Source organism: Vibrio sp. C8 (assembly GCF_054051265.1).
This window is the reverse complement of the sequence record NZ_JBPAOE010000007.1, coordinates 57,672-115,342: the sequence shown is the minus strand read 5'-3', so window position 1 is coordinate 115,342 and position 57,671 is coordinate 57,672. Positions and strand designations below refer to the sequence as shown.

The 57,671-nt window shown below is 43.3% G+C and carries 42 protein-coding genes (2 of these 42 cut by a window edge); 26 read left to right on the top strand and 16 right to left on the bottom strand.

All coding sequences use genetic code 11. The features are described from left to right. Nucleotides 1–1,023, bottom strand: partial view of an ABC transporter substrate-binding protein gene (locus tag ACRQQK_RS04580; RefSeq protein WP_457510252.1) — the 5' portion only. Its footprint begins 60 nt before the window's first position; the window shows 1,023 of its 1,083 coding nt (coding positions 1–1,023); it begins with the start codon at nucleotides 1,021–1,023; its stop codon lies off the left edge, out of view. Nucleotides 1,024–1,371: 348 nt separating this feature from the next. Between ACRQQK_RS04580 and ACRQQK_RS04575 the strand changes: the two genes are divergently transcribed. The 4 genes from ACRQQK_RS04575 (at nucleotide 1,372) to ACRQQK_RS04560 (ending at nucleotide 6,836) form a co-directional block, all read left to right on the top strand. After that, entirely contained in the window at nucleotides 1,372–2,217 is an 846-nt protein-coding gene (locus ACRQQK_RS04575; RefSeq protein ID WP_457510251.1) for a DUF6279 family lipoprotein, read from the top strand. Between the two features lie 219 nt (nucleotides 2,218–2,436). Then, nucleotides 2,437–4,179 (top strand): methyl-accepting chemotaxis protein, encoded by a 1,743-nt coding sequence (locus tag ACRQQK_RS04570; RefSeq protein ID WP_457510250.1) that lies wholly within the window; start codon nucleotides 2,437–2,439, stop codon nucleotides 4,177–4,179. Between the two features lie 439 nt (nucleotides 4,180–4,618). Further along, nucleotides 4,619–6,361 (top strand): methyl-accepting chemotaxis protein, encoded by a 1,743-nt coding sequence (locus ACRQQK_RS04565; RefSeq protein WP_457510249.1) that lies wholly within the window; start codon nucleotides 4,619–4,621, stop codon nucleotides 6,359–6,361. Nucleotides 6,362–6,530: 169 nt separating this feature from the next. Further along, nucleotides 6,531–6,836, top strand: a complete 306-nt coding sequence (locus ACRQQK_RS04560) for a hypothetical protein (RefSeq protein ID WP_457510248.1) — start codon at nucleotides 6,531–6,533, stop codon at nucleotides 6,834–6,836. A 65-nt stretch (nucleotides 6,837–6,901) separates the two neighbouring features. Here the strand turns inward: ACRQQK_RS04560 and gnd are convergent, their stop codons facing one another. The 4 genes from gnd to ACRQQK_RS04540 form a co-directional block, all read right to left on the bottom strand. Further along, nucleotides 6,902–8,350 (bottom strand): decarboxylating NADP(+)-dependent phosphogluconate dehydrogenase, encoded by a 1,449-nt coding sequence (gene gnd / locus ACRQQK_RS04555; protein WP_457510247.1) that lies wholly within the window; start codon nucleotides 8,348–8,350, stop codon nucleotides 6,902–6,904. 13 nt (nucleotides 8,351–8,363) lie between these two features. Further along, entirely contained in the window at nucleotides 8,364–9,080 is a 717-nt protein-coding gene (gene pgl / locus ACRQQK_RS04550; RefSeq protein ID WP_457510246.1) for a 6-phosphogluconolactonase, read from the bottom strand. Further along, on the bottom strand, nucleotides 9,077–10,579 hold the full coding sequence (zwf, locus tag ACRQQK_RS04545; RefSeq protein ID WP_457510245.1) for a glucose-6-phosphate dehydrogenase: 1,503 nt from the start codon (nucleotides 10,577–10,579) through the stop codon (nucleotides 9,077–9,079). The genes pgl and zwf overlap by 4 nt, the downstream gene beginning before the upstream one ends. A gap of 358 nt (nucleotides 10,580–10,937) precedes the next feature. Next, nucleotides 10,938–13,811: an HD domain-containing phosphohydrolase gene (locus ACRQQK_RS04540; RefSeq protein ID WP_457510244.1), complete on the bottom strand. Its 2,874-nt coding sequence runs from the start codon at nucleotides 13,809–13,811 to the stop codon at nucleotides 10,938–10,940. A 274-nt stretch (nucleotides 13,812–14,085) separates the two neighbouring features. On the opposite strand from ACRQQK_RS04540, the gene ACRQQK_RS04535 reads away from it, so the two are divergent. The 3 genes from ACRQQK_RS04535 to ACRQQK_RS04525 all read left to right on the top strand — a co-directional run bounded on the left by ACRQQK_RS04535 (nucleotide 14,086) and on the right by ACRQQK_RS04525 (nucleotide 16,973). Continuing rightward, the gene (locus ACRQQK_RS04535; protein ID WP_457510243.1) at nucleotides 14,086–14,835 is read left to right on the top strand and encodes a PHP domain-containing protein; all 750 of its coding nucleotides are present in this window, start codon (nucleotides 14,086–14,088) and stop codon (nucleotides 14,833–14,835) included. 55 nt (nucleotides 14,836–14,890) lie between these two features. Then, a complete protein-coding gene (locus tag ACRQQK_RS04530) occupies nucleotides 14,891–15,277 on the top strand; it encodes a cytochrome b562 (RefSeq protein WP_457510242.1) in 387 nt (128 codons plus the stop codon). A 265-nt stretch (nucleotides 15,278–15,542) separates the two neighbouring features. Beyond that, complete coding sequence (locus ACRQQK_RS04525; RefSeq protein ID WP_457510241.1) at nucleotides 15,543–16,973, top strand: PepSY-associated TM helix domain-containing protein; 1,431 nt, start codon at nucleotides 15,543–15,545, stop codon at nucleotides 16,971–16,973. A gap of 101 nt (nucleotides 16,974–17,074) precedes the next feature. On the opposite strand, the gene ACRQQK_RS04520 is transcribed toward ACRQQK_RS04525, so the two are convergent. The 5 genes from ACRQQK_RS04520 to proV all read right to left on the bottom strand — a co-directional run bounded on the left by ACRQQK_RS04520 (nucleotide 17,075) and on the right by proV (nucleotide 22,601). Further along, on the bottom strand, nucleotides 17,075–18,424 hold the full coding sequence (locus tag ACRQQK_RS04520; RefSeq protein WP_457510240.1) for a magnesium transporter: 1,350 nt from the start codon (nucleotides 18,422–18,424) through the stop codon (nucleotides 17,075–17,077). Nucleotides 18,425–18,692: 268 nt separating this feature from the next. Beyond that, entirely contained in the window at nucleotides 18,693–19,175 is a 483-nt protein-coding gene (locus ACRQQK_RS04515) for a MarR family winged helix-turn-helix transcriptional regulator (RefSeq protein WP_457510239.1), read from the bottom strand. 113 nt (nucleotides 19,176–19,288) lie between these two features. Continuing rightward, nucleotides 19,289–20,296, bottom strand: coding sequence for a glycine betaine/L-proline ABC transporter substrate-binding protein ProX (gene proX, locus ACRQQK_RS04510; RefSeq protein WP_457510238.1), 1,008 nt, complete (start codon nucleotides 20,294–20,296; stop codon nucleotides 19,289–19,291). Then, on the bottom strand, nucleotides 20,293–21,411 hold the full coding sequence (proW, locus tag ACRQQK_RS04505; protein WP_457510237.1) for a glycine betaine/L-proline ABC transporter permease ProW: 1,119 nt from the start codon (nucleotides 21,409–21,411) through the stop codon (nucleotides 20,293–20,295). The genes proX and proW overlap by 4 nt, the downstream gene beginning before the upstream one ends. 2 nt (nucleotides 21,412–21,413) lie before the next feature. After that, nucleotides 21,414–22,601, bottom strand: a complete 1,188-nt coding sequence (proV, locus tag ACRQQK_RS04500) for a glycine betaine/L-proline ABC transporter ATP-binding protein ProV (RefSeq protein WP_457510236.1) — start codon at nucleotides 22,599–22,601, stop codon at nucleotides 21,414–21,416. Between the two features lie 490 nt (nucleotides 22,602–23,091). Between proV and speA the strand changes: the two genes are divergently transcribed. Together speA and speB are read left to right on the top strand one after the other, a co-directional pair. Next, entirely contained in the window at nucleotides 23,092–25,002 is a 1,911-nt protein-coding gene (gene speA, locus ACRQQK_RS04495; RefSeq protein WP_457510235.1) for an arginine decarboxylase, read from the top strand. After that, a complete protein-coding gene (speB, locus tag ACRQQK_RS04490; protein WP_102953546.1) occupies nucleotides 25,003–25,929 on the top strand; it encodes an agmatinase in 927 nt (308 codons plus the stop codon). A gap of 87 nt (nucleotides 25,930–26,016) precedes the next feature. Here speB and ACRQQK_RS04485 read toward each other — a convergent pair whose 3' ends face one another. After that, complete coding sequence (locus tag ACRQQK_RS04485; protein WP_457510234.1) at nucleotides 26,017–26,487, bottom strand: Lrp/AsnC family transcriptional regulator; 471 nt, start codon at nucleotides 26,485–26,487, stop codon at nucleotides 26,017–26,019. A 187-nt stretch (nucleotides 26,488–26,674) separates the two neighbouring features. On the opposite strand from ACRQQK_RS04485, the gene ACRQQK_RS04480 reads away from it, so the two are divergent. From ACRQQK_RS04480 to ACRQQK_RS04465, 4 genes are all read left to right on the top strand, one after another. Continuing rightward, entirely contained in the window at nucleotides 26,675–27,907 is a 1,233-nt protein-coding gene (locus ACRQQK_RS04480) for a trans-sulfuration enzyme family protein (RefSeq protein ID WP_457510233.1), read from the top strand. A gap of 181 nt (nucleotides 27,908–28,088) precedes the next feature. Continuing rightward, nucleotides 28,089–28,895 (top strand): transporter substrate-binding domain-containing protein, encoded by an 807-nt coding sequence (locus ACRQQK_RS04475; RefSeq protein WP_102964540.1) that lies wholly within the window; start codon nucleotides 28,089–28,091, stop codon nucleotides 28,893–28,895. 77 nt (nucleotides 28,896–28,972) lie between these two features. Further along, nucleotides 28,973–29,917, top strand: a complete 945-nt coding sequence (locus tag ACRQQK_RS04470; RefSeq protein WP_457510255.1) for an amino acid ABC transporter permease — start codon at nucleotides 28,973–28,975, stop codon at nucleotides 29,915–29,917. Next, the gene (locus tag ACRQQK_RS04465) at nucleotides 29,910–30,662 is read left to right on the top strand and encodes an amino acid ABC transporter ATP-binding protein (RefSeq protein ID WP_457510232.1); all 753 of its coding nucleotides are present in this window, start codon (nucleotides 29,910–29,912) and stop codon (nucleotides 30,660–30,662) included. Before ACRQQK_RS04470 ends, ACRQQK_RS04465 begins: the two co-directional genes overlap by 8 nt. A gap of 61 nt (nucleotides 30,663–30,723) precedes the next feature. Here ACRQQK_RS04465 and ACRQQK_RS04460 read toward each other — a convergent pair whose 3' ends face one another. From ACRQQK_RS04460 to ACRQQK_RS04450, 3 genes are all read right to left on the bottom strand, one after another. Then, on the bottom strand, nucleotides 30,724–32,382 hold the full coding sequence (locus ACRQQK_RS04460) for a putative transporter (RefSeq protein ID WP_457510231.1): 1,659 nt from the start codon (nucleotides 32,380–32,382) through the stop codon (nucleotides 30,724–30,726). A 394-nt stretch (nucleotides 32,383–32,776) separates the two neighbouring features. Continuing rightward, on the bottom strand, nucleotides 32,777–33,730 hold the full coding sequence (locus ACRQQK_RS04455) for a ketopantoate reductase family protein (RefSeq protein ID WP_457510230.1): 954 nt from the start codon (nucleotides 33,728–33,730) through the stop codon (nucleotides 32,777–32,779). A gap of 191 nt (nucleotides 33,731–33,921) precedes the next feature. Next, entirely contained in the window at nucleotides 33,922–34,887 is a 966-nt protein-coding gene (locus ACRQQK_RS04450) for a porin (protein WP_457510229.1), read from the bottom strand. 707 nt (nucleotides 34,888–35,594) lie between these two features. On the opposite strand from ACRQQK_RS04450, the gene ACRQQK_RS04445 reads away from it, so the two are divergent. The 4 genes from ACRQQK_RS04445 (at nucleotide 35,595) to gnpA (ending at nucleotide 41,822) form a co-directional block, all read left to right on the top strand. Beyond that, entirely contained in the window at nucleotides 35,595–37,214 is a 1,620-nt protein-coding gene (locus ACRQQK_RS04445; protein ID WP_457510228.1) for a SulP family inorganic anion transporter, read from the top strand. 82 nt (nucleotides 37,215–37,296) lie between these two features. Next, the gene (locus tag ACRQQK_RS04440) at nucleotides 37,297–38,346 is read left to right on the top strand and encodes a UDP-glucose--hexose-1-phosphate uridylyltransferase (RefSeq protein WP_457510227.1); all 1,050 of its coding nucleotides are present in this window, start codon (nucleotides 37,297–37,299) and stop codon (nucleotides 38,344–38,346) included. A gap of 39 nt (nucleotides 38,347–38,385) precedes the next feature. Continuing rightward, nucleotides 38,386–39,555 (top strand): glycoside hydrolase family 88 protein, encoded by a 1,170-nt coding sequence (locus ACRQQK_RS04435; RefSeq protein WP_457510226.1) that lies wholly within the window; start codon nucleotides 38,386–38,388, stop codon nucleotides 39,553–39,555. An 80-nt stretch (nucleotides 39,556–39,635) separates the two neighbouring features. Continuing rightward, a complete protein-coding gene (gene gnpA / locus ACRQQK_RS04430; RefSeq protein ID WP_457510225.1) occupies nucleotides 39,636–41,822 on the top strand; it encodes a 1,3-beta-galactosyl-N-acetylhexosamine phosphorylase in 2,187 nt (728 codons plus the stop codon). Between the two features lie 111 nt (nucleotides 41,823–41,933). Here the strand turns inward: gnpA and ACRQQK_RS04425 are convergent, their stop codons facing one another. Together ACRQQK_RS04425 and ACRQQK_RS04420 are read right to left on the bottom strand one after the other, a co-directional pair. Further along, complete coding sequence (locus ACRQQK_RS04425; protein ID WP_457510224.1) at nucleotides 41,934–43,397, bottom strand: sulfatase family protein; 1,464 nt, start codon at nucleotides 43,395–43,397, stop codon at nucleotides 41,934–41,936. Next, nucleotides 43,397–44,872 (bottom strand): sulfatase family protein, encoded by a 1,476-nt coding sequence (locus ACRQQK_RS04420; RefSeq protein WP_457510223.1) that lies wholly within the window; start codon nucleotides 44,870–44,872, stop codon nucleotides 43,397–43,399. Before ACRQQK_RS04420 ends, ACRQQK_RS04425 begins: the two co-directional genes overlap by 1 nt. A gap of 180 nt (nucleotides 44,873–45,052) precedes the next feature. Here ACRQQK_RS04420 and ACRQQK_RS04415 point away from each other — a divergent pair, with 180 nt between their 5' ends. The 9 genes from ACRQQK_RS04415 to ACRQQK_RS04375 form a co-directional block, all read left to right on the top strand. Next, on the top strand, nucleotides 45,053–46,252 hold the full coding sequence (locus tag ACRQQK_RS04415; protein WP_457510222.1) for an anaerobic sulfatase maturase: 1,200 nt from the start codon (nucleotides 45,053–45,055) through the stop codon (nucleotides 46,250–46,252). 288 nt (nucleotides 46,253–46,540) lie between these two features. Further along, nucleotides 46,541–48,253 carry a DUF2264 domain-containing protein gene (locus ACRQQK_RS04410; protein WP_457510221.1) on the top strand — a complete coding sequence of 571 codons (1,713 nt, stop codon included), beginning with the start codon at nucleotides 46,541–46,543 and terminating at the stop codon, nucleotides 48,251–48,253. 74 nt (nucleotides 48,254–48,327) lie between these two features. Next, nucleotides 48,328–50,247, top strand: coding sequence for an ABC transporter substrate-binding protein (locus ACRQQK_RS04405; RefSeq protein WP_457510220.1), 1,920 nt, complete (start codon nucleotides 48,328–48,330; stop codon nucleotides 50,245–50,247). A gap of 171 nt (nucleotides 50,248–50,418) precedes the next feature. Next, nucleotides 50,419–51,426 carry an ABC transporter permease gene (locus tag ACRQQK_RS04400; RefSeq protein WP_457510219.1) on the top strand — a complete coding sequence of 336 codons (1,008 nt, stop codon included), beginning with the start codon at nucleotides 50,419–50,421 and terminating at the stop codon, nucleotides 51,424–51,426. A 2-nt stretch (nucleotides 51,427–51,428) separates the two neighbouring features. After that, a complete protein-coding gene (locus ACRQQK_RS04395; protein WP_457510218.1) occupies nucleotides 51,429–52,589 on the top strand; it encodes an ABC transporter permease in 1,161 nt (386 codons plus the stop codon). Continuing rightward, on the top strand, nucleotides 52,589–54,277 hold the full coding sequence (locus ACRQQK_RS04390; protein WP_457510217.1) for a dipeptide ABC transporter ATP-binding protein: 1,689 nt from the start codon (nucleotides 52,589–52,591) through the stop codon (nucleotides 54,275–54,277). The genes ACRQQK_RS04395 and ACRQQK_RS04390 overlap by 1 nt, the downstream gene beginning before the upstream one ends. 63 nt (nucleotides 54,278–54,340) lie before the next feature. Continuing rightward, the gene (locus ACRQQK_RS04385; protein ID WP_457510216.1) at nucleotides 54,341–56,311 is read left to right on the top strand and encodes a methyl-accepting chemotaxis protein; all 1,971 of its coding nucleotides are present in this window, start codon (nucleotides 54,341–54,343) and stop codon (nucleotides 56,309–56,311) included. Between the two features lie 314 nt (nucleotides 56,312–56,625). Continuing rightward, a complete protein-coding gene (gene kdgR / locus ACRQQK_RS04380) occupies nucleotides 56,626–57,414 on the top strand; it encodes a DNA-binding transcriptional regulator KdgR (protein ID WP_457510215.1) in 789 nt (262 codons plus the stop codon). Nucleotides 57,415–57,640: 226 nt separating this feature from the next. Continuing rightward, nucleotides 57,641–57,671, top strand: partial view of an XRE family transcriptional regulator gene (locus ACRQQK_RS04375; RefSeq protein WP_457510214.1) — the beginning only. 317 nt of this gene lie beyond the right edge of the window; 31 of the gene's 348 nt are visible here — the first part of the coding sequence; the start codon lies at nucleotides 57,641–57,643; its stop codon lies off the right edge, out of view.

Here is a 57,671-nt window from a genome sequence, read left to right as displayed (position 1 = left end):
CAAGTAGGCTTGGTTTGGGTTCAAGTCTGCGAACAGTTCTGGGTACATTGCTTTTGCGTAGAACTGAATCATTGCACCATCAAGAATGGTACGACATGCACCGTGGTAGGCTGCATACATACGGTTATTTTTAACCGCGTTAATTGAAGACCAGCCAAGGCGTTTTTTAAAGCCTTCTAAACGTTCTTTCGCGACAGACTCTTGAACGCCTTGTCCCATCACCATTGAATCATTGCCTGTGCCAGTTTCATAGCCAGTCATAACAATTACATCAGGGTTTGCTGCGATAATTTGCTCAGGGTTTAACTTGCCCCACCATTCAACATACGGTGCTGAGATGTTGTCACCTCCCGCTACTGTAGCGATTGCACCCCACATATTTTTACCAAAGGTATAACCAATTTCGCTTACGCCTGCGGCACCGTATTCAGTATAAATTTTTGGCTTAGGAAGGTTTGCTTTTTCTAAACGTGCAGCGATCATTTCGATGTTCTGCTTGTATTCATTCGCAATTTTCGTTGCACGTGCTTCTTGACCGGTGATTACACCAATGATCTCAGTACTTTTGATGTGACGATCTAGAGTTTGAGCGTTGTAATCTACAACAACAATTGGAATCCCTGCACTTTCAAGGCGCTCGATATCACTGCCTAAGCCTTTATATTGCCAGTCAGCCAACATGATGAGATCAGGATTCAGGCTAATGACTTTCTCTACTGAAAAAGTGTTGGTATCAACACGGCCAATACCAGCAATATTATCTAGTGAAGGACGGTGTTTAACGTTCATTTCCCAGTTTGCTGGGCGCGCTTGCCAAATGTATTTCGACATACCCACAACGTTGTCATACGCAGCTTCCGTACCAATGGCCATGTAATCTTCTGGATAGAAGCCAACGATAACGCGTTTTGCTGGCGCATCGAAGGTTACTTCACGATCAAGCACGTCCGTAATTGTGGTTGTTTGTGCAAAGCTGTAAGAAGCAAACAGCAAAGTAGAAAGGCTAAACAGTTTCTGAATCATTTATTGGAACCTACTTTTGTCCTTGTTGAAAAGATGGTGATGAATCGAGTTCGCATTTTTAGCGAGAGGGTGATTATATTTCCAAAGTAAATGCATATGCAAACTATTATCATTTATTTTACGAGTAAAATGTCTCTGTAAATGACTCTTTTCGGGTGAGAGTTTAAAAATCAAGCTATTGAGTTAAGCTCTATGGTTTTCATACGGCGATGTGAACGTTCAACCACTCAATAAGAAAACGTCATGTTGCGGCGTACATCTTCGCATCTGCTTGTAGAACAGCTATGTTTTAGAGGTGATGTTTATAAAAGAGTCTTGGCGGCAGAAAGGACGACTAGGGACCTGATTATGAAGAAAAGGATAACGCTGCTATTGATGTCGGTACTACTCATTGCAGGGTGCAGTACCAAGTTTGTTTACCATAATATCGACTGGTTTATTCTTGAGTACCTAGATGATTATGTGACTTTGACAGACCAGCAGGAAAGTTTGGTGAAAACGCAAATTGATGCACTCAGCCAATGGCATCAAAGCGAAGAGCTAAATAACTATATTGTGCAGTTTGATCAGCTGCTTGAACTTAATCCTAAAACTCTCTCTCTGGATGAGCTTCAACAGCATAGAGAGTGGATGTATGCACATTATCAGCGTTTAGTGACGCAAATCTTTCCGAGTATTTTTCCAATAGCCACCGATTTGTCAGACAAACAGGTGGATGAATTTATGCAGGGGTTAGAAAAGCGGCATCAAAAATACGCCGATAAGTATGCGGATTTGAATGAAAGTGAAAGCAGAGCCAAGTATGAAGAACGAATTATTGATCGTATGGAACAGTGGTTAGGTTCTCTAACTGCTGACCAAGAAAAATTAGCAGGACAATGGGCGAAAGCTCTACAAATAACGACCTATGACTGGATAGCGTTTCAAAAGACGCAACGAAACGAAATTCAATCACTGTTGAATCAACGCCATAATCAAACTGAATTCAATCAGCGATTGCAGAAACTTCTCTTTTCCCAAGAAGAGTCCTACAGTCCTGTGCTCAAAGCAAAGCTCAACTACAACGAACAGACATCAAACGAATACATACTCAGTATCGTTCATCTTTCTACACCAAAGCAGATCGAACATTTCAGAGAGACCATTTATGAATGGCGAAGTTTAGCCGACGAACTCTATTCGGCCAGATTCTGACTTAGCACTCCCCATTTAAGCGCTCACATAAGGGGAGGGATAGATGGTTATATTTACTTAGGCTATGAGTTGAGAACATTATTAATTAATATTCTCAATTGGTGTTACAATCGTCGGGCAAATGTAACAACAGGTAAACTTTGTCTAGCGCATATAAATCCTAATCCGTTGATTATTTAGAACAATGCTAGTCATTTTGTAGTAGGGATACAGATATACATGAAAAACTTTTCTTTTAAGAACAAAATTATAGCGCTGATTGCTAGCATTATTACTGTGACAATTTTTGTGTCATATATGAGCGTAAACCACTTTATCAGTGGCTACATCTATGAGTCAGACACGGCCAGAATCAAACACAATATTGATTTGGTTACTGCGCAACTAGAGCGAGCACTGCAAGAAAAGTTAACACTGACGAAAAGTCTCAATTTCAGCATGATGGATATCGCAGACACCAAAGAGTCGACAGGCTTTGCGAGCATTGTGTTGGTAACGAATGGCTATGCTTTCGATGATACTGCTAACTCGCTTGATGATGAGCAAACGGAAACATATTTGAAACTAGCTGAACAGTTGACGGAAGAGCCGACCATGAGCGGCGTGGAAATGGTGGATGGAAAACCAACGGTTCGCATCTCACTCAAAAAATACGATGGTTCGGCCAACTTCTTTACTCTCGACATCAGCAATCTGAAAGACGTTATCGAAGCTTATTCATTGCCGGGCAGCTATATGGAACTGATATCGGCAAACCAAATCACCATTTTCTCTGATAAATCTAGTGACAACGTTATTCCAGTTTCAAAACAATTCACAATTGATGGTCAAAATTGGTCGTTGAATGGCTATATCGATCTAGACAATATCCAGAACAATACAGACAGTCTCAACTGGGATATCACTCTGGCGTTGTTGATCTCAGCTGCAATTATTATCTGTTTGAGTGTGCCAATGTTGAATTTTGCCTTCAAACCTCTATTGCGTTTAAAAGAGTTGGTTGCTGATCTTTCGCAGGGTAATGGTGATTTAACTCAACGCTTAAGTGTTACATCGAAAGATGAAATCGGTGAGATATCAACTTCTATTAACCGCTTCATAGAACAGCTTCAGGGGATGTTTATTGAAGTCTCCAGCTCATCGTCCAAAATCGATACTGCGGTGAGTCATCTTAGTAGTCAGTCTCAATCAAATATGCAGATGTTAAATGCTCATACTATTGAGACAGAGCAGGTGATCACAGCGATTGACGAAATGAGCGCAACTGCCAATTCAATTGCACAGAGTGCCGCAGACGCCGCCAAGCTTACTGAGTTGACCAACGCTTACGCAGACGAGTCTAAACAAACCGTAAACCAAGCAGTGCAAAGCGTGACAGCATTGGAAGCGGATGTGTCTGAGATGTCGAACACCATCAGTGCCATGAATCAAGATACCAAGCAAATTGGTTCGGTACTTCAGGTGATTGGTGATATCGCAGAACAGACTAACCTGTTGGCATTGAATGCAGCGATTGAAGCGGCGCGTGCTGGCGAGCAAGGTCGAGGTTTTGCCGTAGTTGCTGACGAAGTTCGTGCACTGGCGGCTCGCACGCAGCAAAGCACAGGGCAGATCAATGAAATGCTGTCTAAGCTCAATAGCACGTCAGAAAATGTAGTCACAAAGATGGAAACAACGCGTAAGAGCTGTGAAGCAACATCGCAAAGCACTCACAAGGTGATGGAGTCATTAAATACTGTGACAACATCCGTAGTGGAGATTAACGATCTAAACACATTAATGGCGACCTCTGCTGAGCAGCAAAGCCATGTGACAGAAGAAGTCAGTCGTAATATGGCGACAATTCAGGAGTTAATCGGTCAGCTTAATAACAGTGCTTCACAAACAAACACCATCAGTCAGGAACTTAGAGGAACATCGACAGATCTGTCTGACGTCGTCACTCAGTTCAAAGTTCACTGAAAATAGCCGTTTCCGAAGATGACTGAAAAAGAGCACCAGACGGTGCTCTTTTTTTTGTAGGAAATATGACTCTGAAAAATAAATCTATAAAAAATGAAACGATGTGTTAGATAAAGTGCGACTGTATTCTAATAAAATATGACCGAGGTCTCATTTACCGAACGATGTTGTCTCAATTTTGAACTAATACTCATTGTTTCATATTAAGTTTGGATACAATGTGCCGAATAATAAACGTGGCTTAGTAAAGTTGTAGGAATAATCCTACTTCGAACTGTTGTGTTAAAGAGTGAAAAATCAGCTTGGTAGCCGATATCAAGCTCTAGCTATAAAGCAGTTAACTGAGAACCCGCATAATAACTAACACTCTATTCACCATTTGCTCACTGATTTTATCGGGGTCAGTAGGCTAAAAACTTTGTGAAGGACGCGAAGAATAATGAAGAGTTTTTCCTTTAAAAACAAAATTATATCGCTAATAGTTGCCATAATCGCTATCACTATTTTTGTTTCGTTTCTCAGTGTAAACCACTTTATCAGTTCCTATATCTATCAATCAGATATAGAAAAAATTGAACATAACATCGAGTTAGTAAACAGAACTCTGGAAGGTGAGCTACGCGACAAGATCAGTTTGGCGAAAAGCCTTAAGTTCAACATGATGGACATCGGCACGACAAAAGAGTCGGCGGGTTTCACTCATATTGTTAGACTAGCAAGTAGCTATGCGTTTGATGATACGGGCAGAGTGCTAGAGCAAGATGAGACACAAAAGTACATCACTATGGCAGAGAGCCTTACTTCTGAACCAACCGTGAGTGAAGTCATTATTGTTGATGGCCAGCCTACATTAAATATATCCATTAAACATCTTGATGGTTCATCCAACTTTTTCACGCTAAGTTTGAGTGGATTGAAGCCAATTCTAGAAGCTTACTCTCTTTCAGGCAGCTACATGGAACTGATTTCAGCGAACAACATTACGATTTTCTCTGATAAAGCTGGCGAGAACCTGATACCAGTTGAACGCAAATTTGATATTGGCGGTCAGACTTGGGCACTTAATGGCTATATTGACCTTGATAATATTCAAGCCAATACCGACAGTTTGAACTGGAAGATCACCATGGCACTACTTATTTGTGCAGTGATCATTATTGGTTTAAGCATCACAATGCTGCATTACGCATTTAAACCGTTGTTGCGTCTTAAAGAACTGGTGGCCGATCTCTCGCAAGGGAATGGTGACTTAACTCAGCGCTTAAGTGTTACTTCTAATGATGAAATTGGTCAGATTTCGACGTCTATTAACCGTTTCATTGAACAGCTTCAGGGAATGTTTATCGAAGTATCCAACTCTTCTGAGAAAATTGATTCTGCGGTTAATCACCTCAGTAACCAGTCCGAATCTAATATGCAGATGTTAAATGCACATACCATTGAGACAGAGCAGGTGATTACCGCGATTGACGAAATGAGTGCGACAGCTGGTTCGATTGCACAAAGTGCAGCAGACGCAGCCAAGCTCACCGAACTTACTAACTCATATGCGAACGATTCTAAGAAAACGGTCAATCAAGCGGTACAAAGCGTGACGGAATTAGAATCGGATGTAGCTGAAATGTCGAATACCATCAGCGCCATGAACCAAGATACTAAGCAAATAGGTTCGGTACTTCAGGTGATTGGTGATATTGCAGAACAAACAAACTTATTGGCGTTGAATGCAGCAATCGAAGCAGCGCGTGCTGGGGAACAAGGTCGTGGTTTTGCCGTGGTAGCTGACGAAGTTCGAGCACTGGCAGCCCGTACGCAGCAGAGCACAGGGCAGATTAATGAAATGCTGTCTAAGCTCAATAACACATCCGAAAATGTTGTGAACAAGATGGAAACCACACGTAAGAGCTGTGAAGCAACATCGCAAAGCACTCACAAGGTTATGGAGTCATTAAATACTGTGACCACGTCCGTGGTAGAAATTAACGATTTGAACACATTAATGGCAACCTCTGCTGAGCAGCAAAGCCATGTGACGGAAGAAGTCAGCCGCAATATGGCTGCTATTCAGGCTCTGATTGGTCAGTTGAATGATAGTGCTGCAGAAACCGACAATATCAGTCGTGAACTGGGTGGTACGTCGAGTGATCTGTCGCAGGTTGTGGGACAGTTTAAAGTTCATTAATCATTTGTTTCAAATGTCATCGAGAGCACCAATAGGTGCTCTTTTTTTGTGCGCTTTTCAATACCATGTATAGGGTAGGTAATATGATTGTCAGTGTTGTTCTGGTCATATTGAGTGAGTTGTTAACACACGTTTAAATTGGTGACGAATCAGCTCAAAAGGAACCAATATGAAACGTTATGGGATAATTGCACCACTTGTACTGCTAGGTACATTAATGACAACTCACGCTCGGGCGTCGGATTCACGGGTAGACATAGAATTAGGTTGTGTCTCTGTTGCAAACAAAGATGTCTCAATAAAAACGGGAGATTGTCGCAACAGGAAAGTGGAAACAGTGAAAGTGGTTAAGGTCGTCAAAGTAGTTGAAGAAGAGCATTATCGCAGCCACCCTGTACATGGAAAACATCCGGGTAAAGGCCACTACAAGAAAAAGTCTGTTGAAGAGGCTTCATTCCATAAACATAAGCACTAAATCAACTTCAGAAAAACAAAAGGGATGCATCAAGCATCCCTTTTCTGTTCAGTCACTTATAACGCTTAAACGTCGTAAGTAGTAGACGCAGTGTTGCCGCCTGTACCAGTCCAGTTTGTGTGGAAGAATTCACCACGTGCACGGTCTGTACGCTCGTAAGTGTGAGCACCAAAGTAGTCACGTTGAGCTTGCAGCAGGTTCGCTGGTAGACGAGCCGTTGTGTAACCGTCTAGGAAGGTTAGAGCTGAAGTCATACATGGCATTGGGATACCGGCTTCTAGAGATTTAGAAGCCACTTTACGCCATGCTACTAGGCTGCTTTGTAGAATGTTCTTGAAGTACTCGTCAGAGCCTAGGAATGCTAGTTCTGGGTTCTTCTCGAATGCATCACGGATGTTACCTAGGAATGCGCTGCGGATGATACAACCACCACGCCACATTAGCGCTACGTTACCGTAGTTTAGATCCCAACCATTCTCGTTTGATGCTTCGCGCATTAGCATGAAGCCTTGAGCGTAAGAGATGATCTTAGAAGCAAGCAGAGCTTGACGAAGTGCATCAACCCACTCTTGTTTGTCGCCTTCAACTGGAGTGATAGTTTTACCAAACAGTTTTTCAGCTTCAACACGTTGGTCTTTCAGTGCAGATAGACAACGAGAGAATACAGACTCAGAGATTAGAGTTAGAGGAATGCCTAGGTCTAGCGCGTTGATACCTGTCCATTTACCGGTACCTTTTTGGCCAGCAGTATCTAGAATTTTCTCTACAAGTGGCTCACCGTCTTCATCTTTGTAGCCAAGGATGTCAGCTGTGATTTCTACTAGGTAGCTGTTTAGTTCAGTCTTGTCCCATTCTGCAAATACAGCTTGCATCTCGTCTGCAGACATACCAAGACCATCTTTCATGAACTGGTAAGCTTCAGTGATCAGCTGCATGTCGCCGTATTCGATACCGTTGTGAACCATTTTAACGAAGTGACCCGCACCGTCGTTACCAACCCAGTCACAGCATGGCTCGCCAGCGTCAGTTTTTGCAGAAATACCTTGGAAGATTGGCTTAACCGCTTCCCAAGCTTCAGGAGCACCACCAGGCATGATTGAAGGTCCGAAGCGTGCGCCTTCTTCACCACCAGAAACACCAGTACCAATGAAGTAGATACCTTTTTCACGTAGCGCAGCAACGCGACGGTTTGTATCTGGGTAGTTAGTGTTACCGCCATCAATAATGATGTCGCCTTTGTCTAGCAGCGGTACTAGTTGATCGATGAATGCGTCAACTACTGAACCCGCACGAACCATAAGCATCACTTTGCGAGGAGTTTCTAGTTTCTCTACTAGCTCTTCTAGAGAGTAAGCACCAATGATGTTAGTGCCTTTCGCTGGACCTTCTAGGAACTCGTCAACTTTTGACGCAGTACGGTTGTGAGCAACTACTTTGAAGCCGTGGTCGTTCATGTTTAGGATCAGGTTTTGACCCATAACCGCTAGGCCGATTACACCGATATCACCTTTCATTTGTTTCTCTCCTTCACGCAATCTTTGCTGCTGCGTCTAAATCTAAATACCACTCGGTTTCGCCAGTCTTTGACTGAACTTTAGCTGCTGGATAAGGCAGGTCAGCGGCTGGAGTAGTGTGAATTTCATTGACGATCTCGGTTTTACCTGCACCAAGAACGAGGTAACTAATACGTTTTGCTGCTTCCAGAACTTTCGCTGTTTTTGAAATGCGAAGTTGACCAGATTCAGGATGAGTCGCAACCAAAGAAAGGTTCGGATCATCGTAGTTGGTTACATTTGGAAATAGCGACGCAGTGTGGCCGTCAGCACCAACACCAAGCAGAATCCAATCGAAAACAGGGGTGCCGTTTTCACATGGAACAACATCAGCCATCTCTTTTGCAAAACGTTCTGCTTCTGCTTGTGGATCATCTTCACCACGAATACGGTGGATGTTCTCTGCAGGTAGGTTTACTTGGCTAAATAGCAGCGTATTTGCTTCACCGTAGTTGCTCTCTGCATCATCCGGTGCCACACAACGCTCATCACCCCACCAGAAGTGAAGGTTTTGCCATTGAATAGCGTCTGCATAAGGTGCATTCGCTAATAGCTTAAACAGCATTTTAGGAGTGCTACCGCCAGACAGTGAAATGTGCACTGGTGTGCCTTGTTCACTGTAGCGTTGCATTTCGTTGGCTAACGACTCAACAACCTGCTCAGCTGTCTGAAAAATCTTTGAATTGATCATAGTTCGCAGTAATCCGTGTCAGTAAGGTTTTTGCATGGGAAACGCCATGCTCTTCCGTCATTATTGAGAAGGTCATCAGACTCTTTCGGCCCCCAAGTACCACATGCGTATCCGTATAGGGATTGTGGGTCTTGTTTGAAATCCAGAATTGGCTGAACGAACTTCCAACAAGCTTCTACTGCATCGGTACGAGCAAACAGCGTTGCGTCACCGTTCAGTGCGTCTAGCAATAAGCGCTCGTAGGCAGTCAGCATCTTAGTTTCTTCTAAAGATGCGTAATGGAAGTTCATTGAAACTTCTTTCGCTTTGAAGCCTGCGCCCGGCTCTTTCAGGCCGAAGCTCATCAGGATGCCTTCGTCTGGTTGAATGCGGATGATCAGTTTGTTCTCAGGCGCATTTTGACCAAATACTGGGTGAGGGGTGCGTTTAAAGTGAATCACTACTTCAGTCACGCGAGTCGGTAGGCGTTTACCGCTGCGCACGTAGAAAGGAATGCCATTCCAACGCCAGTTGTTGATAAACATTTTCAGTGCGACATACGTTTCTGTACGCGAATCTTCTGCAACACCCGGTTCGTTACGGTAACCCGGTAGAAACTTACCGCGCACTTCTGATTCCGTGTATTGACCAAGTACTAGGTTGTTACGTAAGTCATCTTCAGACAGTGGCTGAAGGCTTTGCAGAACCTTGTTTACTTCATTACGGATAGAATCCGCGTTGATAGCTGCAGGTGGCTCCATGCCGATCATTGCTAATACTTGTAGCAAGTGGTTTTGGAACATATCACGTACTGCGCCAGAGCCGTCGTAATAACCTCCGCGCTCTTCTACACCTAGGAATTCAGCACCTGTGATTTCAACGTAATCAATAAAGTTACGGTTCCAAAGTGGCTCAAACATACCGTTTGCAAAGCGGAACACAAGTAGGTTTTGAACAGTTTCTTTACCTAGATAGTGGTCAATACGGTAGATTTGGTGTTCTTTGAAATGGTGGTGAATCTCAATATCCAGTTCTTGTGCTGATTTTAAATCGTAACCGAATGGTTTCTCGATGATCAGGCGTTTCCAACCGTCTTTTTCATCGTTTAAGCCATGGGCAGCAAGGCAAGAAGGGATCACACCATAAAGGCTAGGAGGAGTAGCAAGATAGAACAGGGTATTACGTTCTTCAAATGCGTATTGGTCTGAAAGTGAGTCTAAACGGTCCTTCAGTTTTACATAATCTTCGACATCCGATGTATTGATGGCTTGATAGTGAATGTATTCACAAAAAGCATCAAGAATCTCAGGTTCGGTTTTCTCTAATTCTTGAAGCGAGCGTTTCAATTTTTCTCGGTAAGAGTCGTCACTGTATTCAGTACGACTTACGCCTAAGATTGCAAAGGATTTTGGCAGTTGGTTGCTTGCAAATAGGTGGTATAAAGCAGGAATCAACTTGCGGTAGGTTAAATCGCCCGAAGCACCAAATATCACGATGCTGCTGTTTTCAGGTATTAACATCTTCTTTCCCTTAGAAACTAGGTGTGCCCAAAAACCAATGGAGTTGTTTGGGTATATTTAGCAATGGCTTACCCTAGCAGCGCAATGCACAAATAAGTAATTGGTTTTGTCTATTTCTGTAATTAGAAAAACCGAAACGCCCTTTGTACTCAATGTCATTATTTTACATTGGACATCGGGACATGGCTGATTTGGTATCAAAATGTGACTTCAAACCAACGCGAGGTCGGTATTGTCTACGACAATTTGACACACATCAACTATTGATCGCGCAATCGAATAACTTTTGTTCGATATGTAACCATAAATTCATTTTTTGTCGGTAATAGAGCCAGAATATGTGACTCTATTAACCGGTTTAGAATTGCTGTTTCATATACGCTTTCACAGTTTTGATGTGTTCTTCTTTGTCGATGTCACTGTGCTGGAATTTTTCCAAGAACATGTCGGCGTATTTCTGGTACACATCCTGTTCTAGGAAGAGCAGATAAAGTTTCGGATCGATGTGTCCTGAGGTTGCCATTTTGGTCATGATCGAGATTGACTCATCAATGGTTTTTGCCTGTTTGTAAGGTCTGTCATTGGAGGTTAAGGCTTCAAATACGTCTGCGATAGCCATGACTCTTGCCTGAACAGAAAGTTCTTCCTCGTGTAAGCCTCTTGGATAACCTTTACCGTCCATACGTTCATGATGACCACCTGCAATGTCAGGAACATTCTTGAGATGTTCAGGGTAGGGTAAACGTTGCAACATGGTGATGGTTTGCACTATGTGGTCATTAATCATAAAACGTTCTTCGCTATTTAATGTGCCACCGCGAATTGAGAGGTTGTACAACTCGCCACGGTTGTATTGGTATTCTCCAGGTTGAAGAACAAAAGGTTCCTGCCATGTGTTTTTCGGATTGTTGTTAGCTTCCCATTTTACTTGGTGAACTTGCTTGTCGGCGATGAGGTTTTCCATTACTGGCAATGGTTGTTTTTCACCAGCTCGTTGTGCCTCAATCCAAGAAATACCCAACTGATCATCAAGGGTTCGTTTCCACTGTTTCTGCGCTATTGTCTCTAATCGAGCAACGTCTTCATCAGACATGTATTCACCGCCGATGTTGCATTTAGCAACGAAAGCAAAGTCTTCATCCAATGAGTGCTGAGTCTGAGTCAAAGTCGCTTTAAGCTGGTTTTCATCGCCACCCAGAGCGATGCCTTGCCAATAATCCGCTTCTGCCTGTGTTTTCAGTAATTCAAAACGCATACGAACTTCATGTATTCGGTCATAAATGGTTTCGAGTTTTGTCGCTTTGTCCACTACGTATTCAGGTGTGGTTACTTTACCGCAATCGTGTAGCCAAGCCGCCAGATTGAGCTCTTCCCACAGCGGTTTACTCATCGAGAAATTACGGTAGTAGTGCGTATCTTTGTCTGCGACTTCTGCCAGCATTTTGGTCAGCGCAGGGACACGTTGGCAATGACCTCCCGTGTACGGAGATTTGGTATCGATAGCCGATGCGATAAGGGTAACGAAGGCATTCAACATGTCTTTTTGTTGTTGAATCTTGTCTATGTTGTCTTTGGCAATTTCGGCAAAGCTTAAAAGCTCACGCAAGAAGGCGTGCTTGTCATATTGCTCTGAGGTAATAGCGCGCTCGTAACCCAAATTCAAAACGCCGACTAGCTGTTTTTGACGGTTAAGCAGCGGGAAGAAATAGATATCTGAGTTGTACAGATAATCCTGATGCTTCTTCAAAATATTGTCGCTTCGGGTTAAATGAACCGTTTCACCTTTATTGAGTTCCGCCATTAACCACGGCGTTCCAGTGATCAACGAGTTCAGGTCGATTTTAAATGGAATGATGGCGTGGTCTGCGACGTTGGTGAAAGTTTCTTTTTCAGGAGAGTAGGTGTAAAGCTGAATCGTCTCGGCGCGTGTGACAAGATAACTCTGATGTGTGATGGTTTTTGCTAACACACCAAAATCCTGATTCGATGCGGTATCACGAAGAAGCCTTAGCAAGTCGTGTAACGTGTGTTCCATCAGCTCTATTGATTTGGTGAGGTTCGCCACCTCCCTAATCACACTTTTAGGATAGCGAGTCTTCTTGAATTCGAAGCGGGTAATGTTGTCTGTCAGCTCCATTAAGTTCACTAATGGTTTCGCGAGGCGAGCAGAGATAATCCATACTGCGGCAAAGCAGATAACCATCAATGCTATCGCCGCTTGCACTTGCTTGGTTCGCATTGAAAGTAAGCTGGCAATCAGATCATCCTGTGGTGTGGCATCGGCAAGAAGCAAATGAATACTAGGACTTAAAGCGACAGGAGTCAGAGTAACAGACCATGATTTCCCCTCAAGCTCAATAGACTCATACAAGGTTGAGCTGCTGACTCGGTTTGCAACTGGAGCAAATATACTGTTATTTAGCTTTTTCTGAGTTGAGTTATCATCATCAGTCAGACTTAAGGATGTGTTGTGCTGAGCTAAGACTCGAAACTGGTGGTCAAAAAGTGCAAGCTTAGCGTTTTGTGAAAAACCGATATTCGATAGTTCTTGTGAAAGCGAGTCAAGCGTAAAGTCTGCACCCACAACCTTGCTGCCGTCCGCAGATCGACGTGACAGTGTGACGCCTGGTGTTTGAAACAGATAGAAGACATAAGGTTCGGTTAAACGAATAACATCGTCTTGTGCCGCAGATGTGTACCAAGGGCGTGTTCGTGGATCGAACTGACTGGCTTGTTGAGCTACATGACCTACCCGCATGAGGTCTTGATCAAAGAAAATGTAGTCGTTGGTGCCATCCATTTTGGTGTAGTTAATAAACAAACGAGCGGTGTCCGGCGCGTTAACCCGTTGTCTGGATTGGCTGTCAAATAACGGACGAACAATGGTGAAATCGCCCTCCTCATTAGCGAAGTAGAGGGCGACTAAGCTCGTTTGACGCTCGAACAACAAGCGCATTGAGGAAAGCCAACGAGCTCGTTCTGAGGGTGGTTCGTTATCATCGATGAAACTGCTGTAAGCCATAAAATCCAAGGTGGACAAAATAGGAGCAATGCTTTTTTGAAAAGTTGATTCTAGTTTGCGGCTGTTTTCTTGGCTCAACTCTTGAGCGCTGCCACTGAGTAATTGCTTTGCATGTTGAGAGCTGATGCTAATCAGTACCGCTCCTACAATAGCCGTTAATATGAAAAAAAGAGTACTGATGTGAATACTGAGTGAGTAGCGGCGCTTCATGCAGAATCCCTTCAACAAATGGTTGTATAAGTATTGTCGAACTTAGAAAAGTTGCAAAAAATATCCGTAAAAATAGTTATTGAAAATTTCACAAAATCATTAACTTATTAAGATTATTGTTTGTCATCTCCAGCCCGAAGCTCAAAGTGAAATGACCTTCAATCTGGCTTGGAATCAGGTGTGGACTGATATTCATCTAGTTTTAGTTGCGTGTACGGTTGTAGTTCATAGAGGGGCTGATACACTGCGTATATCGTGATGTAAGGAAAGAAAAATGAAACTCGAAGTAGATACCCATACCCACACTTACGCTAGCGGTCACGCATACAGTACCCTGATTGAAAATGCCAAATTGGCAAAGCAGAATAATCTCGCCATGTTTTGTATGACTGACCACGCTGAAACTATGCCTGGAGCGCCTCATTACTGGTTCTTTGCCAACCAACGTGTTGTTCCGCGTTTTCTAGAAGGGGTGGCAATTATTCGCGGTATTGAATCCAACATTATGAACGTTGAAGGCGAAGTGGATATTCATCCTACCTTAGATGAAAAGTTGGATTGGGTGATCGCCAGTTTTCATGAAGCGGTTTTTAGACCTTCTAGTAAAGAAGATCATACTCAGGCACTGCTCAATGTTATCAAAGGCGGACGTGTTGACGCTTTAGGTCACTTAGGTAATCCAAATTATGATTTTGATTTTGAAGCTGTGATTGCTTGTGCCGTTGAACAAAACGTTGCTATCGAAATCAATAACAGCACTTTGAAAGGTCATAGTCGAGTAGGCAGCGTCGATCGTTGCTATCAAATTGCGGAAGTTGCAAAGCGGTTAGGCGCTTGGATAACAACAGGTAGTGATGCTCATTTTTGCCAAGATGTCGGTGTGCTGACGAAGGCAGAACAACTTCTTAACAATGTTGGTATTGATTCCAAGCAAGTAATTACTCATAGTGCACAGCAGTTCCTAAACTTTTTGGCGCTTCGAGGAAGAGAGCCAATAGAAGAGTTTGCGGACTGGTATAAATAACAATAATGATTCTGGCTTACTGTAAAAAGTAAGGCGAACACGGAAGAGAAAGTAAATGAAAAAACTATTATTCATTGGCCTAGGGTTGTTGCTGTCAACTCAACTGTTTGCTGCTGACTTTGATCTCAAAGCGACAATGAAGCAGATGAAACAAACATTCAAACAAGCTGCGCAGGCTCAGACTATTGAAGAGATGCAGCAACCAATAATCGATTTAAATCAACTGGTTGAGCAAGCAAAGCAGGGGGATTATCCACCTGAGAAAAAAGACATCTATCTTGAAGGCTTCAACAAGCTGACTGTTACTCTAGAGAAGATTGAAACTGAACTACAAGCAGGTCAGTTTGAGGCGGCAAAAGAGTCATTGAAACAAATCGATGGTCTTCGTGAGGAGTACCATGACAAACGTAATCCAAGTATTTGGCAGCGTTTGTTTGGCTAATAGCCACAGATTAGTATGCTCAACAGCATCAAATGAGAATATCGAAGGTAGCCAAATGGCTACCTTTTTTGTGTCCAAGAAGCCTTGTGAAAGAAGAGTAAGATAGCTGTTTTACAAGAAACTGCATTGTAAATGATATGTATTATCGATGTTATTTCTTACTGTGGCTGGTATAGTATGCGCCCATAAAAGAATCATTCTAATAATCAATAAAAGTTACTCTTCAGGCACTTTATCTGGGTGCGTTACACAAAAAGGAAAGCTCATGTTGAGAAACTCAACACCTCCTCAGCCCAAAGCGACTTCTCGGGCAAAATCACTCTATTTTATGACTTGGCGCTGGCATTTTTACGCTGGTCTTTTTGTTATCCCATTTATTCTGATTTTGTCTCTGACCGGTTTAGTGATGTTGTTCGATGACGAAATTGAACAAGCCCGCTATCACGATTTATTAGTCGTAACCCCACAACATCATGAATTGGCGGTATCGGTACAAGTTGCAGCGGTGCAGCAACGTTACCCCAATTATGTCGTTACTCAATTTATTCCCTCGCAGGCTGATGATTTGGCGAATAAAGTTTCGGTACGCACACCGGATGGAATCAATCTTTTCGCAATGGTAGACCCATATACTGGACAAGTCCTCGGTACTATTGATAGAAGCGAAAGTTGGTATTCGCTCGCCAATGAGATTCATGCCACCTTATTGATGGGTGACTTAGGGGACTATTTAATTGAAGTCGCAGCCAGCTTGGGTTTGCTTCTGCTAGTGACAGGCTTGTACTTGTGGTGGCCACGTGACAATGCCTCTAAAGCCGGATTCCTCAAGCTGAGAATAACTCAAGGCATGAGAGTGTTTATGCGTGACTTACACGCTAACCTTGGTGGCGTGCTTTCAATTGTGCTGCTGTTCTTTCTCGTCTCAGGTCTTTCATGGACAGGTATTTGGGGTAAAACCTTAGTTCAAGCATGGAACACCTTCCCGACTTACTACACGTGGGGAGAAAAACCGCAATCGACATTGACCCACGCCAGTCTTAATCATGGCGCTGAAGAAGAGATGCCTTGGAACCTTGAGCAAGCAGTAATGCCAGAGTCTACGGTTGCCCATGATCACTCTGCAATGGATATGGATATGCCCGAAATGGCTCACGGTTCTATCAGCGTGGATAAAATTATCGCTAAAGCAGAACAGCTCGGTTTTACTCATTACCGTGTTTATTTTCCCAATGGAGAGAAAGGGGTATACACGGTTGCCGCTAATACTATGGCTGGCGATATCACAGACCCGCGAAATGATCGCACATCTCATTTCGACCAATACACGGGGAATCTGCTGGTGGATGTCACTTGGGCTGACTACACTCTGTATGCCAAAGCGATGGCCGCTGGTGTGTCATTGCACCAAGGAGATTTAAGTAGCTTAAATAAAGGCTTAAATGTGTTCTTTTGTCTGGCGTTTATTACTATAGCCCTGACAGGCATTGCGATGTGGTGGATTCGCAGGCCGTCAGGTAGAGCATCTTTAGGTGTACCGCCTCGGTTTGCTACGTCAGGTATTTGGAAGACAGGTTTGGTGACGCTGATTTTACTGGCCGTCCTTTTCCCTTTGGGTGGAATCACTATCGTCATCACATTGATGTTGGATTGGCTGTTGTTCAGCAGGGTAGAAAAGCTGCGTTTAGCTTTGCGTTAAAGTGAACTAGCTTTGCAATCAAGTTAAAATATTCAGCGGAAAATGGATGAATAAAAAAGGTCAGAGTGTTCTGACCTTTTTTCATCTTACCGGTTGTTTAACTACAGCATTACAAGGCTTGCGGTGCCTAAGAAAGCAAAGAAGCCAACCACGTCAGTGACCGTGGTTAATATCACTGAGCCTGCCAGTGCAGGATCTAATTCAAACTTGTCGAGAATGATTGGAATAAGTACGCCGAAAAAGGCAGCTGTAATTATGTTCACCACAATAGCCAACGCAATGGTGCCGCCAATCAGAGGTGACTGGAACCACAACGCAGCAATTGCACCAATGATAAGCGCCCATAATAAGCCGTTGATTGAGCCGATTCCTACTTCATTTTTGAGTAAGGCAAGACGGTTACCAACAGTAATCTGATTGAGCGCCATAGCGCGAACCATCAGAGTGAGAGTCTGGCTTCCTGCAATACCACCCATAGACGCGACAATCGGCATCAGCACTGCCAGTGCTACTACTTCAGAGATAACATCTTCAAACAAACCAATCGTAATCGACGCAAAAATGGCCGTGATTAAGTTAATGCCTAACCAAACGCCGCGTCGCTTTGAGCTTCGAACAATAGGGGCGAAGAGGTCATCACCTTCGTCCATACCTGTACCCGCCATCAATCGAGCTTCGTAAATTTCGCGTTGAGTGCCCAGAGCAAACTGCCAGTCGATGATACCCACTAAAGTACCGTCATCTTTGACTACTGGAACAAGTGACTGTGTTGCGTGCTCTAGAGCTTCTACACCTTCGGCAAGCGTTAAGTGCGCATTGATCACGGAAGTATCTTCTAATACGAGGGTCTTTATTCTTTCCGCGCTGTCAGCAAGTAGAATGTCGGTATAAGTGACGATACCAATGAACTTCTTCTTTTTGTTGATCAGAAAAATATACTGTGGCGACTCATAGTGGTACTTATCCAACAGCATTTTTGCACGAGCAACGGTAATGCTAAATGGCAGGGTGTAGACTTTTCTATCCGCCCAGTGACCAATCTCATCATCACCAAACTCGTTTGCTTGGTCATAGAGTTCAAGTTCGTCGCGGCTTATTAAACGCAGAGCTTCGGTAACGATATCGTCAGGAAGTGAATCTTCCCACTCGATAAGAGATAAGTTATCCAGCTTGGCAAGTGTGAGTTTTAGTTCTGTGTCAGAAAGGCTCTTAATAACGGAAACACGTACATCCGCACGCATTTCTGTCAATACATCAATGTGCATTTCCAGTGGCAGACTACGCCACATTCGAACACGTTGATCAACGGGGAATGCTTCAAGAATAAGTGCGATGGAGCCTGAATCTAGAACGTTTTCGACCAGTTCATTTAGAAGGCTAATTTGCTGCTGGTCATCATCTGCTTTCGCCAGCATTTCAATGTGTTGTGCTAAGTCTTGATATTCGCTCAACGTGTAACTCCGATTAGCCAAGGTTGTAAATATATTATTGATGCCGAGGTAAAGTTGGCAACGTATTGTTAGGGTGGGCTTTTGTATTTATAAATATGTTTGAATATCGCGCCATGCTCCTAGCGTGGTTAACTTACCATAATTCTTTTTAAATGCATGGGTATTTTCGAGAGGCGTTCGGTATATAGTTTTGTGTAAGTGCTTAAAAAATGGGCTAAAAGGTGAATATGTTACAAAAAACTAGCAAGCAGCTCCCTTTTCTTCAATGTTAAGAAAAATGGATACCCTCTGGATCAATAGCAAGTATCAGATCTTCGGGTGAAATATCCGGAGTATTCATCATGCGAGAAACACGTTGGAGAGATGACAGAATCTGCGTTTGCTCCCATTGATCCAGTGCTTGAAATTGCTCAATGAAATTATCTTGTAGCAGTTGCGGAGCTTGTTCTAAAACATTCTCACCTTCGGTTGTAATAACCGCATGCACTTTACGTTTGTCTTTAGTGTCGCGTTCTCTCTTTATAAAGCCACGTTTTTCGAGACGGTCAAGAATACTGGTAGCTGTTGCTTGGCTCATATTGCTGTTGACCGAGAGTTGTCGGAGCGTCATTTTTGGCGATGATTGAATAGTTCGCATCAACAGTAATTGAGGGCTGGTTAAGCCAAAATTCTTATTCAATTGCTTTGAATGCAGATCTATTGCGCGAACAATTTGCCTTATCGATATCAACACTTCATCGTGGGTACTCAAGTAAACCTCCTAAGCCGTGTTTTAGAAAAGGGGTTACTGAATGACAGTAACCCCGCAGACGAATAGAATCAGATAACTCTATTTTCTCAGAGCTTCATCTTCATAGAACTACATTACATAGCGGCTTTTTTAGCTGTCTCAATCCATGAGTCGAATGTTTTTTGGTTCGCTTTGATCCAACCATTCGCGTGTGCTTCGATGTCTTTCGCCGAGTTATGGCCTTGGCTCATCATCATGTTTTCAGCACTGACGTCGTTGATGTTCAGCTTCATGATTTCAAACAATTTCGCTGCTGCTGGGTTTTGTTCAGCAAATTTCTTGTTTGCGACGATCTTCATTGAGTTCATTTCGAAGCCGTAGTTTTTACCATTTGGTAAAGCCGTATCGACGTTTGAACGATCGCCTGGCAGTGAAGAGAAAGGTACTTCTAGCCATACCACATCTTTACCAGGAACCAATACACCACTTACCCAGTATGGCGTCCATGTGTAATACAAAATGGAATCGCCTTTTTTGTAGCGAGAGATGGTATCAGCAATGATCGCGGCGTAGTTGCCTTGGTTATGCGTGATGGTGTCTCTTAGACCGAATGCATCGATTTGGTGCTCAATGACACTTTCACAGCCCCAGCCTGGGTTACAGCCTGTTAGGTCAGCTTTTCCATCATTATTGGCATCAAATAGCTTGGCAATTTTAGGGTCTTTCAACTGTTCAATATTGGTGATGTTGTATTTTTCGGCGGTTTTCTTGTCAATCAAATAGCCTTGAGCAGCACCTGAAATATACTCACCTTTACGATAGAACTTGTCGTAGCCGCCAGAAGCTTTAAATTTGTCATCATGTAGTGGCGCCCAGTTTACGGCCAAGTAAGTAGCGTCACCTTCCGCAATAGAGGTGTAACCAACGTTATAGTCCACTTCTTTGGTCGCTTTAACGTCGTATCCGAGTGCTTCCAAGGCTTTGTTTACAATTAAGGTTTGGAATGTTTCTTCCGCTACTGTCGACTGTACTGGTTGGACTGAAATACCTTCACCAGGTAAAGACGCCGCGTATGCGGATGCGCTCACAATTGAACTCATTGCAATACTGCTGGTTAACAAAGTCTTCCATGCTAATTTCATTTCTGTTCTCCTAGTTTTTTGTTTCCTTCGGTATGTGTGAGTTTCCGTTTGATGCGGTATACAAAGGACGCAGGACCTTTCTGATACCAGCGAGTTTTTGTATCGTTGCTCTCGCTACCCACTTTCTGCGTAATTCGATCCAGTAGAATGGCGAGTATCACAATACCTAAGCCACCAACTGCAGCCAGTCCCATATCTAATCGTCCGATACCGCGTAGTACCATTTGTCCTAGTCCACCGACGGCGATCATCGAGGCAATCACCACCATAGAAAGCGATAACATAAGTGTCTGGTTGATACCTGCCATAATGGTTGGCATCGCTAATGGTAGTTGGATGCGATAAAGCATTTGTTTAGGGCTTGCACCAAATGCGTGTCCTGCTTCAATTAGTTCTTCAGGCACTTGTTGGATGCCCAATATGGTTAAACGAACAATAGGGGGCAGGGCGAAGATAATCGTCACGACGACGCCCGGCACATTACCAATACCAAATAACATTACAATCGGTACTAGATAGACGAATGCTGGTGTGGTTTGCATTGCGTCCAAAATTGGTCGTACTATTTTTGCTGCGGTATTACTCCGGGCAAGCCAAATCCCCATTGGTAAACCAATCAACAGACAGAAAAAGACGGATGTCATTACCAAGGCCAGCGTGACCATTGCTTCATCCCACGCCCCGATAAATCCGATCACCAACAAAGAGAAGAAGGAGCTTATGCCTAAACGAGGACCAGCAAACTGCCATGCCAATAGAAATAGAATTAGCAGCATTATAGGAGCTGGAGTATTAACCAGCGCACCTTCGAATGAACTCAAAATGAAATCAATTGGTACTCTGACCGCTTGAAATAACGGGCGTCCATGTGTCACAAGCCAATTAAGTGCCGTTTCAACCCAGTTATCAAATGGGATAATGGCGTCCTTAAACGGGTGCATCCAGTCAAATGAATCGGGTTGTGTCTGCGCAGCATTGAGCCAATCATTGCCTGCTGTGGTCGCATTTGTAGCCGTTGACCAAGGGTCACTGCTTGCTGCGTCTGTTGCTGATTGTGTCGCTGCTCCCCACGGGTCGGCTGTTTCCGGAGCGCTAGAAACATTGTCTGTAGCCATGTTTATTCCCTGTCTAAAGTTTGAAGTAAGCGAGATTTGGTAATAACACCAAAATACTGTCCTTGTTCGTCGACGACGGGTACCGCATAAGGTACTTCTGCCACTTGACTGATGAGTTCGCCGACGGAAACGTCTGGATGAATGGTGATAGTGTCAGAAAGCAGGGCACTGCTGAGAGAACGATGTTCCTTCTTCGCTTCATTCAAACTGTGAATTGAAACAATACCGCTGAATTTGTTGGTCCTATCAACGACGATGCCAAAGTCGCGGTCGTGATCCATGAGTAGTTGCAGTGCTGCAGCCGGTCCGTCGTTATCGTGTTTTTTAAATACCGCTGCAGGCTTTTTACGTGCAATGTCTTTGGCACTGAAGACCGACGCGACATTCACTCCACGGAAGAACGAACTGACATAGTCATTGGCAGGATTGTGTAGAATCTCATCAGGGGTTCCCACCTGAACAACCACACCGTCTTGCATAATGGCGATACGATCACCTATACGCATTGCTTCGTCTAAGTCGTGGGAGATAAAAACAATGGTTCGTTTGTCATCGTTTTGCAGACGAATAAGCTCATCCTGCATTTCAGCTCTTATCAATGGGTCAAGTGCTGAGAATGCTTCATCCATCAAGAGTATGTCAGGGTCATTGGTTAGTGCTCGGGCAAGACCAACGCGCTGTTTCATACCACCTGATAATTCATCAGGAAAAGACTCGCAATAGGCATCTAGCCCAACACGTTCTAATGCTTTTTTTGCGCTCTTGTGTCTAGTCGCTTCATCAATACCTGCAAGTTCAAGCCCAAAAGCCGCGTTTTCCAACACCGTCATATGAGGCATCAATGCGAAGTTTTGAAAAACCATAGAGATGTTTTGACGACGAACTAATCTTAGGTCTTGTTCTGAGATGTGGGCTATATCCTTACCTTTAATCAGGACGTTGCCCTTTGTTGGCTCTATCAAGCGATTAAGCAATCGAACTAATGTTGATTTTCCTGAGCCTGACAAACCCATTATGACGAAGATTTCGCCTTCATTGACTGTGAGAGAGACATCTTTTACCCCCACGGTAAGTCCTGTCTGTTCAAAAATCTCATCTTTACTTAACCCTTTTTCTATCAGGGGGAAAGCTTCACTCGGTGTTTCGCCAAATACTTTATAGAGGTTTTTGACTTCCAGCATGGTAGACATGTTTTTCATCCTTGTTGCTGTACGGTTTTGACGTGACATATCAAAATAATTATTAGTACACTAATGAATAAATTTGATAATTACAAGGTGTTACTGATGTTGTTTATGTAAGTGGTGCGCTTATATTATTGATATTAAATGAATATTTGTAATTATAAAAATTTCAAATTAATTTGAGTAGGAATGTTTTGTGTGAAAATTAATTTTGAAAGTCTCAGCAGATAAGAACAAGAAAGAATGGAAATTCTCTGGACTTTTCTAGCGGGATATTTCGGTGGGAGTCGTTGAAATGGTTGTTTTTTGAAACAACATTTTTGCGTTTTTTTTACTAACATCTATCAAGTGTGTAGAAACAATAAAAGTTTGTCTTAACGACAAATTATTATGATTAGACACACCCTCTGTTTTGTCCGATAAAGCGCGTGACATTTAGGGTGTCAGGTGTGGCTCTTGAAGCCACTTCATTCTCTCTTAGTGTGTGAGATTAAATGTGGAACAATCATCTAAATTAGATCGCGTACGTGCTGATTATAACGTTCATTATTGGAGCCAAGGTTTCTTCGGAATAGATAACCATGGTGAAGTCTATGTGTCACCAAGGAAAGATGGCCAATATCAAACACAATTGAGTTCAATTGTGAGTCAGCTAGAAACACGCGGTTTGAATTTACCGGTGCTTGTTCGTTTTCCTCAAATCCTGCATCAACGTGTTCACAACATTTGTGACGCATTCAATCAGGCGATTGATGAATACGATTACCCGAACAAATACCTGCTGGTTTACCCAATCAAGGTTAACCAACAGCGTGAAGTTGTTGATGAAATCTTAGCGAGCCAAGCTCAGCTAGAAACAAAACAACTGGGTTTAGAAGCAGGCAGTAAGCCAGAATTATTAGCAGTACTTGCAATGGCGCAACAAGCAAGTTCTGTCATCGTGTGCAACGGTTATAAAGATCGTGAATACATGCGTCTTGCGCTGATCGGCGAAAAGCTCGGTCATAAAGTATTTATCGTACTAGAGAAGCTTTCTGAGCTTGATTTAGTGCTGAAAGAAGCAAAAAGCTTAGGCGTGAAGCCTCGCTTAGGTATTCGTATTCGTCTTGCATCACAAGGTGCGGGTAAATGGCAATCAAGCGGTGGTGAAAAGTCTAAGTTCGGTTTGGCTGCGGCTCAAGTGTTGTCTGTTATTGACCGCTTGAAGGCGGAAGATCAACTTGATGCGCTACAACTTGTGCATTTCCACTTAGGTTCGCAAATGGCGAACATTCGCGATGTGCGTAATGGTGTAAACGAGTCTGCTCGTTTCTACTGTGAACTTCGTGAACTGGGTGCAGACATTCAGTACTTTGATGTAGGTGGTGGTTTGGCTGTCGACTACGATGGCACGCGTAGCCAGTCTTCAAACTCAATGAACTACGGTCTGGTTGAATATGCTCGCAATATCGTTAGCACTGTTGGTGATGTATGTAATTTATATAATCAACCAAAGCCGACCATTATTTCCGAATCAGGTCGCTCTGTGACGGCGCACCACGCAGTGCTGATCACCAACGTAATTGGTACAGAAGGTTACACACCTGAAGCGATTGTTGAGCCAGAAGCGGATGCCCCGACTTTGCTACAAAACATGTGGCGTAGTTGGCAAACGTTGAACGATGATACCGATGCACGTGCATTGATCGAAATTTACAACGATACGCAAAGTGATTTGAATGAAGCACACATGTTGTTCTCAACAGGCGTAATTAACCTGCAACATCGTGCATGGGTAGAGCAGTTATCGCTACGCATTTATCATGAACTACGCATGAAAATGAGTGCGAAAAACCGTTTCCACCGTCCGATTTTAGATCACTTGCAAGAGCGTTTGGCGGACAAGTTCTTCGTCAACTTCTCATTGTTCCAATCGCTACCAGATGCATGGGGTATTGATCAGGTATTTCCAGTACTACCTCTATCGAACTTACAGAATGTGGAAGATCGCCGCGCAGTGATGCTGGATATTACTTGTGACTCAGACGGTGCGGTTGAGCAATACGTTGAGGGTCAGGGTATTGAAACAACATTACCTGTTCCTGCTTGGTCAAAAGATACCTCTTACTTGATGGGCTTTTTCCTCGTGGGTGCATACCAAGAGATCTTAGGTGATATGCATAACCTGTTTGGTGATACACATAGCGCAGTGGTGAACATCACAGACGAAGGCGAATCAGAAATCACTTTCATCAATGAAGGTGACACGGTAGAAGATATGATGCGTTACGTGCATATCGACGTAGACGCAATTAGAGCTAACTACCGTCAGCTAGTGTCTCAGCGTGTGGCTGAAAATGAACAGCAAGACGTGTTAGCAGAACTAGAGCATGGTTTAAATGGTTACACCTATTTGGAGGATTTTTAAATGAATGATTTGTTTACTAAAACGGATTATTCATTGTATTCAAATGCAATGACGTTCCTTCGCCAGCCGTACCAGAGAGATCCGCTAGAGTCGGATGCTGATGTTGTGGTGTTAGGCGTGCCTTTGGATATGGCGACTTCAGGTCGACCAGGTGCTCGTATGGGACCAGACGCGATTCGTCGTGCTTCGGTTAACTTAGCGTGGGAAGGCAAGAAGTTCCCATGGGATTTCAACCTGTTCAAACGCATCAAGTTAGTGGATGCGGGCGACTTGGTATTTGATTGCGGTGACGCAGAAGATTTCACCTACCGTTTAGAAGCGGCAACCAGTGAAATTCTAAAGAGTGGCAAAACAGTATTGGCATTGGGCGGTGACCACTTCATCACTCTGCCAATCCTTCGTGCCTACGCGAAACACTACGGTGAAATGGCACTGATTCACTTTGACGCGCACACTGATACTTATGCAAACGGCAGCGCGTATGACCACGGCACTATGTTCTATCATGCACCGAAAGAGGGTTTAATCTCTCCTCGTCATTCAGTGCAAGTGGGTATTCGTACTGAGTACAAACAGGAAGGTCACGGCTTCAACGTAATCAACGCGATGCAAGCGAACGATATGTCGGCGGACGAAATCGTTGAGCAAATTCGTGAAATCGTTGGTGATAAGCCAGTGTACTTAACGTTTGATATTGACTGTTTAGATCCCGCATTTGCACCGGGTACAGGCACTCCAGTCTGTGGCGGCTTAACTTCAGATAAGATTCTGAAAATTATCCGTGCACTGAAAGGTATTAACCTAATTGGTATGGACGTGGTAGAGGTTTCTCCGCCGTACGACCAAAGTGATCTGACTTCACTTGCAGGTGCGACGATTGCGCTAGAATTGCTTTACGTTTGGGCTTCAAACCCTGAGCGTGAATAAGCCATCTATCCCAAGTTAAATAATAAAATTGAAAGCCGAGAAGGGGAGATCTTCTCGGCTTTTTTATGCGCGTAACTCACGGGGTAATTATTCAACAGGTAGATACAGGCTTTGCTTTGGCGTATCTAGCACTACGTTAGTCATTACACGGCGAATTTGCGGGAACTGTTCCATGATGTGTTCAATAAATCCATCGTAACTTTTTGCATTTTCAGCCGTCACCACCACCATCAAATCGACATTACCAGTAACGTAAAATACTTGTTGAATCGAAGGTTGAGTTTCTGCCCAGCGTTTGAATTTATTAAGAACGGTGTAGTTGTCTCTGTCGATTTCTATTCCGGCAATAAAGGTCATCGGATGGGTGGAAAGCTCGGGTTTGATCACCGCAACTTCCGCTAGAATCGCCCCTTCATCCCTCAAACGTTTTATGCGTCTTTGCACAGCAGAAGCGGACAGACCTACCTGTTCGGCAATGATTTCACTCGCCATTCGGCAGTTGCTCTGCATCAGTTCCAGTATTTTCTTATCGAAATTATCCAGAGTGGTCTCACTCATGGTTTTCCTCTTGCGGTTATTCCGCATTATTGGTGTCTAAATGCGGTAAATCTTCCATGTGTTGCCAAGAATAGCGGATTTTACTTACCAATTGGAATCCACAATTAGTTCATTCGTACGGTTTAGAAAGAATAAACGGCCATCGACCTCATATGGTTATTGGTTAGAAACAACGGCTGGATTAAAAATGCTTAATAATGATTCTGACTCTAGGTTAAATCCTGAAACATTCGCTCCTGAGACTCTTGCTGTGCATGCCGCTATTCGGCCTGATCCTCATACTAACGCCATTGCTCCAAACATTGTAATGTCGGTAAATCACAGCTTTCTGCCGAATGAAGGCGCATTTTCAGCACAAGGCATGGAAGATATCTCCGACTCTCCGTTTCTCTATGCCGGTTGGACAAACCCAACGGTGCGCTTACTTGAACAGCGCTTGGCTATTTTAGAACAGGCTGAAGATGGATTTGCGACAGCAAGCGGGATGGCAGCGATCACTGCGGTATTTATGTCTTTACTCAAAGCAGGGGATCACCTTGTCATCAGCGATGTCTGCTATGCAGCTGTCTATGAATTTGCTACTCAAGTATTGCCTCAATATGGAATCGAAGTCACTGCAGTGGATACTTCCTGCATCAAAAACGTGCAAAGTGCATTGCGATCTAGCACTAAGTTGGTGCATATAGAGACGCCGTGTAACCCGTTGTTAAGACTAACCAATATTCAAGAGGTCTCCCTGTTGCTTAAAAACAGAGGAATTTTACTCAGTGCGGATTCGACCTTTTCAACCCCCGTTATTACCCAGCCAATTGCACTTGGGGCAGATTTGGTTATTCATTCTTTAACCAAGTTTATTAACGGACATGGAGATGTTCTTGGCGGATGTGTGTTGGGCTCAAAAGCCTTGATTAGCAAGCTTAGAAGCGTTGCTGGCGTCTATTTTGGTGCATCGTTAAGCGCACAAAGTGCGTGGCTAATTATGCGTGGGATGGAGACTATTTATCCACGGATGAAAGCGCTTTGTGAGTCGGCTCAAACCATTGCTGAGTGGTTAGAAAATCACCGCAAGGTTCTAAGAGTTTTATATCCCGGCTTGGAGTCTCATCAACAATTTTCTCTGGCGAAGCAGCAAATGGCTTTTTTTGGCGGCATTATTGCATTCCAAGTAGAGGATATCGAACTGATTGAGCAACGTTTTGCACATGAGTCGAAAATGTTTTATTACGCTTATTCCATAGGACATCAACGCAGTTTAGCTGTGGTGTTAAAAACCGATGATTTGGACAAGTCGACCTATCGATTTAGCCCAGAACAAAAAGCGAATTTTTGTCGAGAAGCAGGTAAAGGCGTGGTTCGACTTTCCATTGGTCTTGAGTCTCCAGTGGATTTGATTCGGGACTTAAGTCATCTTCTTAGATGAAAGCTGAATTTTTATGGCTTTTTATTGGTTTTAAATTCGGATAGTTATTGAAATGTTATTAGATTGTGTTGCATTATCTTGTGGTTTTTGATGTCAGTACGCGTTTGCGTGATATTCAATACAACATCGTATTTGTCATTGGACGAACAGAAAAATAACAAAATTTTTTATAAGGGATATTATGAAAAAATTTATTAAATCTTCAGCTGCTGGACTTGTTTTTGCCTGCTCTCTGCTTGGTGCCAATCAAGCAATGGCAGAGTCTGACCTAGAAGGTGTTCTTAGCTCAGGTGAATTAAAAGTTTGTTTCGACGCGGGTTACATGCCTTTTGAAATGAAAACCAAAGATGGCCGTTTCATTGGTTTTGATATCGATTTAGGTAAACACATGGCTCGTTCTATGGGTGTTAAGTTCACACCTGTAAACACCGCTTGGGATGGTATTATTCCAGCGCTTCAAACTAACAAGTGTGACATCATCATGGGTGGTATGACTATCACTCCTGAGCGCAACTTGAAAGTTAACTTTGCAGACCCGTACATTGTTATCGGTCAATCTATGATCATTTCACCTGCGCTTGAAGGTAAGGTTAAAAGCTACGCTGACCTGAATGATCCTAAATACACAGTCTCAACAAAGCTTGGCACTACAGGTGTTGAAGCTGCGAAGAAACACCTTTTCAATGCAAAAGTTGACCTATACGACACAGAAGTGGATGCTGTTTTACAGGTTGTTAACGGTAAAGCAGACGCTTTCGTGTATGACTTCCCTTATAACGCAATCTACGCTGCTCAAAACAAAGGTAAAGTTGCGCACCTAGCAGAACCGTTCACTTACGAACCTCTAGGTTGGGCGATTCGTCAAGATGATCCGAACTTCCTAAATTTCTTGAATAACTACTTACGTCAAATCAAAGGCGACGGTACTTACGATCGTATGTATGACAAGTGGTTTAAATCTGACGATTGGTTGAAAGACGTTCAATAATTAACGCCTTAAGCTGTAGTCAACTGGGCAGCATAATGTTGCCCAGTTCATTAAAAAGAATAAAGAGAATCTGAGTGATGCAGTCAAAATCCTCAAAATGGATAGGACACGGAATTTACGTCCTAATTATGGCCATGCTTATAGGTGCGGTTTATTTCTCTGGGAAGAGTATCAACTATAATTGGCATTGGGATCGCCTCTGGCCATATGTCGTCAATACCGAGATGCAACAACTTCGTGCAAACGGCGACGGCACCGCTGTGGTGAAAGCGGGACAGCTAACCATTGAATTTGATGATTCGAGCACGCCTCAAATTATCGATCATTACACAACACTGATGGTTGGTAACGGTGATTTGGTTTTCCAAGGTGATACCGTTGCACAACTGAACGAATGGAAATTTGGTCCGATTGCTCATGGTTTATGGGTGACGGTCGAAATTTCCTTTATCTCCCTCATATTTGCGGTTTTGCTTGGCCTTGTGTTTGGCCTGATGAGGGTTTCTAAAAACCAGGTGGCGAGAAATTTATCTCTAACCTACGTTGAACTGATACGTGGCACGCCACTTCTGGTTCAAATTTTCATCGTTTATTTCTTTATCGGAACCGTACTCGATTTTGACCGCTTTACTGCTGGTGTTGTTGCGTTATCAGTATTTACGGGTGCTTATGTTGCTGAAATCGTACGTGCAGGTATTCAGGCCATTCCAACAGGGCAGATGGAAGCGGCGCGTTCATTGGGTATGACTTATCCAAAAGCGATGCGCTACATCATTCTTCCACAAGCTTTAAAACGTACGTTACCACCTTTGGCTGGTCAGTTTATTAACCTAATCAAAGACTCATCGCTGGTTTCTGTTATCTCTATTACTGACTTAACTAAAGCGGGTCGTGAAGTGGTCAGTGGCAGCTTTGCACCTTTTGAAGTGTGGTTTACAGTCGCAGCACTTTACTTACTAGTAACCGGGACTCTGTCTTGGGCAATTCAACGTTTAGAGAAGAGGTTATCAGCCAGTGACTAGTGAATACAACGGCGAAGATATGGTTTACGCCAGCAATGTTGACAAGTTTTATCCTAACGGTTGCCATGCTTTAAAATCGGTCTCAACCACGGTAAAACGTGGTGAAGTTGTGGTTATCATTGGACCTTCAGGTTCAGGTAAATCGACGTTTTTACGCACTCTGAACCAGTTAGAAGAGATCAGCTCAGGAACCATCATCGTTGATGGTTTCGATATGTACGCGAAAAGCACGGACATTAACGTATTGCGTCAAAACGTAGGAATGGTGTTCCAAAGTTTCAACTTATTCCCGCATATGACCGCGTTACAAAACGTTATGATTGCACCTTTGAAGGTGGCTAAGCGCCCTAAGCATGAGGTGGAAGGTGCCGCGAAAGTGTTGATAAAACGTGTAGGTCTTGAAGATCGCATGAACAACTACCCAACGCATTTATCCGGTGGTCAGCAGCAACGTGTAGCGATTGCCCGTGCGTTAGCAATGAACCCAGACTTGATGTTGTTTGATGAACCCACATCGGCCCTTGATCCTGAGATGGTAGGGGAAGTTCTGGACGTTATTAAAGGTTTGGCAAAAGAAGGGATGACCATGGTTATCGTGACTCACGAAATGGGCTTCGCTCGTGAAGTTGCAGACCGAGTGTTGTTTATGGAAGACGGTAAGTTGTTGGTTGATGATAGCCCGCAATCCGTGTTTGATAATCCAAGCCATCCTCGTCTGCAGCAGTTCTTAGCGAAAGTTCTGTAATAACAGCGATACGATTAAACCAAAACCGAGCTTTAAAGCTCGGTTTTTTCCTATTTGCTAATTACATGGCCCAAAGTATCAGCGCGAGTATTTGTGGTGAGAGTATTCGTAAACACATCACCAACGGATACACAGTGGCATAAGCTAACGCTGATGCACCACTTGATTCATGTAAGGCATTGGCAAATGCGAGCGCTGGTGGATCGGTCATTGAACCTGCCAACATGCCACAGATAGTGAGATAATTTATGTGGCCGAGCACTCTTGCTAAAATACCGACTGTAATGAGAGGGATTGCAGTAATCGCTACCCCATATCCCATCCAGCTAAGTCCATCGCCTTGCACTAGAGTTTCGACAAAGTTACCACCAGATTTAAGGCCTACGACAGCCAAAAACAGTACGATACCAATTTCCCGTAACGCCAAGTTGGCACTGGGTGGCATAAACCAGTACATTTTTCCGATACTGCCGATTCTAGCGAGAATGAGTGCAACGATCAGTGGGCCGCCAGCCAATCCGAGTTTGATTGCTGCTGGAAAACCAGGTAGGTAGAAAGGAATTGAGCCAAGTAATACACCTAAACCAATCCCCACAAATACAGGTAACATTTGTACTTGTTGCAATTTTTGGTGAGCATTACCAACCATACCACTAACTGCTTCTATGGCTTCCTGACGTCCAACTAAGTTTAAGATGTCACCAAATTGAAGGGTAGAATTGCTGGTTGGTATCAGTTCGACCCCTGCACGATTGAGACGAGAGACAACAACGTCATACTTTTCTTTTAGATCCAAGTCTCGAAGTTTTTTACCCAGAACCACCTCGTTGGTGACAACTAAACGTTGTACACGAAGCTCAGTTCCTCGCGTCGACAAGGATACATCCACTTCTTCACCTATAACTAAGCGCGCTTTTTCCAAAGCGTTCTTGTCACCGACAAGATGGAGTAGGTCATTAACTTCAATTCGAGAATCCGGTTTTGGTACCAGTAACTGTTCGTTGCGTTTTAGGCGTGAGCAAACAATATTTCCATCGCTCAGGGCAGGAATATCTTTCAAAAACAGTCCGTTTAAATTGGGGTTTTTAACCGAAATATTGATGGTGTGTAAGCTTGATTTTTTGTGACCATTTTTGATTTCAAACTCATCAGCCTCTTGGTTCACGTTGACGCGGAAGATAAGTCTAATCAACCACATAGTAAGTAATATCCCACAAATACCAAACGGGTAGGCTATGGCATAGCCCATACCCGTCATATCAAGCAGGTTTTCGTGGCCGCCTAGCTCCGTAAGGATTTGTTGACCCGCACCGAGAGAAGGCGTGTTGGTCACCGCACCAGAAAAGACACCGAGAATGACAGGTAACGGAACATCAAACAGATAGTAGAGAGCAACGGTAACCAGACAACCTAGCAGCACAATTAACGCAGCAAAAGCGTTGAGTTTTAAGCCAGAACTTCTCAGTGATGAAAAGAATCCGGGGCCGACCTGAATACCAATCGTATAAACGAATAAGATTAATCCAAACTCTTGGATAAAGTGTAAGGTGTGGTAGTTGAGTTCAACGCCCCAGGCACCAGTAAAGTGACCAACGAAAATGCCGCCAAACAGCACTCCGCCAATCCCTAAACCAACGCCATAGAGTCGCCAGTTCCCTATCCACAGACCTAACACCGCTACCAGAGCAAGGATACTGATAGAGAGTGCAATATCACTCATAGTAAGTCTCCTGAACAATTACAAAAACGGTTGACGGGCAATCGCTGTTGAACATCAGGCAGGGGTAGGCGTAAGAACTAAAACGTGGTTATGTCTACGGCTGGAGGGTTCAGATATAGGCGTTGAATGTTCAAGGTATCTCGAGTCATTCAACGTCACTTTATTGCCCTAACTATGCTATTAGTAATACTGCAATAGATTTAGATTGTTAACTCTAGTTATACAAAAGTGTGCAGTTTAGCAGGAAATAGATTTAGCCAATAAATATATGTTAAATAAGGGTAAAAAGCGTTTCTTAAATGCAAGTAAAGTAAACGCAGAGATCCTGAATGTAACATAATGTTTCGCTGTATATTCCCATTGATTGCGTTCGGTAAATAAGGTGAACGCTGTTTTAGGAATCTAACATTTGACCACTGGCATGCTGTAGAAGATGACAGATCAACTCTGTGGTTGTCGCAGGGTCACCAGCTTGGCGACAATAATCGATCACAGGGCCGCAGATCTCTTGGATCTCCATTGAGCGTCCTTTTTCTCGGTCGACCAACATGGATGTTTTGATTGCATCAAACTCACAGATAAGCTTAAACATCTCCGCTACGTCATCATCTGTCATATTCACATTCGCACACCTTGCTGCTCTCGCGGTTTCTTGCATGATCTTATATACGGTTTGTCTCAATACAGAATCTCTTGTGACGGTTTGAGTATCTTTCATCGTTAAAGCGGTAAGTGGGTTTATAGCGTTGTTAATGATCAGCTTACGCCACAATGCATAGCTGACATCTTCATAAAGCTGGTTTGGAATATCTGCAGAGTCGAAAACTGAGCCAAGTTCGCAAAGGAAATCTTTCAACTGTGGATTGGCAGATTCTGAAGGCCACGCACCGAAATCGATTTGTGCCTTGCCTGTCGCTTCAATCTTGCCGGGTTCCAGAACATGGGCTCCGATTCGTATTGCTAACCCGCCGATGGTGCGTTTTAATCCAACCGTATTGGCGATAATGCCTTCATTCATCACGCCGTTTTGAATCGAAAGTACAGGAGTATGGCACGCATCAAGCCACGGCTTCATTTGATCCATAATTAAGCTGGTTGTACTGCCTTTTGATGCAAGAATTAGCAAATCAAAATCATCGCCGTTGTAATCATCACAAAGCCCTTGAACATCGGTAGCCGAAACGGGGGCTGAAAAGAAAAAATCTGGATGTGTTATCTCAAGACCTTGTTGCTGTAACGCTTTTAAATGTTCACCTCTGGCAACAAAAACAACATCGTGTCTTGCATTAACGAGCTTTGCCGCATAGTAGCAACCAATACCACCTGCACCGATCATTGCGAATTTCAAGAGACTCCTCCTTAAGTACATATTCATAAGCAGAACCAGATTAAACGCTTCAGAAAGTAATCACCAGAGTTTAGTGAACAGGGCTATTCAATGAGATCTACTGCAAAAATAAAAAAAGCCACATCAACCTTGATGTGGCTTTCGCAAAATGCGGAATTAATAAGAAAAGTCAGTAGATAAAGTTCTCGTAATTAGAACGAGTATTTAGCTACAAATTTAACTGCGCTGCCGTCTTCTTTAACGCCATCTTTTTCGATTTCGCCATTTTGAAGAACGAAGTCAGTCTTGAACTCTTTAGTGACATCGTAACCTAAGCCTAGGTAAGCAGTTTGAGCATCGAATGAATTACCTTGGTAATCGCCTTCAGCGTACTGAACTGAGCCATAGATACGGAATAGGTCGATGGTGTATGTTGCTGCAACAGAATAAGTTTCACCATCGTTTGGAAGATCAAGTGTTAGCTCAACACTGTCATTTGCTTTCAAAGATGTTGCATTTTCAAATGAAATGTAACCAGCAGCCAATTTTAGTGAACCAAGGGTTAGATCTGCAGCTACACCGATAGAATCAGCTTCGTCACCATCAGAACCGTAAGCGATCGCAGCTGAGAAATTATCCGCTTTGTAATTTGCTGAAAGACCATAGTTTGATTCGTTGCTAGATTCGCTGTCAGTTTCATAGTTTGCTGATAGTTCTAATTTATCAATGGTTTTCTTGTAGCGGATACCTTGACCATTAACACCACCTTGACCAACGATATACAGGTTCGCACCTTCACCTGTTTTTGCCTTTTCAATTGCACCAAATGAGTTGCCAGTATCACCTAAAGATAGATTACCAAGCCCTGTGTGATCGAATTCTAGTTTGATGTCTTCAAACTTAGCCGTTCTGTCACTAGCGCTATCACCAGTATTGATTGCAAATGAACCGATAACTTTAGTTTCTTCATTTAGGAAATGCGTTGCTTTAGCTTTTAAGTGTGCATCAGTAAAAACATGCTCTGATTTGTCAGCTTGGTCTGCATTTACGTAAAGACCAACTGCTTTAGCCCAACCTGAAAGTTCAACAGTATTTGTGTCAGTAGCGTAGATTTCGCCTGCCGCTACAGAACCTGCTGCTAAAAGAGATACCACTGCTGCTAATGGTTTGATGTTCATATTTTACTCCATATTTTTATATTGATTACTCAAAAACGTAATCGAGTGTATTAATTTGCTTAACAACCTAATTTATTTGCTAGTGAGCAATATATTTTTATTAATCAAATCGACAGGGGGAATCTTATACAAAACAACTTTTAAATATATTGAAAATTTATTTTTGAAATATTATTTACGATCTACTTCATATTCGTTGTGGTATTGCTTCTTGTCGTTAAGTAACAAGTTTCAATGCAATCAATAAATTTGTTTATGCGATATTATTTAACGTATTCATTAATTTAATTCACATGGCTGTTTATTTTGAGATGTGCCTCGCGATAACTCTTGAGAGCTTGTTTACATTTGAGAAGATTGGTCTATATGGCAGTTAAACACTGATATTCCTTAAGTTGTTTGTAATTAATAAGGACGGTCACATAGGTTTTGTACGAAGGGTGAAGTTCTTTAGGTCTGAGATTGACCAAATAAGTAGACAGGGTTTTATATTTTCATTGAGTTAAATTTTATCTGGATCGCAAATTATAATACTCGAGTGTGATTATTTGAAACGTAATTTCAAATTGGATTGAGTGAGGTGGTTTATTGATTATAATAGCTTTTATTAAATAAGTGGTTTTGTTTGATTTTTATTCTAATTTTGGCTGTTTTTGTGTGGTGATTCGCATTTTAAAAATAGTTGTATTATAAATGTAAGAGATATTATGAACGGTCAGTTTCTAACAGTTTTAGTTCGTTGTTTCCCTTTTATTGCTTGGTTGCCGCAAGTAAAAATAGACGTTGTAAAAGCGGATTTATTAGCGGGATTAACGGGCGCTTTGATCGTTATGCCTCAAGGTGTAGCGTATGCAATGATTGCTGGCCTTCCTCCAGAATATGGTTTATACACCGCAATCATTCCTGCCATACTGGCGGCTCTATTTGGTTCCTCAAACCATTTGATTTCAGGGCCAACCGCCGCTTTGTCCGTTATTGTTTTCAGTACTATCAGCCAGTTTGCTGATACTGGGACACCTTTCTATATCCAGCTATGCCTTACTCTGACCTTCTGTGCTGGCATGGTACAGCTTTTGATGGGCGTGATGAGAATAGGAGCCGTAGTCAATTTTGTTTCTCATTCGGTTGTGATTGGGTTTACTGCTGGAGCAGCGGTTGTGATTACCGTTAGCCAATTGAGGCATGTACTCGGTCTAGACTACTCTTCGGCAAATACTGCGATTGAGAACCTATGGTTGGTAATAGTGCATCTTAACCAAGTTCAGGTTTTCTCATTACTTATCGCACTCGTCACCATCGTAAGCTGTATTGCAGCAAAGCGGTTGCTGCCAGCCATTCCAAATATGTTAGTCGCTATGGTGACGTCTGTTTTTTTGGCTCTTTTGCTTACTCAAATTGGCATTCACATCGATTACGTAGACCAAATTCAAAGCTCAACGCTACAGCTGTCAGCGCCAGAACTCAATTCAGCAATTATCGGAGAACTGTCCGGTGGGATTCTAGCGGTTGCATTATTAGGTCTGGTTGAAGCCATCTCAATTGGTCGTGCAGTGGCGTTGAAATCAAAACAACGTATAGACAGCAATCAAGAGTTCATCGGTCAGGGTATTTCAAACCTAGTGGGAGCATTCTTCTCCTGTTATATGTCTTCAGGCTCTTTTACCCGCAGTGGTGTGAATTTTAGTAGCGGAGCCAGAACTCCCTTAGCAGCAGTGTTTGCGGGGTTAATTCTGCTATTGCTAATGCCAGTTATGGCTGAGTATGTCAGCTATATTCCCCTTGCTGGTATGGGAGGCATCTTATTAGTTGTTGCCTACAACCTCGTTGATATTCCCTACATACGTTCGATCATCCAACAAGATAAGAAAGAGTCTGCAGTCTTAATAACGACTTTTGTTGCAGCCATTGTTTTACACCTCGAATTGTCTATCTACGTAGGCATCATGATTTCGATGTTCTTCTATCTGAGAAGAACATCTCGACCTGTTGTCGACAAAGTAACGTCTATCGAACTGGGTGTTGATCTAGCAAATTTTTCGGACACGCAGATCGTCAGAATCAACGGTTCTATTTACTTCGGTTGCGTAGAGCATCTACAGAAAGAACTGGACGCTATTGAGGTGAAACGACTCATTATTTTAGGAAAAGGGATCAATTTTATTGATCATCTTGGAGTGCAAATGCTGGCTGAACTCACCACTCAAGGTAATCGAGAAGTCTATTTCTGCCATTTTAAAGCGAACGCTAAACAAGCATTGCTTCATGGTTCTTCCGTTTTCAAAGAAACCCATTTTTCAGAACGCCTAAGCCCACTTTTGTCAAAGTAGCGAGTAGATGTGCATTGATAATCGGTGCCCGAGAAGTTGGAAGGTGCGAATTTTACATTGTTTAGAAGGATATTGAGTCACTATGAAAGCAACCCAGTTTAATGAAATTGAACATCCCCATCGCCGTTACAACCCTTTGTTGGGGGAATGGGTGTTGGTTTCTCCACATCGAGCGAAGCGACCTTGGAGTGGACAACAAGAAATGCCAGCAGCAGAGGTTTCAATCCGTTATGACAAGTCATGCTTTTTATGTGCAGGTAATGAGCGAATCAGTGGAGATGTGAATCCAAACTATACGGGTACGTTTGTATTTAAAAACGATTTTGCTGCGTTAACAGATGACACGCCGGAAAAGGATTCGACGGATGATCCGATATTTAAGCTGAAAAGTGCAAAAGGAGAAAGCCGAGTGATCTGTTTTTCTCCAGATCACAGTCGCACATTGGCAGAGCTCTCACACACTGAAATCGAGCAAGTAATTGCAACCTGGATTAAAGAGACGAACAGCTTAAGTAAGCGTTATCCTTGGGTTCAGATTTTTGAGAACAAAGGTGAAACCATGGGATGTTCGCAGCCTCATCCACATGGACAGATTTGGGCAAACAGCTTTATTCCGACCATGGTGAGTAAAAAAGATTATCACCAAAGAGAGTATTTTGAGAAACAGGGTTCGCCGTTACTGCATGACTATGTACAGCGCGAACTGACGCATAAAGAACGGGTTGTCGTAGAGACAGAACATTGGGCCGTGGTGGTGCCTTATTGGGCAGGCTGGCCTTTCGAAACACTTGTTCTGCCAAAAGCGAAAGTGAGTCGTATCACTGAGCTCTCTGAAGAGCAGCAAGCCGATTTGTCCATCGCTCTGAAAGAGATCACTACCCGTTATGACAATTTGTTCCAGTGTTCTTTCCCATACTGCATGGGGTGGCATGGTGCGCCTTTCTCCTTGGGAGACAATAGTGACCATTGGCAAGTTCATGCTTCATTTTTACCTCCTCTTTTACGTAGCGCGACGGTAAGAAAATTTATGGTGGGTTATGAGATGTTTGCTGAGTCTCAGAGAGATTTAACGCCAGAGCAAGCAGCAGAAAAACTCCGCGCTGTAAGCAATGTTCATTACCGAGAAAAATAAATTTAAGTTCTTAATTTTAATCTATAAAGAGTATTCACTATGACCGAGAAAGTATTTCTACGTCCATTGCCATCAGCGTTGGACGAGCAAAGTGTCGTTAATCATTTACCAACTGTTGTGGAATCGATTCGTCGCAATATCGCTAAAATTGGCGAGCGCAACCCGAAGATAGGTACGGCTACTAACCAGTGGGACTACTGTGATCAATTTGACTGGGTTTCGTCATTCTGGACTGGCGAGTTATGGTTGAGTTACCAACTGACAGGGCAAGAGGTATTCAAGAACAGTGCAAAACTGCGTAAGAACTACTTTGCCAATATGCTTCTAGATCCGTTCTGGCTCGACCATGACTTAGGCTTTCAATACAGTCTTAGCTGTGTTGCAGATTACAAACTTACTGAAGATGAAGAGTCGAAAATGATGGCGTTGAGAGCCGCTGATCATTTGATTCACCGCTTCAGAAAAATTGGTGGTTATATCGTGGCATGGAATGATACCCATCCACTCGGCCCTGAAGTGACGCTAGGTAAGTCAATCATCGACTCTCTACAAAATACAGCATTGCTATTCTGGGCTTCTGAAATTACAGGATCACCTGTTTATGCAAATGCGGCAAAGCGTCACAGCGAGACGCTAGCGAAACATATTGTTCGAGATGATTTCTCTACCTATCACTCTTTCAACTTCGATCCCATTACTCAGCAACCATTGAAAGGTGAAACGTTCCAAGGTTATGCGGATGACTCTTGCTGGGCGCGTGGTCAGTCTTGGGCTATTCATGGTTTTGCTCAGACATACTTGTATACAAAAGATGAGCAGTTTTTAACGCTGGCAAAGAAACTGGCTAAGTACGCAACTGATCATATTACTGATGATGGCGTTCCTGTTTGGGATTACCTGCTTCCAAGTGATGAAATTCAATACAAAGACAGCTCTGCTGGTGCCATTACTGCGGCCGGTTTACTGCTTATCGCTCAATGTATTGAAGACGAAGAAGAAGCAAAAATGTACCGAGAGTGGGGATTGTACCTGCTTCAAGGTCTGATTAAGCAGTGTGACCTAACTCATGATGAAAGTGCGCTTGGTCTACTGGCTCATGGGGCATCTTTTGTCAAAGTGGGTCTAAGCGACAACATGCTTCCTTATGGCGATTACTACTATCTAGAAGCGTTAATGCGTGCGAACGGATATCAGAACTTCTTCTGGTAAGCCCTCTGATTGTCTTCACCTTTATTTTTTGATTTACGCGGGCAAATCTGCCCGCTGATTTAACGTTTTGGAGTTTGAACATGAAACAGGTTTCTTCAACCAAAGGGCACATGACATTGCCTGTTGAGGTTGGACAAGAAGAAGTGGTGTTGGATTTATACCAACGTTGGCAAGCGGACGCTTTGCGAGACAGTGATGGCACTACTATGCCGGAATCATTAGCAAAGCAAGACAGCGATATTTACTCAGTGGTGTGTCTGGTGCGTGCCGACCAACAGTTTGCCAATCAACACCCTGAATATTTACACCGCAAATATCTTATGTCATTTCCGGTCACAGCGATGGCCGAGACGCTTGTAATCCAGCCTCTTGATGGCTATAGCAAAGACAAGTATGAGCTTGATGATGACAGTGACCCTAAATGCTGGTGGGAAGTACGCAACCGCACGACTAATACCGTTATTGATGTGTCGCTGTGGGAGTTCGATGCCTCAACTCAACAAGTTTTGATCAAGCAAACACAGCCATACCATGAATACACAGTCACCTTTATGGCTCGTCAGGTGTGGGACAGCGTATCTATGTACAATGCGCTAACCAATGATTGGAAAGGGCCTCGTATTAAGAGCTTGGATCCTTATCATCCTGAGTGTCGCCAACATTTAATTAAGCACTTTGCGCAATGGTTGGATGAACATCCAAACACCACAGTAGTGCGATTTACGACTTTCGCATTCCTGTTCGTCATTGATACTGGCGAGCAAAATCAGGATATCTATCGCGACTGGACGGGTTATGGTGAAACCGTCAGCCCACGAGCATTAGAAGATTTTGCAAAGCGTTTTGGTTACCGTTTATCGCCAGAAGATTTCGTGGATGCGGGTTATTACAACGGTACATACAAAGCGCCATCAAAGCGTTACCAAGATTGGATGACTTTCGTTCAGGAATTTGTGGTTGATTTCGCGGCTGAGTTAGTTGCAATGGCGCACAACGCTGGAAAGAAAACTGCCATGTTCCAAGGCGATCACTGGATTGGTACTGAACCATTTTTAGAAAACTACCAAAACATTGGCCTTGATATCAACATTGGTGCGGTTGAAGACGGGGTCGCACTCCGTCGATTAACAGACTCCATGGGAGAGCAAACTCGCGAAGCGCGTTTCTATCCTTATTTCTTCCCAGATGTTTTCCGTGAAGGTAATGATCCTGTCGTTGAGTCAATGTCTAACTGGGTGAAAATTCGCCGAGCGATGTTACAAAAGCCTCTGGACAGAATTGGTTACGGTGGCTATTTGTCATTAGCCAACAAATTTCCGCATTTTATTGACCATGTGACCGAGATATCTCGTGAGTTTGGCGATTACCTGCAACACACTCAGGGTACAGAATCTCAGAAGTTGACGGGCAAAGTTGCGGTATTAAGTGCTTGGGGTAAGGCTCGTAGTTGGCTGCAAAACCAAGCTAGAGATCAACGTTTCTACGTACCGCCACGTCCAGATGTGATGGAGTTTGTCGGCAATAACTTGCTGGAGTGTTTGGCAGGCTTGCCATTTGAGGTTGAGTTCATCAGCTTTGACGACATTATCCAAAACGGTATAAGTGAAGATATCAAGGTTATCATCAATACGGGTGATGCCAACTCTGCATGGAGTGGTGGTGAATGTTGGGAAAATAGTGAAGTACTGGTCGCACTGCGTAAGTTTGTTGGTCAAGGTGGTGGTTTGCTTGGGGTGTGTGACCCTTCAGCGTTTCAGAAAAATGGACGCTATTTCCAACTCGGTGATGTATTTGGATTAGAGAAAGAGACGGCACTGACTATGGGCCGCGTGGCGATGCCGTTGTCGATTGCGAAAGAACATTACCTAAGTCAATTCGTTACTGAGGGACTAGACTTTGGCAACCCTAGTTACGTATATCCGCAGGCGACAGATATTGTAGTGTTGGCTGCACAAGGTCAGCACCTTGCTTTAACGGCGCGCAATTATGGTCAAGGGCGCTCGGTATACATGGGTAATCTACCATTCAATATGAAAAATGCCCGTTTATTACAGCAAGTATTGATATGGCTAAGCCACAATGAGACACAGCAGCATGCGTGGTTGTCAGACTATCCAAATGTTGATGTCGCTTATTATCCGCAAACTGACATGGTCGCTGCCGTTAACTACGTAAGTGAGCCTCAGCAAGTGACGGTATCTAACGCTCAAGGTGAGTTAGTGAATGTTAGCTTAGACGGTTATGAATGGAAGTGGATCTCCAACTAACCGTTCGCTAAACAGGGATAAAACAAAAGGTGCATGGGATGCACCTTTTTTTACGTCTATGACTGTCGATAGGTAGGTTAATCACTGACCGACCGCGATTAACCTAGCACTTTAACGAGTCTTTTCGTTCTTGATTGACTCATCCAAAAGCTTTTGCATTTGCTCTACTTTTTCCGGCATGACATCAGCAAGGTTGTTTAACTGGCCGATGTCATCAAATAGATCATACAATTGAGCCGATGACATATTACCTTTCTCATTACCAGTATATTGACAGATGAAGTCGTCATCATGAGGTGGAATGTAGGCGTAACGTTGATCGCGGAACACTTTTTTATATTGCATTCCTTCCAGCACCATACTCTCACGTCCATATGGGTCACGACCGATTAACGCTTCGAGTTGTTGTTCGCTATCAGGGGCTTCGTCTTCTGTCAGTTTGTAGCCAATGACTTTCGCCAGGCTATGGTAAAGATCGACTTGGTTGATTAATGCATGACTGTGCTTTTCGCTGATAGTTTCAGGCCAGCGAACGATGAATGGAACGCGAGTACCGCCTTCGAACAAACTGTATTTCCCGCCACGTAAAGGTCCTGCCATTTTATGCTGACCATTGAGCTCTATTGCTTGGTCTTTATAGCCATCATTGAGCACAGGGCCATTGTCGCTAGAGAAAATGACGATGGTATTTTGCTTGAGCCCCAGTTCGTCAATTTTGTTAAGAACCTGACCAATGCACCAGTCCATTTCTACGATGACATCACCACGCACGCCGTATGGAGTAGCACCCCTGAATTTAGGATTTGGAATACGCGGTACGTGAGGTTGATGCATCGCGTAGTATAGGAAAAACGGCGTGTTTTGGTTTTGTTCTATGAATTCAATCGCTTTATCTGCGAAACGCTCGCCCATGGTTTCGTCATCCCAAATCGCAGATTGTCCACCGCGCATATGACCAATCCGGCTGACGCCATTAATGATGCTGCCATCATGTCCATGGTCATACATTACATCGAGCAATTCTGGATGGCTACGCCCATTGGGAACATCTAAAAATGCTTTGTTCCAGTCGTAGGTCACTTCAATCGGGTCGTTTGGGTCTAGGTTTTCTACATTGCGATTGTCGATATACACACAAGGTACGCGGTCATTGGTGGCTGCCATGATAAAGGATTCATCGAAACCAACATCATTCGGTGTGCCTGAAATTGGTTTGTTGAAATCAAGGTTGCCGTCGCCTAAACCCAAATGCCATTTGCCCACAATACCAGTGTTGTAACCTTGTGTTTTGAACATTTTAGGCAGTGTTGGCTGATCTTTACTGATGATTTGTGCTGCGTCACCGGGTAATACTGCTGCGTTAGGGTTTCGCCAAGGATAACTGCCGGTCAGCAAGCTATAACGAGAAGGAGTACAAGTTGCTGCAGTGGCATAACCTTGATGAAACTTAATGCCTTCGTCTGCCAGCTTGTCGATATTTGGCGTGGGAATATCGTTGGCACCATAGCAACTCAAGTCGCCAAAACCTAAGTCGTCGGCATAGAGAATGATGACATTAGGAAGAGTATTGTTCATTAACAGTCCTTAAAATGCGGATAAGGTAATATATCGTTTAGAATTTTCAGCTCTGCCCAAGGGTCTTGGATACGAGCCAGTTCTGCAGCAAGTAGTGAAAGTAGTTCTTGAGTGAGAGAAGCGGATGCTTGCCAAGCGATGTTGGCTAACTGGTAAGGGTCTCTCTTATTATCGAATAGTAAAATGCTATCGAGCTTAAGCTTGCGGTCGATTTCCAAGGCAAAGGTATAACGGTCAGTCCTAATTCCTCTGCTTTGTGCGAAGTAGCTAACTACTTTACCATTCTCGTCTTTTTCGCCATCTAAATTGCGAATGTAAAGGGCACAGTTCGAATGAACGTTATTCTTGTTGTCGACAATCGACGACGCTTTGCTTTGGCCTGTGATATTGGTTGGTAAGTTCTCTTTTAGACCTAGCATATCCAAAATCGTTGGCATGATGTCTGCGCTGTTTAAAAAGGTTTCAGACACTTTAGGCAGATTTTGATCAACGTCTTTGACTAAGAATGGTACGAGGAACGCTTCTTCAAAAATAACGTTTTTTGCATCTGTCAGACCTTGGCTGCATAAGGTTTCACCATGATCGCTGGTGAACACCACGATAGTGTTATCCCATTCACCAATCTCTTTTAGTGTTTCAACAATTCGTCCGAACTGCTGGTCAACGCCGCTGACATTGGCAAAGTAATATCTCGCGCTTGCGGCCTTCTCTAAATCCAGTTTGGCGTTGTCACGCACCAGAAGTTGTTCATCGATAAATGCCTCATAAAGCTGTAGGTCTTGCTCACGACAGTCTTCTAAACTTTGATAAGGGCTATGAGGAGGATTCATAGAAACGAAAAGAGCAAATGGACTGCTCGGGTCTCTTTCCGCGTTCTCATTCTTTAAATAAGCGATAGCTTTGTCTGCTTCGTGTTCAGCAGACCAAGTGTGAGGTTCGTGTCTCACGCCATCTGTATCGTAGTAGTGGGGGTTACGATGTTCGTCAAAGGTACCGTAACCATACCAGTAATGAATTCCATGTCTGCGCTGTGGCTCAGTATAAGAATCCCATGCAGGGACTGAGGAATCGACATACTCTCCGGGCTTATCAGGCGCATTAGGGGTTGGTAAATCAAGGTGCCATTTTCCAATATAACCAACGTGGTAGCCAGATTGAGTCAAAATGTCGGTAAAGCAAGTTGTACTAGCGGGGAGGTCAGATATTACTCGATCAGAATTACAGTTAAGGGGAACACCACTTTTATTTGGATACTCGCCGGTAAATAAACTTCCGCGATGAGGACTGCATACCGGGCAATTACTCACAGCGTTCGGTAATAAATAGGCTTGTTGAGCGAAATTATCGAGGTTAGGTGTATATACTGGGTCAGATTTTCCAGAACAATGTTCTTTAAATAGTAATTCATTCCACAAACTCATCGACATTTGTCGGAATTGATCTGGGAATATATAGAGTAAATTTGGGTTATTCATATAGACAACTTATGTATGAAAAATAACAGGATTTTATAACTATTTAGTTGAGTGTTTTTATGGCATTTTTTTAACTTACTCGCAAACTATAAATTAATAATTTGTTCGATATATTCTTATCTACCTCATAGGTTTAATGATTTAGTATTTTCTTTTTCGAAACTCAATGAAGCAACTCATATGCACATATTTACATCGAAACCAACCGCTTTAAATCCATTTCATGTACTTATTAAGCCCATTGGCCCCTTGTGTAACCTAGATTGTGATTACTGCTTCTATCTCGATAAGACAGCATATTTTCCAAATCAAAATCGTTTTGATATGAGTGACGAACTTCTAGAAGCTCATATTAAGGGATACATCGAAAGTCAGCCCCGTGGCACGGTAGAGGTGACCTTTGGCTGGCAAGGGGGAGAGCCGACTCTACGCGGTATTGACTTTTACAAGCGAGCCATTGCCTATCAGCAAAAGCACAAACGAGAGGGAATGAATGTGTTGAACACATTTCAGACCAACGGTGTGCTTATCAATGATGAATGGGCCCAGTTTTTGAAACTGAATCGTTTTCTGGTGGGTATTAGTCTTGATGGCGACGAAGAGTTGCATGACCGCTACCGCAAACATCGAAACGGCAAAGGATCTTATCAGCAGGTAGTAAGAGGGCTACGTTGTCTTCAAAAGTATGAAGTGGAATACAACGTGTTAACCGTGATTCAAGCAAATAACGGCAATCATGGTAAAAGGGTTTATCAACATCTCACATCACTTGGTGTTCAATTCATTCAATTTATTCCGGTCGTTGAAGCTGAGAAAGGCAAAGGTGTCACAGATCGAACTGTCGGAGCAAAGCAATTTGGTCGCTTCATGATTGAAGTATTTAACACTTGGCGTGAAAACGATATTGGTCGAGTGTTTGTAAGCCACTTCGACAATGCATTGGGCATGAGTTTGGGTATGCCTTCATCGAGCTGTGTTCATTCGCCAAGCTGTGGAAATAACTTAGTCATTGAGCACAACGGTGATGTGTACAGTTGTGACCATTTTGTTTATCCGCAATTTAAGCTGGGCAACATAAAACGCAGCGACTATCCGGATCTGATTGAAACACCAATCCAGCAGAACTTTTCTCGCGGAAAACCATCGTCAAGTACGCTGCATTGTAGTCAGTGTTCACAACGTTATTTGTGTCATGGCGCTTGTCCAGCTCAGAGAATCAATCAAAAAGGAGAGATCTCGTTTACTGAGAAACACTATCTGTGTGAAGGATACTTTATGCTTTTCTCCTTTATAGAACCGTATTTAAAAGCGATGGGTGAATGTTTAAGACAACAACTGCCGGTTATTTATTACTCACATTTCATCAAAGGGTCAGAATAAATAATATGGAAGTGAGTAAATATCTTCTTCTATAAGTGCGATGAGCTTAATAATTTAGGGGTTCCATTTTCTTTCATTTATGTTCTGTTAATTTATTTTTAATAATATCTGTAAAAATGTGAATCACTATTTCGTTAAAAAATGCGATGCAATCGAAAAATAACAGAGGTGAATGGATGGAGTTATGACCCAGATATCGAAAATATAAAAAGTCGTTTTAATAATAATAATCCGTGGTATTAAATTATTTCCAACGAAGTGGATTAGTTAACTGAGTGATTATTTATAATGTCTGTGTGCTGGAAAGATTTAACCGATAAAGACAATTTATTTGCGACTCGTCAGAGCGTTGCAGAATTAGCCAAGAATGTGTTGCACCAACACGTAATGATTATTTCCGGCCAAGTTAAATTAGATGTTCAAGCAAATAGTGCCGCCCATTACACTCGTCAAACGGCGGATATTGAATATGTATGCCGTTTATTATGGTTAGCGGTTCCGGCAAAGCATGTTCATCCTGAAATCAATCATTTGTTGAGTCAGAGAATCATTGATGGAACTACGCCTGATTCTCGTTATTTTTGGCAATCAGCAAAAGACTATGATCAACGAGTTGTAGAAATGTCGGCCATCGCGATGGCGCTGGTGGAAGCGCCTGAAATCTACTGGCAACCTTTAACTGAAGAGCAACAAACGAATTTATCTGATTGGTTGCTATCGTCTACCTACATCGCACTGCCACCCAACAATTGGTATTGGTTCCGCGTATTAGTTTTGGAGTCTCTGTCATCGCTTGGTATTGCTGTTGATGCGTTGAACTTAGAGTGTGATCTGCAAGCCATTGATGATATGCAACTTGAGCAAGGTTGGTACGAAGATGGTGCCACAGGTGTTATGGATTACTACAATCCTATGGCATTTCAGTTTTACGCCTTGATGTATTGTCGCTGGAATCCAGAATCACCACGTAAAGAACGACTGCTTAGTAACGCGTTAGAGTTTGCGAAAACTTATTGTGACTGGTTTGACGCTGAAGGACGTCAACTCGCCTACGGCCGCTCATTAAATTACCGTTTCGCAGCATTAGCTTTTTGGGCCGAACTTGCCAGAGTCAATCCAAACCATCCTGATATTGGCTTGTGGCGAACGCTTTGGACGCAAGGGATGAACTGGTGGGCGAATCAGCCGATTTCTGACAGTAACGGTGTACTGCTACCGGGATTCGCTTACCCCAACTTGCTAATGAGTGAATTCTATACCAGTTCGGTGTCACCACTATTAGCTTTCAAAGCGTTTAATGCCTTAGCGATGGAAGATACTCATCCTTTCTGGCAGACAGAGTTAGCATCACTGACGCTTACCACAGAACCACAGTGGGTAAACGACAGACATCTCCAGTGGCGTAATGGTGGCAGTTACTTATTGACCAATGCTTCAGGCAGTAACGAGCTGCGTGAATGTGTCGATAAATACTATAAGTTTGCTTACAGCTCTGCCCATGGGTTCTGCATCGACAGTGTTCGTTGGATAAACCAAGGCTGGGCGGGCGATAACATTCTTGCTTTCCAGCATCCTGAAACGCTGCAGTGGTACAGCAGACCGAGACATATTGAAGCTTATCGAGAAGGAGAGGCGTTAGTCTCAGTCTGGTCACCATTCATTGGTTGCAAAGTGACGACCTATCAAACTCTTCAAGCCGACCGAGAAGTTCGTGTTCATCGAATTACGAGTGATAAAGATCTGTCATTTCTTATGACCGGATATTGTGTGGACGAGTGGCGAGGCTGGTTTAGTCACGCTGCTGCAGCTCCTTCGAGAATTGAATCCAAAAAATTATTCAGTGAATTGCGGTTGGTCAGAGGTCAGGGACAAGCCTGTTGCTACCCGTGCGCCCCAAACACCAACGTGGTGTATCCGCATTCCAGTGTTCCCGCTATTTCGGGTGTCATCAATGTTGGTGACACGGACTTAGAAGTCCATGTTCTAGCAGGAAATATGTGAGCGTTGCAGATGCAATTCCAAGACATCCTTAAAACAAAAACCTTGAAACAATAGATCATCTTATGGAGTTAAATATGAAGAAACACAATAAGATACCTCATCTGGGTAAAGCAGCTTTAGCAGTTACTGCCGCGTTGTCTTTCTCAAGTTGGGCAGATACTTATAATGAAGCACCTCATCTGAATGAGTTAGTGAAGTCTGGTAAGTTACCTAAAGTTGAAGAACGTTTACCAGAAAATCCATTGGTTGTTGAGCCGAATGAGTCTATCGGTCAATACGGTGGTACCCTGAACTTAGTTGGTAAAGCTATGGATAACGGTCACCGTATCCGTACTATCGCTTATGACAACTTATTTAATTTTGATACTACATACTCAAAAGTCATTCCAAACTTAGCGGTTGGTTTTACTTCAAATAGCGAAAATACCGAATTCACCATTCAGTTGCGTAAGGGTGTGAAATGGTCTGATGGCACTCCGTTCACTGCAGATGATATTGCATTTTATATTAATGAAATCATTGGTGACCCAGAGCATTCTGGTAACCGTCCGTTAGCACTGCCTGCTCACGATTCTGCAAAAGCAGAAGTGATTGACGCACATACCGTGAAAATCACTTTGGCAAAACCAAACGGCATGTTTATCCGCACATTAGCGACGGTAGATAGTGAAAGTTTTACCGCTTTCCCTAAACATTACTGTTCTCAATTTATGCCTAAGTTCAATGACAAAGCCGTAGAAAACGCGAAAGCAAAAGGATTTGATTCTTGGCGTCAATACGCTTCAACACGTTGTGAAGCGCATTATTTCCTTGAGCATCATGCGAACGTCGATCGCCCAGTTCTGACAGCTTGGAAAGTGACTACCCCTCCGGGGCCAAACGCGACATATGCCGTTTATGAACGCAACCCTTATTACTGGCAGGTTGATACTGAAGGTAACCAGCTACCATACTTGGATTCAGTTCGCTGGCGTTACAGTGAAGATCAGGAAGAGATGGTATTGCGTGCCGCCAACGGTGAAACAGATTTCCAACACCGTGACATCGGTCAGACATCGTACCGCTCTTTGTTAATTGAAAATGAAGAGAAAGGTAATTACACCTACAAGTTCCGCCCTAGCACGCTAAGCACTGAACTTGCATTGCCTTTGAACCAAACATCTAAAGACCCTCTAAAACGTGAGCTATTCGCGAATAAGGATTTCCGTATCGCTCTTTCACATGCGATCGATCGTTCAGAAATCAGTGAAACGGTTTATTCAGGTGTTGTAGGTCCACATCAGGCAGCCCCGACGGATATTTCGCCATTCTATGACAAAGACGCTGTAGAGCAGTACACGCAATATGACGTTAAGAAAGCCAATAAGATTCTTGATGATTTAGGCCTGACTAAGCGTGATGCGGAAGGTTATCGTTTACTTAAGAATGGTGAACGTCTGCGTATTGAAGCTTTGTCTGAAACTCGCAGAAAAGGTGTATTCGCTGATGCATTAGAACTGATTAAAAATCAATGGAAAGATGTCGGTATCTTCCTAGACATACGCATCATTGAATCTAATCACCTGATCAACCTGCGTCTGACCAATGATTTCGACATCATTCCAAACCTTGGCGAAGGCGGTGTTGGTGTTATTGACGAAGCGCGTTACTACTTCCCATTCAGCCCTGAATCTACATGGGGTATGGGTTACTACCTATGGGCAAATGAGCCAACCAATGAGTTTGCTGTTGAGCCACCAGCTTATGTAAAACGTCAGCTTGAGTTGTGGAAAAAAGTAACAGAGACCTCTTCTCAGGAAGAACAACAGAAACACATGAAAGAAATCATGCAAATCGCGAAAGAGAATTTCTACGTGATAGGTACTGTTGAAGCTATGCCTGCAGGTGTCGTGGTTAGTAATAAACTGCACAACGTTCCAGAAAATATGCCTCAGTCTTGGAACTTCCCAACTCCTGGACCAATGCGCATGAGTCAGTTATGGAAAAGCCAATAATCCATAGTGTTTGAAAATCCTTGCCCCACGGGATAGTGGGGCAATCTTTAGCACGAATAACAACAAATATACCTATAAAAGTTGCAGCTTGAGAAATGCTCCATTTCTTCGAGCTCACATTCATCACACGTCAGTGGTAAACAATTTGGTGTCACTATTTAAGGAACAGTAATGAACAGTTTTTTTCTGTTTGCAGGTAAGCGGCTGGTGTCGATTTTCGTCACTCTTTTGGCCGTATCAATTGTCGTTTTTGCCGTAATAGATCTGCCTCCGGGAGATTTTGCTACGGCCAAGATCGCTGAACTTCAAGCGATGGGACAAACTGTGGATCCACAGATGATTCATACCATGCGCGAAATGTATGGTCTGGATAAATCACTGGATGAACGTTATATCAATTGGATTGCAGGGTTATTAGCTGGCGATTTAGGCATATCGTTAACCACTAACCAGTCTGTATGGGAAACGATAGAGCCGCGCATCTGGCCTACGGTTTCTCTCGCTGCAGCCGTGTTCATTTTCCAGTTTTTAATCGCTATTCCGATTGGCATGTATTCGGCGTTACGTCAGTACTCTTGGGGCGACTATGTAGCTACTATTTTTGGTTTCATCGGTATGGCGACACCTAACTTTGTTATTGCAATCGTCGCGCTGCTGATTGGCTACTACAGCTTCGATACTGTAGTTTCCGGATTATATTCCGATGCATATCTTGATCAGCCAATGTCTTGGGCAAAGTTCATGGATGCTGCTTCAAGAAGTTGGATTTATATCCTCGTTGTTGGTACCGCGGGTATGGCTGGCATTATTCGTATCATGCGCGCGAACTTACTCGATGAACTGAAAAAGCCTTATGTAAAAACAGCGCGAGCGAAAGGCCAAACGGAAGCAAAACTCATTTTGAAATACCCTGTTCGTATTGCAGTTCTTCCGATTGTGTCAACTATCGGCTGGATGCTTCCTGCATTGCTCGGCGCAGACATCATTGTTAGCCAGGTAATGAACATCCCAACACTTGGTCCATTGATGCTTGCCTCATTACGTTCTCAAGATATGTATGTTGCGGGTGATGTTCTATTGATCATGTCTATTCTCACCATCATTGGTACCTTGATTTCTGACCTTTTACTGTACTGGATTGACCCTCGAGTACGTGTTGGCGTTGCGAAGGAGTTTTAATTATGACTACGTCTGCTATTCGTAATCTTGGGCATCTGTTTAAGCGCCGCAAGAAAACTATTGATTTAAGCACTGCAACCCAGTGGCAGCTTATTGGCATGAAAATGCGTCAGCACAAGCTGGCATGGATCAGCATGAAGTTTCTGATCATCGTTTACGTAATTGCCGCATTTGCAGAGTTCTTTGCACCTTTTGACCCAAGTGATAACTGGAGACGCTATACCTATGCACCGCCGCAATCTGTAAGTTTGTTTGAAAATACGGATGATGGATGGCGTTGGGCTCCTCATTTGGAGTTTTACAACAGCGAAACAGATAAGCGCACCTTAAAGAGGCATTATCAGTTAGACCCAGAGACTAAAGTGTATTTTTCGTTCTTTGGCAAAACTGAGTCGTATGAGCTGATGGGTTTTATCCCGATGAGTTACAAGTTCATCGTCCCACACGATACCAAGCAACCGTTCTTCATTTTGGGTTCTGACCGTATGGGACGAGATATGTTGTCACGCCTTATTTATGGTGCGCGTATTTCCTTATCTGTGGGCCTGATGGGGGTATTCACCACATTTGTGCTGGGTATTTTGATCGGTGGTGTGTCGGGTTATTTCGGGGGCACGGTAGATAACATCATTCAACGTACGATTGAATTCATCAAATCGATTCCAACACTGCCGTTATGGATGGCGCTATCAGCATCACTTCCTGCGGAATGGAGCTCGTTAACCAAATACTTCTTAATCACCATCATTTTGGGTTTAGTTTCTTGGCCGGATATGGCTCGAGTGGTGCGCAGTCGCTTTATGTCATTGCGTGGTGAGGAGTATGTGGCCGCGGCTTGGTTGGATGGCAATAGCCCGTTTGAGATCATCCGTCGATACATGGCGCCGAACTTCATGAGTCACATCATCGCAGTAGTAACTCTCGCGATTCCTATGATGATTCTGGGTGAAACTGCATTGAGCTTCCTTGGCTTAGGTTTACAAGCGCCAATGGTGAGTTGGGGCGTACTACTTCAAGAAGCACAAAACATTCGAGCTTTGGCTGAAGCTACTTGGCTACTCATTCCTGCGGTAGCGGTAATTATTGTTATTCTGGCGATGAACTTCGTTGGTGATGGTCTGCGTGATGCTTGTGACCCATACCATGATCAAGGAGCAAAATAATGAGCGATAAAATTCTACAAGTTAAAAACCTGAATGTGAGTTTTCCGACCAGTATGGAGCACTTCCATGCGGTTAAAAATGTGTCATTTGATTTGTATCGTGGTGAAACATTGTCTGTTATCGGCGAGTCGGGCTCGGGTAAGTCGGTCACTTCATCTGCAATTATGCAGTTGTTGGATAAACCAGGGCGAATTGATTCTGGTGAGATTATTTACACCACAGAAACTGGTGATGTCATCGACATTGCACAAATGGATCCGCGCAGCAAGAGTATGCGTTCGTTACGCTGCTTCAACATTTCTCTGGTTTCACAGGAGCCGATGGCGGCTCTGAGCCCAGTGCATACTGTTGGTGACCAAATCAAAGAAGTTCTGTGTCTGGTTGAACCAAGTATCACGAAACAACAAGCGCACATGAGAACGATTGAGTTGCTTGAGCAAGTTCAGATGCCAGAGCCGTCTAGCTTAATCAATAAATACTCATTCGAATTATCGGGTGGGCAGAGACAACGTGTTGTGATTGCAATGGCAATTGCGTCTCGTCCTGACGTTCTAATTGCCGATGAACCGACAACGGCTCTCGATGTTACTACGCAGGCAGAGATTTTGGATCTGTTTAAGAAACTTCAAGATGAAATAGGCATGGCAATCCTGTTCATCACTCACGATCTTGGTGTTGTTGCTCAGATTTCAGACCGAGTTGTGGTGATGGAAAAGGGAGAGGTGGTTGAATGTGGAAATATTCGCCAAGTCTTTGAACGTCCTGAACATCCATATACCAAAAAGTTGATGGAAGCGACGCGATCCCTAGAAAAACCTTCGAAAGTGAAAGTGCCGTATCGTCTGCAAGAAGGGAGTGATGTTCGCCCGATTCTGGATTTGAATGGTGTAACCAAAGTATTCCACAAGCCTGCAAAAATGTTCCAGAAGAAGAGCACAATGAGAGCGGTTGATGGTGCTCATCTTAAATTGTATCCGGGCGAGTCGTTGGGCATTGTCGGCGAGTCAGGATCGGGTAAGAGTACTTTAGGACGAGCGATTCTTGGTATGTCGCCAGCGACATCTGGTACGATTCAATACGTTGATGAAAAAGGCAACGTTGATATTGAACTATCCGATTATAAACGTGTGGCGCGTGACCCGCTGTTTGCAGACCTTCGATTGATATTCCAAGACCCTTGGTCCTCGTTGAACCCACGTATGACGGTATTCGATATCATCGAAGAGCCGTTAATTAAACTGCGTACTGAAATGAACAAAGCGGAACGTGAAGAGCGTGTCCGTAACATTATGAAATGGGTTGGTCTGCCACCTCAGTTCTCAAGCCGTTATCCACACGCATTCTCGGGCGGTCAGAGGCAGCGTATTGTCATCGCTCGTGCTTTGGTCACTATTCCTAAAGTAGTCATTGCAGATGAAGCAACGGCAGCGCTGGATGTATCACTACGTTCGCAGGTTCTGGACTTGCTTATTGAGTTCCAGAACGTGTATGGCACAGCATTCATTCTCATTACCCACGACATTGCTACGGTTAAGTACTTTTGTGATCGAGTGTTGGTGCTGCAACACGGCAAAATCGTGGAGCAGGGGGCTGTGGAACAGGTGATTTACCATCCAAAACAGGCTTACACACAACAGCTAATTGCAGCAGTCCCCATTGCTGAATTAGCGCCTCAAATATCTGTTTAATTCTATTATTCAAAGCCTTCTCATTAGGGATATTGAGAAGGCTTCTTTCGTTGGAGATCTAGCATGAATATTTGGCACAAAATGTCTATTGTTGGTAGGTTCTATTTTGTCACTAGCCTTTTGCTGGTGGTTATTACAGCGATAGGGGGCATCGGCTATTGGCAAAGTCAGAAGATTACGGATCAGTTGGATTACATCGGTAAATTCTCGATGGATGAGCTGTCTCGTTTGTCCGTCGTTGAGACTGAATTGGTCGAGTTGGAAAGTGACATCGCACATTTTGACTCTGACACATGGGAAGAGATCAGTGAACATGTTCTGGTTCACGTCAATTTTTCAAAACAAGAAATAGCTAAAATTGACACTCTGCACGAAGGTTTGAGTTTGCAGTGGGTGGTGCCTGAAACCTTTGAGCAAGATTTTCAACGCCTGATGACTCTGATGGAGACTCACGGAGAACTAATATCAGAGCAGCAAAACCGCACGCAGAACTATCGTTTACTCTCGTCGCAAGTGAAGCGCTATATTTATACCCTGAGCGCTACCGAGAAAGACATGAACAGCGCCATGATAGTGGAGAACCTAAGTAGCCGCTTGGACTCTCTGATGTTCAATATAGACAAAGCGTTAGATTCAAACCACCTAGAAGAGGTTGAAAAATTTTTTACCAAGAACAAAGGGGTGGCTAATCAAATTATGGCTATGGTTGCGGAGCTTGCCGAACGCAGTAGTAGTGTATCTAAACGAAATCTTAAGTTAATAGAATCACTGCTAGCGCATAGCACTGAGAATGATGGTGTGGTTTTCAATCACTTACAGATGATCAAGTTGTCCGCAGAAGAGAAAAGTATTACTCAAAACATCTCTTTTCATGTGCGAGAACAAATTAATGCTTTAGAGGCGTTTAGAGATGTTGTAATCGTTGAAGCCCAAAATAAGGTATTGGAAGTAAAAGAGCAGCAGAGTCGTTATATGCTGCAGTTGGTTGCCTTCATCGTTGCGGTTGGATTACTGTCATTGGGGTTAGTCATCGCGACTTCTCGTAACATTCAATCAGGATTAAAGGCATTAAGAGCGGTTTTAAATTCGATGTCCAACCGCGATCTCACTTTACAAGCTACGTATAGCAAAAGTAGAGAAATGGCATGGTTAGCTAAGCATGTAGAGTCGGTTCGTGAACTGCAGTGTGGTCTATTAGGGCAATTGCAGCAGTCCTCTCAGACACTGAATGAGGTTGTGGAACATAACAGCGAACACGCACGCCAAACGGAGCAAGCGCTCAAAAAACAAGTAGAGCTGACCGATGAAGTTGCGTCATTAACAGAAGAGATGGAAGGCGTTATCAAGCATGTGGCTCAGCAAGCCAAAGCGACTAGTGACAGAATGGCACTAGCGGTTGATGAATCTCAAAAAGGTTATGAACATATCAAGCTTAATGACCAGTGCATTGCTTCGACTTCAATGTTGCTCGAGCAAGCGGTAGAAACAATTGACCATTTAGTAAAAGATGCCAAGCAAATAGAATCTGCTCTTGCGATGATTGAAGAAATTGCCGATCAAACCAATCTACTCGCATTGAATGCTGCGATAGAGGCCGCTAGGGCTGGGCAACATGGTCGAGGCTTTGCCGTTGTCGCTGATGAAGTTCGCCAATTAGCGACTAATACCACTCAATCAACAAACGGTATTTTGGGGAACATTCAATCGCTACAACAAAGTGTCTCTCAATCGGTGCAACTGATTCAACAATGCAAAAGTAGTATGTTAGAAGCCACTCACAGCTCTCAAATTTCTTATGACGCGGTGAAGGAAGTAAAACTGTGCATCGATACTGCTGCCGAGATGTCCCACGCGATATCTGTTGCAACGTCACAACAATTAACAACTAGTCATGACATGGTTGAAAAGTTGGCAGCGATTAAAATCAGTGCGCAAAGCAATACCAAGAGTGTTGAAGCGCTTTCAAATAGCGTCAGTGAGATCAAACAAGTCTCTTCTAAACAACGTGCCTTAGTCAGTGACTATGTGATCTGAGATTAAGGTGGATAATGTTAATGAAACTGCATGTAATTTCTTGACTATCAGCCACTTTTTGTTGAAAAAGCTATGAAAATCACTAAAACGGTCCAGTTCGGTGATTAATTGTGAAAAAAGATAACTGAACCCTATTTTTTTTGAGCACATTATTTTAAATTAACGAGTGGGCGTTTAGTTGTTTGGAAACGTGTTTTAGTTTTTTTGAAAGCTGCTCTAGGCGGCATTCTATCTGAATCGAGCTCATGCCAACTTCTTATTGGGCGATAAAGAGTATGTCGATAAAAATAAATATGAATAATAGGTAAGACAAGATGACAGCTGACAAGCAACCCGAATCTGTTTCTTCCGTATTGAAGACATTTGGTATTTTACAGGCACTTGCTACGCAAAAGGATATTGGTATCAGCGAGTTAGCTCAAAGATTAATGATGTCTAAAAGCACGGTATATCGTTTTCTGCAAACGATGAAATCTCTTGGTTACGTTGCTCAAGAAGGTGAAACCGAGAACTATTCGTTAACTCTAAAGCTGTTCGAACTTGGTTCAGCGGCACTTGAGTATGTTGACTTGGTGGAGATAGCGAACATCGAAATGCGTCGTATCTCTGACCTGACTATGGAAGCCCTTCATTTAGGGGCTCTGGATGGTGATAGCATTATTTATGTGCATAAGTTGGATTCTAAATACAACTTACGTATGCAGTCTCGTATTGGACGTCGCAATCCGCTTTATTCCACGGCAATTGGTAAAGTATTGCTATGTACTCGCCCTGATCAGGAAGTTCGCGACATTCTTTCAGAGGTTGAGTTTGTTCAAACAACAGAGCGCACACACAAAGACGTGGATTCTTTACTGGTTGAGTTGGCGCTGGTTAAAGAGCAAGGTTTTGCTGAAGATGTTGAAGAACAAGAAATCGGTTTACGCTGTATTGCCGTACCTGTATACGACCGTTTCCATCAAGTGATCGCGGGCTTGAGTATTTCTCTTCCAACTATACGTTTCACTGAAGAGAAGAAAGTGGAATATGTGACTGAGTTGCATGCTGCTGCTCGACGTATTTCTAAGAAGCTAGGCTGCGCTGATTATCCTTATGCAGACTAATTAACAACCTTTCATAATTAAAAGCCGTGTATAGCCTCATCTATACACGGCTTTTTTACTTTGGGTTGTTTAAATACTAAACAGATTTTTTCCTTGAGATATTGCAACAGCAAAATGAACGGAAATTGCCAAAACCTTGGACAGAATCTCACTCTGGACTGACATTTTTCTCATGATGATTTGGCATTGTACTTATATGTTTGAGTGATGTTTTAAGAGATATGACATGGAATTTTGCCAAGAAGATCGAAGAGCCT

What these genes read in the sequence shown, in the direction of transcription:
- ACRQQK_RS04575 (WP_457510251.1), top strand. Translation starts at nt 1,372, where the DNA reads ATGAAGAAAAGGATAACGCTGCTATTGATGTCGGTACTACTCATTGCA.
- ACRQQK_RS04570 (WP_457510250.1), top strand. Translation starts at nt 2,437, where the DNA reads ATGAAAAACTTTTCTTTTAAGAACAAAATTATAGCGCTGATTGCTAGC.
- ACRQQK_RS04565 (WP_457510249.1), top strand. Translation starts at nt 4,619, where the DNA reads ATGAAGAGTTTTTCCTTTAAAAACAAAATTATATCGCTAATAGTTGCC.
- ACRQQK_RS04560 (WP_457510248.1), top strand. Translation starts at nt 6,531, where the DNA reads ATGAAACGTTATGGGATAATTGCACCACTTGTACTGCTAGGTACATTA.
- gnd (WP_457510247.1), bottom strand. Translation starts at nt 8,350, where the DNA reads ATGAAAGGTGATATCGGTGTAATCGGCCTAGCGGTTATGGGTCAAAAC.
- pgl (WP_457510246.1), bottom strand. Translation starts at nt 9,080, where the DNA reads ATGATCAATTCAAAGATTTTTCAGACAGCTGAGCAGGTTGTTGAGTCG.
- zwf (WP_457510245.1), bottom strand. Translation starts at nt 10,579, where the DNA reads ATGTTAATACCTGAAAACAGCAGCATCGTGATATTTGGTGCTTCGGGC.
- ACRQQK_RS04540 (WP_457510244.1), bottom strand. Translation starts at nt 13,811, where the DNA reads ATGAAGCGCCGCTACTCACTCAGTATTCACATCAGTACTCTTTTTTTC.
- ACRQQK_RS04535 (WP_457510243.1), top strand. Translation starts at nt 14,086, where the DNA reads ATGAAACTCGAAGTAGATACCCATACCCACACTTACGCTAGCGGTCAC.
- ACRQQK_RS04530 (WP_457510242.1), top strand. Translation starts at nt 14,891, where the DNA reads ATGAAAAAACTATTATTCATTGGCCTAGGGTTGTTGCTGTCAACTCAA.
- ACRQQK_RS04525 (WP_457510241.1), top strand. Translation starts at nt 15,543, where the DNA reads ATGTTGAGAAACTCAACACCTCCTCAGCCCAAAGCGACTTCTCGGGCA.
- proX (WP_457510238.1), bottom strand. Translation starts at nt 20,296, where the DNA reads ATGAAATTAGCATGGAAGACTTTGTTAACCAGCAGTATTGCAATGAGT.
- proW (WP_457510237.1), bottom strand. Translation starts at nt 21,411, where the DNA reads ATGGCTACAGACAATGTTTCTAGCGCTCCGGAAACAGCCGACCCGTGG.
- proV (WP_457510236.1), bottom strand. Translation starts at nt 22,601, where the DNA reads ATGTCTACCATGCTGGAAGTCAAAAACCTCTATAAAGTATTTGGCGAA.
- speB (WP_102953546.1), top strand. Translation starts at nt 25,003, where the DNA reads ATGAATGATTTGTTTACTAAAACGGATTATTCATTGTATTCAAATGCA.
- ACRQQK_RS04485 (WP_457510234.1), bottom strand. Translation starts at nt 26,487, where the DNA reads ATGAGTGAGACCACTCTGGATAATTTCGATAAGAAAATACTGGAACTG.
- ACRQQK_RS04480 (WP_457510233.1), top strand. Translation starts at nt 26,675, where the DNA reads ATGCTTAATAATGATTCTGACTCTAGGTTAAATCCTGAAACATTCGCT.
- ACRQQK_RS04475 (WP_102964540.1), top strand. Translation starts at nt 28,089, where the DNA reads ATGAAAAAATTTATTAAATCTTCAGCTGCTGGACTTGTTTTTGCCTGC.
- ACRQQK_RS04470 (WP_457510255.1), top strand. Translation starts at nt 28,973, where the DNA reads ATGCAGTCAAAATCCTCAAAATGGATAGGACACGGAATTTACGTCCTA.
- ACRQQK_RS04460 (WP_457510231.1), bottom strand. Translation starts at nt 32,382, where the DNA reads ATGAGTGATATTGCACTCTCTATCAGTATCCTTGCTCTGGTAGCGGTG.
- ACRQQK_RS04450 (WP_457510229.1), bottom strand. Translation starts at nt 34,887, where the DNA reads ATGAACATCAAACCATTAGCAGCAGTGGTATCTCTTTTAGCAGCAGGT.
- ACRQQK_RS04445 (WP_457510228.1), top strand. Translation starts at nt 35,595, where the DNA reads ATGAACGGTCAGTTTCTAACAGTTTTAGTTCGTTGTTTCCCTTTTATT.
- ACRQQK_RS04440 (WP_457510227.1), top strand. Translation starts at nt 37,297, where the DNA reads ATGAAAGCAACCCAGTTTAATGAAATTGAACATCCCCATCGCCGTTAC.
- ACRQQK_RS04435 (WP_457510226.1), top strand. Translation starts at nt 38,386, where the DNA reads ATGACCGAGAAAGTATTTCTACGTCCATTGCCATCAGCGTTGGACGAG.
- gnpA (WP_457510225.1), top strand. Translation starts at nt 39,636, where the DNA reads ATGAAACAGGTTTCTTCAACCAAAGGGCACATGACATTGCCTGTTGAG.
- ACRQQK_RS04425 (WP_457510224.1), bottom strand. Translation starts at nt 43,397, where the DNA reads ATGAACAATACTCTTCCTAATGTCATCATTCTCTATGCCGACGACTTA.
- ACRQQK_RS04420 (WP_457510223.1), bottom strand. Translation starts at nt 44,872, where the DNA reads ATGAATAACCCAAATTTACTCTATATATTCCCAGATCAATTCCGACAA.
- ACRQQK_RS04415 (WP_457510222.1), top strand. Translation starts at nt 45,053, where the DNA reads ATGCACATATTTACATCGAAACCAACCGCTTTAAATCCATTTCATGTA.
- ACRQQK_RS04410 (WP_457510221.1), top strand. Translation starts at nt 46,541, where the DNA reads ATGTCTGTGTGCTGGAAAGATTTAACCGATAAAGACAATTTATTTGCG.
- ACRQQK_RS04405 (WP_457510220.1), top strand. Translation starts at nt 48,328, where the DNA reads ATGAAGAAACACAATAAGATACCTCATCTGGGTAAAGCAGCTTTAGCA.
- ACRQQK_RS04400 (WP_457510219.1), top strand. Translation starts at nt 50,419, where the DNA reads ATGAACAGTTTTTTTCTGTTTGCAGGTAAGCGGCTGGTGTCGATTTTC.
- ACRQQK_RS04395 (WP_457510218.1), top strand. Translation starts at nt 51,429, where the DNA reads ATGACTACGTCTGCTATTCGTAATCTTGGGCATCTGTTTAAGCGCCGC.
- ACRQQK_RS04390 (WP_457510217.1), top strand. Translation starts at nt 52,589, where the DNA reads ATGAGCGATAAAATTCTACAAGTTAAAAACCTGAATGTGAGTTTTCCG.
- ACRQQK_RS04385 (WP_457510216.1), top strand. Translation starts at nt 54,341, where the DNA reads ATGAATATTTGGCACAAAATGTCTATTGTTGGTAGGTTCTATTTTGTC.
- kdgR (WP_457510215.1), top strand. Translation starts at nt 56,626, where the DNA reads ATGACAGCTGACAAGCAACCCGAATCTGTTTCTTCCGTATTGAAGACA.